The following is a 57,671-nucleotide window of genomic DNA, read 5'->3' as shown; positions in this document are numbered from 1 at the left end:
GGTCAACAATTGCGGGCGGCTGATTTCAGCCAAGCTAAGGTTAGCGATAAAAACAAGGATAGCTGCACCAAGTGTCACGAAGGCCCATCTTTTTTTGAAGACGCGGGTATCCAGACGCTTACTGACCTTCTTTTTATAGACATAGATCAGAATGAAAGCATCGATCCAATAGAGGATATCCATCGGTTCAAGCATCGCGATGACGCCCGATCCCAGGTTCTTTGTTGCATTAGCAGAACCGAAAATCGTTTTGATGGTCAAGAAATCGGTGAACTCCCGGTAATAGGTGATGTTCGCGAATAACAGGATCGAATTGAAAATATACAGGACAATCAGAGCGGTATAACCCTTTTTGGGATCCTTAACGAAAAGGGACAGTCCCAATATCAATAGGGTGGTCGCAATCGGATTGATTAATAGAATCAGCTGCTGGAACCAACCATCCACACCCAACGAGAATGCCGTATGGTAAGCGAGATAGGTTTTTAGCCAAAACAGGACGACTGCGAAAAGAAAGAATCCAAAACGTGAATTCAAATATTCAGAAATTTTTTGTTTCAAAAAAATAGACCTCCTAGGGACATTTTACAAACATATATGTAAAGAACATATGCAGTTCATGTATGCTTTTTTAAGATAGTGCGTTATCATTGTGAATTTCTTGTAAAGTGAGTCGATGTTATTATAGTACCAATAATATCCGAAGTCAATCGAAGCAAAGTAAAGAATTTCCTAATTTTTGATGAAGAACGGTTGCTTTTTTTTGCTTTTTTCGAGAAAATGGGTCTTTCAATAGGATTGTCTTCATTAATATGAATAAAAGGTGTGCGAATGCTATGATTTTCTTACAAGGTCTTTATGATTATGTGGCGGCTTCATTTGAACTGTCCATCAATCATTTTCCACTTATTCGATTGATTTTTACCAGTGTGGATAAAACAATTTTGTATTATCTGATTTGGTTCGCCTACAGGGCATGTTACCTCCTGATACAGAAGAGAAAAACAGGGAAATCCTTTTCTTTTTCCAGGGAAGGCATTTTACATCTCTTGTTCATATATATCGTATTGCTGCTCCAATTGACCGTGTTCCGCAACGAAGAAACCTTCTTCACGGTGGAATACCATAAGATAGATTGGACTGCGGTTCATTTGGTCCCGTTGGTGGATACGATCAAGCTTTTTTACGGAGATTCCGGTTTTTCAGCATACTACAATTCCTTGGGGAATGTATTCTGGTTCATGCCGTTGGGATTTTTCGGGAAATATTTGCTGAAGGAAAGATGCTCCTTTTACAAAACTGTATGGATGGGGTTCGCATTCTCTTGCGCCATCGAATTTTTGCAGCTGATTTTTCAGACGGGCGTGACGCATATCGATGATGTCCTTTTCAATACATGGGGGACAGCAATCGGCTATGGGCTATTGCTGCTGATGGAAAGATTCAGGAACAGACAAAAAATAACTTAATTAAAGGAAGAAAAAACGATGAGCAGAAAAACAATTACACAGCTTTCAATGAAGAAAATAAAGGGCGGAAACCCTTTGCTGCAAGCGGAAGACTTCCAATCAGACCTGTTCTTTGAGGAGGGGGAAGTCGTTGACCTGGTTACCCCTAAACAGGAATTTGTCGCAAAAGCCTATTTGGCAAAACAAAACAAGGGCGTCGGCTGGGTATTCTCACAGGACAGCAGCGATACTTTCAACTATGTTTTTTTCAAAAAGAAATTTGAAACGGCAAAGCACAATCGCCAATCTTTTCAAAATGATTCCGAAACGACCGCTTACCGCTTGTTCAATGCGGAAGGGGACGGAATCCCCGGCGTGACCGTCGATTTCTATGACGGCTTCGCGGTTATCTCTTGGTACAGCGAAGGGATCTTCCGTTACAAAGCGCCAATAGCGGATGCCTTACAGGCTGCCTTTCCGGAAATAAAAGGGATTTACGAAAAATTCCGTTACAAGCGCAACGATAACGTGATCAGCCGTTTCGTCTCTGGAAAAGAAGCGCCGGAACCATTGGTCGTCAAGGAAAACGGCATCAGCTATGCCACCTATCTGAATGATGGCCTGATGACCGGTATTTTCTTGGACCAACGCGAAGTCCGGGCAGCGTTGACGGAACATTATGCCGCAGGGAAAACCGTGCTGAATACGTTCAGCTACACCGGAGCCTTTTCCGTTGCGGCAGCGATGGGCGGAGCGGTGCAGACGACCAGTGTGGATGTCGCAAACCGCTCGATGGAACGGACGAAAGAACAGTTCGAAGTGAACAATCTGGATCCGGAACAGCATAAAATCTATGTGATGGATGTCTTTGACTATATCCGTTTCGCTATCCGGAAAGAGCTGCAATTCGATGTAACCATCATCGATCCGCCAAGTTTTGCGCGGACGAAGAAACGCACCTTCTCGGTGACGAAGGACTACACGCAATTGTTGGAAGAACTGATTCAAATAACGAAGACGGATGGACTGTTGATTGTCTCATCGAATGCCTCGAACTATAAGGAAAAGAACTTTAAACAAGACATTGCGCAAGCTTTCCAGAACAGCAATTCTGGCTATCGGATTTTGGGAACCTTCCATTTACCGGCCGATTTTGCCGTGCCGGCAGGCAGCAGGACCAGCGACTATCTGAAGGTGTTCGTCATCAAAAAAACCGCAAGATAGAAGAAGAGTGAGACAAAAAGCGTTCAGACCCGAATCACTGGAGCGAAGAAGCGGAGGATGGTTGCAGACCATCTGAGCATTATTCGTGAAGTGACGTCGGGTCTGCTTTTTGGAACACGTTTATACAGCGTGCGATGAATCCCGTTTACGATTAATTGTCAGGGAATAGGAAAGAGGCTTGGACTTTGTCTGTCCAGCCTCTTTTTCGTTAGGTATAATGTCAATCGTTTATTCAGTACAATCAGGCCTCTTGGTATTCATCGGTAGCGGCGTGGTGGCCGGCTGCATGCCCGGTCACGAAGGCGCCGGTGATGTTGTAGCCACCGGTGTAGCCGTTATAGTCAATCAACTCGCCGCAGAAGTACAAGCCGCGCGTCAGCTTGCTCTCCATCGTTTTAGGATTGATTTCCTTCGTGGAGACGCCTCCGCCGGTAACGAAAGCCTTATCCAAGGGATGGGTTCCGTTTACCTGGAATTCAAAGTTTTTACAGAAAGCCGCGAAAGCCTTGATTTCCTTCGGCGTCAGTTCCTTCAGCGATTTCTGGGGATCGATTTCCGCCTTTTCGCAGCCAAACAGCAGGTAGCGTTCCGGCATCAGGTCCTTCCAGCCGTTTTTGATGCTTTTTTCCGGCTGGGATTTGATCAATTTTTGCAGGTTTTGTTCCACAGCCCCCAGTGACTGCTCGGGGAAGACGTCCAGCGCCATCGTGATGGATTCCGTCTTGTCGCGTTTCTTCGTTTGGTGGATGAACATGGAGCAACGAAGGGCGGCCGGGCCGGATACGCCGAAATGTGTAAAAATCATATCCATTTGATGGGAAACGACCGTCTTGCCTTTTTTGTTCTTCACGCTCAAGGCGACGTTACGCAGAGAGAGGCCCTTTAATTCCTGTGATCGGATGAAATCCGCATCGGAAGTGATGGGCGCTTCGGTCGGGTACAATTCCGTGATGGTATGTCCAGCAGCTTTCGCAAATTTATAGCCATCTCCTTTGGAGCCGGTGCGGGGCAAAGCTTTCCCACCCGTCGCCAGGACGATGCGGTCGGCCAGGACGATTTCGCTGTCTTCCAGCTGGACGCCGGTAACGAAGCCATTTTCCATCAACAGTCTGTCGACCTTGATGTTTGTACGGACGATGACGTTGTTTCTCTTCAGTTCCTCGATGAAGGCATCCAGTATCGTCCGGGACTTGTCCGTAACGGGGAACATGCGGCCGTGATCTTCTTCTTTCAGGACGACGCCCCTCTGGATGAAGAAGGTCATGATATCGTATTGATTGAATTGCGTGAAGGTGCTGTGCAGGAATTTGCCGTTGCCGGGTATATGCCGGATGATTTCTTCTTCGGGACGGTTGTTGGTGACGTTGCAGCGTCCGCCGCCGGTCAGTAAAAGTTTTTTGCCGAGGCTGGGATTCTGTTCCAAAAGGATGACTTCCGCGCCGGTTTCTGCGGCAGTGCAGGCTGCCATCAGCCCGCTTGCGCCGCCGCCTATGATGATTATGCGTTTTTTCATGATTTATCTTACTCCGTTCTATTATTGCACTTACTTTATCACAGATAAGTGGGTCTGGAAATGGTCATGAGAAGCTTTTCTTTTTTTATTCATCAAGCGTTCACTTTGAAAATTGTATTTCTGCAAGGAAAACACGGATTTTTCACAAAAAAATCAAGAAAGAACGTTTTTTCTTCCTATTAAATTCAATAATCCAAGCTATACTCTATCCATGGCTGAAGATAATAATTTCTTTTTCAAGCGTGCTCCAAAAAGGGACACTGTTCTGTATTTTGAAGCACGTTCATTACTCCCCCTCCTTGGGTGGGAACAGGAAAAACAAGCGCGTGCCGCAACACGCCGCTTGTGGGCAAAAGCTTTTTGCTTTTGTAAAATCCTGTTCCCATTCTTTTTTTTGGCGAAATGAGGTATAATGTTTCTAGACAAGCGTTACCATTTAAGAAATGAGGTATTTAGGATGGAATTTATGAAAGCGTTATACGAAAGACAATCAACCCGTAAGTTTCAAAAAACGACACTCTCGCAAGGGCAAATAGAAATTATTTTAAAGGCCGGCCAAGCTGCGCCTGTCGGCCGTAAATTATTCGAAAATCTGCACATTACTGTCGTCAAAAATGCCGAAGCGTTAGCTGCGATAAAAGCAGCTGCAGTTGAAGCAACCGGCAAGCCGGAAGCAAATCCTTTATACGATGCACCGGTTCTGTTCCTGGTATCGGCAAAGGAAGCCGATCAACCGGTCAATATCGCCAACGCAGCCGTGATTGTGGAGAATATGCATCTGCAAGCGACGGAGCAGTTTTTGGGGAGCTGTTTCCTGATGGGAATCATGTTTAACGGCACCTTGGCTGCGCCAGGCCTTAAGGGGAAATTGGGGATTCCGGAAGGATTCAGCCCGGTAGCGGGATTGGTAGTAGGCTATCCCCACGGCTATTTGATCGAAAGAGAACCGACGCTGGATAAAATCAGCTATAACATCGTGGAATGACCGCATAATGCCTGGAGAATGCAACCGTCTAAGAAACTTACGCAAGTATGGTTCTGGACGGTTTTTTTGGTAAAGAAAAAATAAAATTTCAGAAGAAGAGATGTGAAAGAGATGGCGTACATATCCTTGCAGAATGTCAGCAAATTTTATCAAATGGGGGAAACCAAAATCACCGCAAATGATAAAATCAGCTTTGACATCAATGAAGGCGAGTTTGTCGTGATCCTGGGCCCCAGCGGAGCCGGCAAGTCGACGGTCCTGAACATACTGGGTGGCATGGATGATGCGGATGAAGGGCATATCGTCATAGATGGCGTAGATATCGGATTGTTTACCGCGAAAGCATTGACGACCTACCGAAGAAGGGATGTCGGTTTCGTTTTCCAATTCTATAATCTGGTGCCGAATTTGACGGCAAAAGAAAACGTGGAATTGGCTGCCCAAATATCGCCTCATGCCCGGGATGCCGCTGAGGTGCTCCAGGAAGTGGGGCTGTCGGAACGGATGGATAATTTCCCCGCTCAGCTTTCAGGCGGGGAACAGCAACGCGTTGCCATTGCAAGGGCATTGGCGAAACGGCCGAAGCTGCTCCTTTGCGATGAACCAACCGGCGCTCTTGACTATGAGACCGGTAAACAGGTGTTGAAATTGTTGCAGGACACCTGCGTCGATACGGGCACAACCGTCATCGTGATCACCCATAATCAAGCCATCGCCGCCATGGCAAACCGCATCATCGAAATAAATAATGCGAAAGTACGCGCCGTCCATGAGAATCCTCACCCCAAACCGGTGACGGAAATCGAATGGTAAGGGGGCGGACGGGATGAAGAAAAAGGCGCTTTGGAAAGACATTTGGGTAGAGATAGGGAAAAGCCCGGCCCGTTTTCTGGCGTTATTGGCCATCATAACGCTGGGCGTAGCCTTCTTTGCCGGCATCAAAGCGGCCGGACCGGATATGTTGGACACGGCCAACCGCTATTACGCTGAAAAAAATCTGTATGACTTAAAAGTATTATCCACCTATGGGCTGGAAGACAAGGACATCGCTATACTCGCAAACATGGAAGGAGCGAGCGTCTATCCTTTGAAAACGCTGGATATCGAAATGGCGGGGAGCGATTTTTTGGTGAAGCTCCTTCCTTACAGCGATAGGGAGGGCCAGGTGAACCAGTACGAGCTGGTTTCCGGAAGGCTTCCGCAGCAGAGCGGGGAAATAGCGCTCGATGCCGAACAGAACTTGATGGAGACCTATCAGATCGGCGACACAATTTCATTCAAGACGGCGCCCACGGAGGGACTGTCCGATGAAGAAGCCAAAAATACCATCGCCATCAAGGATCAGGCTTATACGGTTGTCGGCTTTGTGCATTCTCCAATCTATATCGAAAGGGCCACCCGCGGCTCCACGACTGTCGGGAAAGGCAGCCTGGATGGTTTCGCGGTCGTCGCTGAAGCCGACCTGTCCGGCGGTGTCTACACGGAAGTCTACCTGACGTTCAAACAGGCGCAGGCCGAAATCGGCTATACCGATGCCTATGATGAGACGATCGCCGATTTGTCGGCTAAAACCGAATTGGCCCTGAATGGACGCCCGATGGAACGCATCAACGAAATCCGCGCAGAAGGCCAAAAGAAAATAAAAGAGGCCGAGGACAAACTGCAGGAAGGGAAAGATAAGCTGTCCGCGGCGGAACAGGAATTGCTGGATGCCCGCAAAAAGCTGGACGACGGCACGAAAGAATACACAGACAATAAAAAGCTGTTTGAAGCAAAAATGGCCGATGCGGAAAGCGCACTGAACGCCAGTCAAGCGGAACTCGATTCGGGCAAGGCGGAATACGAAGATGGCTTGGCAACCTACAACGCGAATAAGCAAGCTTATGACGATGCCAAAGCGGATTGGGAAACCCAAAAGGCCGCCATCCAAGGACAAATGGGCGGAGATGCTTCGATCGAAGCGTTTTTGGCAAATGTCCCCGATACGCAAGCAGGCAATGAAATCGCCGCTTTGGCAGAAGAACTGCTGGCTGGACAGGCTGAGTTGGAGGCCGGACAAGCCTTGCTGGAAGAACAAGGCAAAGCGTTGGCAGAAAGAGCCGCAGCGCTCCTTGCCAAGGGCGATGAGCTGCAGCTGCAACAGAGCGCTCTGGAAGGGGACGGTGCAACCTTTCAAACCGAAATGGCCGCCTTTACTGCGGAATTGACCGCCTTTCAAATGGAAAAAGCAGCAAAAGAGGCGGAATTCAGTGAACGGCAGGCGGCCATCGCTGCCCAACAGCTGCTGCTGGAGGCGGAACCTGCCGATAGCCCCGATCGGGAAGCGGGCCTTGCTGAATTGACAGGCTTGCAGGCGGCCTTGGATGACGAAAAGGCGGCGCTCGCTCAGCAAGAGGCCGATTTGGATGCACGGCAGAGCGCATTGGAGCAGAAAGGTCAAAGCTTAGCCGAGCGGCAAACGGCTTTGGCGGCAGCCGGCAGCGCATTTGAAGCGGAACGCGCAACGGAAGAAGCGGCTCTGGCGCAGGACCAAACACAGTTGGAAGCGGATGGCCAAGCCTTGACCGTAAAAGGGGAAGCGCTGTTGGCCAAACAACAACTTCTGGAAGAAAAGGTTCAAGCGTTCATGGCTGACGCCGCTGCACAGATTGCCCAGGCGGATCAACAATTCGCCGAACAGGGTCAATTGCTTGAAGAAGGCAGACTGGAATTGGCGGCTGCCCTGGTGAAACTGCAGGATGGGCAGGCGCAAGTGGACAGCGGCCGTGCGGAACTTGAAACGCAACGTTCCAGCGGACAGCAAGCCTTGGATGAAGCGTGGCAAAAAATCCAACAAGGCGAAGCCGATTATCAAGCGGGATTGGCCACCTTTACTGCCGAAAAAGCGGATGTGGATAAGGAAATTGCGTCCGGAGCAGCGAAAGTGCAGCAGGCAAAGCAAGACTTGGCCGATTTGATCGACCCTGTCTACTTTGTGCTGGACCGTTCCAGCAATCCCGGCTACCAAGAATACCGCGACAATGCGGATCGGATGTCTGCGATAGCCGAAATCTTTCCGGTGTTTTTCTTCCTGATTGCAGCATTGGTCAGCTTCACGACGATGACGCGCATGGTGGATGAACAACGTCAGCAAATGGGGACGCTGAAGGGGCTGGGGTACAGCAATTTTGATATCGCGAAGAAATTCCTGGTCTATGCAACGCTTGCCTGCATTGCCGGAACCGCCATCGGTTTGGTTGCGGGCTACCATCTCTTCCCGACGGTCATCTTCAACGCCTACGGTTCGCTGTATAATCTGCCTCCCCTTAAAATCAATTACTACCTTTCCTATGCCCTGATTTCGATTACGATAGCGTTGCTCTGTACAATCGGACCGGCAGCATTGGCTACGGCAACTTCCTTGAGGGAAAATCCGGCTTCCATGATGAGACCGAAAGCCCCCAAAAACGGCAAACGGGTTTTCTTGGAACGGGTGACCTTCATTTGGAAGAGGCTCAGCTTCAATTCGAAAATAACCGTACGTAATTTGATGCGCTATAAGGCGCGTAATGCCATGACGGTGTTGGGCGTAGCGGGCTGCACGGCGCTGATTCTGACCGGCTACGGCGTCAAAAACTCCATATCCGGATTGGCGGAAAAGCAGTTCAACGAGGTGATGCGCTATGACGCCATTGTGGCGCTGCGTCCGGAGACGAGCGAAGAGAACCTCGCTTCGTATGACCGCTTAATTTCGGATACGCCGGAAATAACCAGCCACCTAAAGGCGCTACAAGCAAATTATAAGGTGGATAAACAGGGAATCAATCTTCAGGATGTCACTGTCTTTGTTCCGGCGGAAACGGAGAACATAAATGATTTCGTCCGATTGCAGGACCGTATCACAAAAGAACCGATACCGCTGACCGATGAAGGGGCCGTCATTTCCGAGAAGTTGGCGAACATTCTGGATGTGGGGCCGGGGGACACGATTGAAATCCGAAACGATGAAATGCAGACGTATCAAGTGCCGATCCAAGCGGTGACGGAGAACTATACAAACCATTATTTGTATCTGACACCCGCTCTTTACGAAAAAGTCTTCATCAAAGGAGTGGAACCGAATACCGATTTGCTGGTTTATGAGGAACCCGAAAGTTGGGAAAGGAGCTTCGGCGCCGCCGTGATGGGCGAGCCGGGAGTGGCTTTGGTTACGTTCATCAGTTCCGTTGATCGGGCATTCAGCGATACCTTGGGCAGCTTGGATATCGTCACCTTGGTTTTGATCATATCAGCCGCAGCCTTGGCGTTCGTCGTCCTTTACAACCTGACGAACATCAATGTGTCCGAAAGGATCCGGGAACTGTCCACCATCAAGGTGCTCGGCTTTTATGATGTGGAAGTGAGCCTATACATCTATCGGGAAACGTTCATCTTAACCTTGCTGGGCATCCTGGTCGGCTTCGGATTGGGATCGCTCTTGAGCTCGGCCGTCTTGAAAATGGCGGAAGTGGACTTCTTGTTGTTCCCGGCAACAATCTTGCCGCTCAGCTACCTATATGCCGCCATCCTCTCATTGACATTCTCCATCATCGTCATGCTGATCATGCACCGCAAGCTCAAAAAAGTCGACATGATCGAAGCCCTAAAATCAGTGGAATGAAAGAGTGTGATGATGCGCGGATGCGCTATTTCCAAAAAAAAGTAGAAAAATAAAAGAAGCTGTTATCCCGAATGATTTTGGGATAACAGCTTCTTTTGCATTCATCATCACGGTTAATCTTCCGCTGGGTTTTTGGAAGTAGGGAGGATGAAGTTCACGCTCAATGCAATGAGGGATCCAATCAGCGTATCCAATACCCGTTGAACGGCATAAGAAATGGTTTGATCATTTTCGATATTGAAGTAAACAACCAGGAAAGTAGCCGAGGCGCCGACAATGACATCCGACATCGTAAGGACGTTTAAGGTTGTAATCAAAAGGATAAAGAAGATGACCGTACCGAAGAAATCAGCGATGAAACCCAATCCCAGAGAGGATTTGATGGCGATAAGAGCAATGGCAAATCCTCCCGCAATAGCATTTCCGCCAACCCGACGGATTCCGAAGTGGGCGGATCTTTTCCAATCTTCACGAAGCGCAAAGATAGCAGCCAAACCGGCTAGCATCGGAGAACCACGATCCAATAATTTGAATAATAAGACACATAAGCCAACAGAGACACTTGATTTAACCGTGCGCATTCCAATGTGTAGCTTATCCCTGTCAATATAGATCATGAACGGGTTTGCACTTCCTTTCGAAAAAATAAACAATAACTCTATAATAAGCGTTTTGCGGAATTATTCAAGGGCATTTCAAGCATTTTTTCATGAAGAAGGGGATTTACGTTTAACGCTTAAGCGTACATCCTGCCCGTTATTTGAAGAAGCCACCAGTATAAGGAATCAGAACAGAAAAGAATCTATTTGAGGCAGGATGCATGCTGAGGGAAGTTTTTTTATAGTTCGTAACGCGTTACGTGATGAACAGGATTGAACATATATTTGCTTCGAAATAAATGCGAAAGGGGGTTGCTTAAATTGTCAGAATATTCTATACTAATGACATTAAATTTTAAGGAGAGAAATTGCGGTTCTCCTTCATAATGGAAGCAATCATGAGAATATAGTGAGAAAAGGGAGGAATATTTTATGAAAAAGAAATTTTTGCTAGGTTTGGCATCTATTTTTATACTTGGAGCATGCGGCAACGGTGGGTCTAATGCCTCTTCCGATACAACTGCCACAGGAGCAGCTAGCGGCGACACAATCAAATTAGGCGGTAACTTTGAATTGTCAGGTGGCGCCAGTGCGTATGGTACGTTGATGGACCAAGGGATCAAATTGGCTGTCGAACAAGTGAACGCTGCTGGTGGTGTGGCTGGCAAACAAGTGGACTACACCTCTTATGATAACAAGTCTGAGCCAGCTGAATCAGCATCTGTTGCAACCCGTTTAGCGACTCAAGACAAAGTGGTCGCAATCTTGGGACCTGCGACGACTGGTGCGGCCAATGCACAATCTCCAGCCGTAACAAGAGCAAAAGTGCCAGCAATTTTACCGGCAGCAACCGGTGACGGCGTAACAATGAGTGGCAATTCCGTATTGGAATATGTATTCCGCGTCTGCTTCCAGGATTCATTCCAAGGGACTGCACTTGCTGAATTTGCCCAAAAAGATTTAGGGGCAAAGAAAGCGGTCATCTTAGTGGATAACTCTACAGACTATGCAATCGGATTGGCAGATGCATTTAAAGAAACGTTTAACGGCGAAATCGTAGCGGAAGAAAACTTCACTGCCGGCGATACCGACTTCAAAGCGATCCTTACAAACATCTCGAAAATGGATTACGATGTCATCTTCTTGCCTGGTTACTATGAAGAAGGCGGCTTGATCATCAAGCAAGCACGCGAAATGGGAATCAAGCAACCAATCTTAGGACCTGATGGATTCGCTAACTCGGTATTAGTGGATTTGGCTGGGGCAGAAAACGTAAATAACGTCTACTATGCAAGCCACTTCACTCCAAACAGTGAAGATCCAAAAGTAAAAGAATTCTTAGCTGCCTTCCAAGCGAAGTACGGTAAACCTGCCGATTCATTTGCCGCATTGGCATACGACGCTGCGAACTTAGTGTTCAAATCAATCGAAACAGCTGGAAGTGCTGATCCACAAGCGATCACAGATGCTTTAGCAAAAACAAAAGACTTTGAAGGCGTGACGGGAACATTCTCATTTGATAAAAATCACAACCCTGTTAAATCAGCTTTCGTTATCGAATTACAAAATGGCGTCGAAGTTGGCAATACCGTAGTGGAACCGGCTAAATAAACCGGGCGCGGAGTGTTTCAATTTTTAAGCTTGAATAAAGTAAGGATTTTAAAGCAACAGAGAGGTGCTGGCAGAACTTGCTGAGCACCTTTCTTTATGAAAAAAAGAATAGGGACGCGGCAGTTAAAGGTTGTTCTTTATTGAAAAAAAGTTAAAATAGAGTGTACAACAGATACAGTAGAATAAAAGAAAATTTCTGGTTTAGAAGAAAAGAGAGGTGTAAAATGGACAATTTAGTTCAACAACTGATAAACGGTATTTCCCTGGGGAGTATCTATGCGTTGATCGCATTAGGATACACGATGGTATATGGTGTCATCAAATTGATTAACTTTGCTCATGGTGAGATTTACATGGTGGGCGCTTATGTGGGATATGGCTTGATTCAAAGAGTAGGCTTGGGCTTATTTCCGGCTATTCTGATTTCCATGTTATTCTGCGCCATTTTAGGGGTAGTGATTGAAAAAGTTGCATATAAACCATTGCGGGGGGCAACGAGGGTAGCGACCTTGATCACTGCTATCGGGGTATCTTATTTATTGCAAAATGTCATGATTTATATTATGGGGCCTGAAGTGAAGGCATTCCCCACAGCACTTAAAGTCCAAAACTGGACATTCGGGGGAGTGACCATCAACTCCCAACAAATCGTGATTTTCCTTACAACCGTCGTATTGATGGTTGGGTTACAACTGATCGTCAAATATACAAAAATGGGGAAAGCGATGCGCGCGGTCAGCACAGACCCGGAAGCAGCCCAATTGATGGGTATCAATGTTGATAACGTCATTTCCTTTACCTTTGTTCTAGGGTCCTCATTGGCAGGCGCAGCAGGCGTATTGGTCGGTATCTATTACAATTCCATTTCGCCATTGATGGGTGTCACACCGGGGCTGAAAGCGTTCGTTGCTGCCGTATTCGGCGGTATCGGCATTATACCGGGAGCCTTGGTCGGCGGGTACGCTATCGGGATCATTGAAACGCTAGTGAGTGCTTATGGTGGATCGATGTTCAAAGATGCCGTCGTTTACTTGATCCTGATCATCATCCTGATCGTCAAGCCATCCGGTATCTTCGGCAAAAATATTAAAGAGAAAGTGTAGGTGATAACGATGAAACAATTTAACAAAAATAATCTCGGTTGGCTCATTCTTATCGCCCTAATGGCTGGTATCTTATATATGGGGATTATGACCAACATCATTTCTCCGTTCTATCAAATCACTTTGGTGACGATTTTAATCAACATCATCTTGGCGGTCGGATTGAATCTGGTCATCGGGTTCTCCGGACAGTTCTCGTTGGGGCATGCCGGTTTTATGGCAATTGGGGCATACAGCGGAGCTGTTATCGGCGCCCAAGTTGAAGGTTTTCTTGGTTTCCTGTTAGGTTTGTTTGTGGGTATGGTCATTTCGGTTATCGTGGCTTTGGTTGTCGGTATCCCGACGTTGCGTTTGAAAGGCGACTACTTGGCTATCGCAACCTTGGGGATTGCTGAAATTATTCGTATTCTGATCTTGAACATGGGGGATTTGACGAACGGTGCCAGAGGGATCAGCGGCATTTCATTCCCGTTCGCATCCAATCTGAGCTTCATCATGGTCCTGTTTGCTTTAGTGATCATCACGACCATCATCACGGTCAATTACATCAAGAGCAGTCCAGGACGCGCAACCATCGCCATCCGGGAAGATGAAATTGCCGCTGAATCCATGGGTGTGAACACAACAACGTATAAAGTGATTGCCTTCATGATCGGTGCGGCTACAGCAAGCATTGCCGGTTCATTATACGGTACCTACTTCAGCGTAATCAATCCCGGCGATTTCACTTTCCAAAAATCGATCGATGTTTTGATCATCGTTGTATTCGGCGGCATCGGCAGCGTTACGGGTACCGTTGTGGCAGCTGTCGTTTTGGGTATCCTGAACACTTTCCTGCAATCATTCGGAGAATTGCGGATGATATTCTACGCAGTCGCCATCATCGCCATCATGGTATTCCGTCCAGGCGGACTGTTGGGCACCAAAGAATTTACAATATCAGGACTTTTGAATCGCAAAGCGAAGAAAGCTTCCGCTAAGAAGGAGGTTCAATAACAATGAGTTTATTAGAAGTAAAGGAACTAACCAAAAACTTCGGCGGATTGGCCGCAGTATCCAACGTTGATTTCGTCATCGAAGAGAATGAACTTATCGGCCTGATTGGACCGAACGGTGCCGGAAAAACGACTTTCTTCAACCTGTTGACCGGTGTTTATGTGCCTACCGAAGGGACCATCGAACTGGAAAAGGATGGAGAAAAAATCTTGCTGAACGGGAAGGCGCCTTACAAGATAACGGATTTAGGATTGGCGCGTACCTTCCAAAATATCCGTCTATTCAAAGAATTGACGGTAATGGATAACGTATTGATTGCGATGCACAGCAAAAAAGGCTCAAACACCTTCCATAGCCTGTTCCGGACACCGACTTATTACCGCGCGGAAGAAGAGATGCGCACAAAGGCATTGGAGTTGCTGGCCATTTTCGAATTGGAAAATAAATACGATGTATTGGCAAAAAACCTTCCCTATGGGGAACAACGCCGTTTGGAAATCGTACGTGCGCTTGCGACGAAACCAAAAATCCTTTTCTTGGATGAACCCGCAGCCGGTATGAATCCGCAAGAAACAGCGGAATTGACAGCCTTGATCCGTAAAATCCAAAAGGACTTCAAAATCACGGTTGTTTTGATCGAACATGACATGTCCTTGGTAATGAATGTCTGCGAAAGAATCTATGTTTTGGAGTACGGACGTCTGCTCGCTCATGGAACGCCAGAAGAAATCCAAAAAAATCCAGCCGTTATCAAGGCTTATCTGGGGGGAGATTAAGAAGATGCTGAAAGTAAAAAACTTATCGGTTCACTATGGCATGATCCAGGCCATCAAAGATATCAGTTTTGAGGTCAACGAAGGAGAAATCGTGACTTTGATCGGCGCTAACGGAGCAGGGAAATCAACCATCCTGCGTACCATTTCCGGATTGGTCAGACCTTCTGCCGGCGAGATTGAATATCTGGGACAACCGATTCATCATATGCCGACCAGAAAAATTGTGGAACAAGGGATAGCGCAAGTTCCCGAAGGACGTCATGTCTTCAAGGAATTGACGGTTCAAGAAAACTTGGACTTGGGAAGCTTCACCCGTAAAGATAAACAGAACATCGCGGCGGATTTGGAGCATGTTTTCGAACGCTTCCCGATTCTGAGCGAAAGAAAAAATCAGGATGCCGCGACACTATCCGGCGGGGAACAACAGATGCTGGCGATGGGCCGTGCTTTGATGACCAAGCCGAAATTGTTGTTGTTGGATGAACCTTCCATGGGGCTGGCTCCCATCTTCATCAAAGAAATCTTCAGAATCATCCAAGATATCCAGAAACAAGGAACGACGATTCTGCTGATTGAACAAAATGCGAAAGTCGCCCTGCAGATCGCAAATCGCGGCTACGTATTGGAAACAGGAAACATCGTATTGACGGGTACAGGGGAAGAATTATTAGCGAGTGACGAAGTTCAAAAAGCTTACTTAGGAGGCTAAAAAAATGGATGTAAACAGCTATATGTCAACGGATTTAGTAACAATTCAGTCTTCAACAAAAGTTATCGAAGCATTGGATCTGATGAAGGAACACAAGATTCACCGTTTGCCGGTTGTTCAAGGGGAAACCATCATCGGGTTGATTACGGAAGGCATCATCGAACGCAATACGCCATCAACGATGACGAGCCTGGATATGCATGAGGTAAACTACCTGTTGAATAAGACGACAGTTGGGGATATCATGGAAAAACGCGTCATCACAATCAATAAAGAAGCGTTGCTGGAAGAAGCAGCTGTCATGATGAGAGAAAATGGTGTCAGCGTCTTGCCGGTTGTAGAAGCGGGAAATCGTCTGGTCGGAATCATCACGGAAAAAGATATCTTCTCCGCATTCATCGATGTCTTGGGCTACTACACACCCGGCGTTCGCGTTGTCGTCAATATCCACGAAGACAAAAAAGGCGTGTTGGAAGATTTGACGGAAATTTTTTCGGAAGAGAACATCAACATCCAGCAAATCGCTACCTACCGTAAATTGGGCTTTGTCCAGGTCGTTGTCCAACTAGACAGCAAAGACACAGAAGGCATCCGGGCGAAACTGGAAGAACACGGCTACGAAATCGGATCCATCATCTACAAACCAGAAAGAGCATAGGATTCAGAACTCGACTACATAGGATACGATAAATCCCCTGCAATTCAGAACTCGGCTACATAGGATACGATGATTCGCGCCTAGAACGCGCTTCATAATTATAATCATTTTGCATCACGGGTAGGATATAAATCATGGGAAAATGATTTATATCCTACCCGTGATATTTTTTCAGACAAATAGATAGCGTTATCACGTAATAAGTGTATAATATAGTTATGAAGGATTGGGAGGAATCATAAATGAACAATGCACTTATTACAATCGTTTTATATACCATTAAAGAACAATATGTCAGTGAGAAAGCCTTTTATGCCAATCAATTGGGGATTTCCCCGCAAAGCTGGGACCGTTGGAAAAAAGGTGAACATGGTTTGAAACCGGATAATATGTATATCCTATCCAAACTGTTCACCGATTATGAGTGGATGCTTGTGCAAAAAGTATGCCGCAATGCGGAAATATTGCCGGAAGTTGCCGAAAATCCGGTCAGGGAATACCATTTCCTGAAGTATCAGATTGCGAAAAAATGGATCGCATCGGGGATCGCCACCATCAGATGGCACTCTTCCGAGGAGACCGTGCATGATTCCGAAACACGGAAACCAGCCATTACGACGCTGCGGTTAGAGATGGACTACGATTTTTGGAGTTACAAGGATATCCTTGATCTGCGACTGCCGAGCGTCATCCGCCATCAAATCGAATCTAAAAAAGTTAACCTGCTCGAATGGATAAATAAAAATTCACCCGATACGATAAAAGAAATAATCGAATAGATCATGAGAAGCCGAGATGAAAATATCTTGGCTTTTTCATTTGAGGTAAAAGCTAGTCCTAATTTTTTGTATGGTTTGACTGGCGGGTATGCTAAAATAAGTTTAGTTTACAAAAAAAGTGTTAAAAGAGGAATCCAATGAATAATAAAACAAAACATGCAGGAAACAAAAGGAAGCCCACCGCATTCAAGACGGCCGGCATCTCTCTGTTCGTCCTGACGGCTATCCTTATGGGTGGCTGCGGAAACAAGGAGTCGGAAAATGCGAGCAGCATCGACGGAAAGACATCTATAGACCAATCCGCCAATGCGGAAATGGGCGAGGACCAGAAAACGGCATCCGATGACTCAGGGATGGTCGCAACGCCCAAAGCCACTTCCGAAGACTGGAACCTGATATTGGTCAACCGGGACCATCAGCTGGATGGAGAACTTGGAATGGAACTCTATCTGACGGACAGCGGTTATCTGATCGACAGCCGCATCAAAGAAGCTTATCTTAGCTTGATTGAAGCCGGTCATGCGGCCGGGATGGACTTCACCTTGGTCTCCGGCTACCGTTCCATCGAAGCCCAACAGGCAAACTACGATACGACCTACAATAACAATATCGCGCAGGGTTGCACACCGGAAGAAGCAAAAACGAAAACAGAAGAATTCATCGCTTTGCCGAATGCCAGCGAACATACGACGGGCCTGTCCATCGACATCACTTCCACGCAATTGGCTAATGAAGCAGGCGGATCGGGACTTTTCCAAGATTTGGAAAATTATCCCGAAGGTGAGTGGCTGAAAGAAAATGCGCCCGCATACGGATTTGTCCTGCGCTATCCGAAGGAAAAAGAGGCCATCACAAAAATCGCATTTGAGCCTTGGCATTTCCGTTATGTAGGCGTGGAAAATGCTTTGTATATGACGGAAAATGATTTAACCCTTGAAGAATACGTGGCTATTCTTCAAAATAATGAAAAAATACTTGCGGATCAATAAGGTTCTGTAAGGTAACCTGATTGTAGAAAAGTGGGAGGGAAATATGGCGCGAAAAAAAAGTCGAAACCGCACTAAATCCACTGTCCTGACTGCAAAAATAGTAAAGATGCTCTTTGTACTGATGATAAGTTTTATCGCCAGTCTTTCACTGATCGGCGATTTCTCACCCATAATCCCGGGGGTTCAAAAAAATGACGTCTCCGAGGCGGCGACGTTTATTGAAAGCATAGCACCGGCAGCGCAACAAATGCAAAAGCAGTATGGGGTGCTTGCCAGCATCAGCATCGCGCAAGCCATTCTGGAGTCGGAATGGGGCAACAGCGAGCTATCCTCCGTCTACAATAATCTATATGGGATGAAAGGGGACAGCCTTGAGAATACCGTTCTGCTGTCAACCAAGGAGTTTTACAACGGCGAATGGGTGACCGTCCAAGCTGATTTCAAGGTCTATGACAGTTGGGCTTCATCCGTCCAGGACCACGCTTCATTGATCGCAAATGGGACGACATGGAATGCCGACCAATATGCCCCGGTTCTGCAAGCCAAGACCTATCGAGAAGCGGCGCAGGCACTGCAAGATTGCGGCTATGCAACCGACCCGGATTATGCAAATAAATTGATAGCCGTAATCGAACAAAATACGCTCTATAACTATGACAGCTAAAGATGAGCAAGGGCGATTTGGCTCGGATTGCTGGGGGACTTGCGGAAGTTCACAGAATCCACCTTTTGGCATGCGGCTGCTCATGCATGGAGGACGGGACTTTTGTTCCGGCCTCTTTTTTCAAACGGGGGATTCCGTTCGCGCCCTTTTTGGTGGCGACAAGATTAGAATATAGTGATAAAATTAAAAAGTAAAGTTAGCGAATACGTGTAAATGAATAATCAGAAGAGAGTTGTGTGATTGCATGTCGAATCAAATTTTACCCGGAAAGACGATAGGTATTATTGGCGGTGGACATGTCGCCCGAATGATTGCCTTGGAAGCAAAAAAAATGGGCTATCTCATTGGCATATTGGATGCCGATCCGGATTGCCCTGCAGCTCAAGTAGCGGACTGGCACATATTGAAGAAATACACAGATTTCGATGCGCTGACTGATTTTGCTTCAAAGTCTGATGTTCTCACCTTCGAGTCCGAAGCCGTTGACACAATGACATTGAATGAAATCCAGCACTATATCGCCATTCCGCAGGATCCGGATACGTTGGCCATCACGCAAGATAGGGTGATCGAAAAGGCCTTTTTGGAATCCTTGAATATAAACATTACGCCTTATGCAACGATAACGAACATCGAGGACATGGAAGAAGCTGTAAAAAGCATCGGCTTTCCTTGTATATTGAAAACGATCCGTGTGGAATCCGCTGCTCCGGAACAACAGCTCATCTACAGCGAGGAGGAATTTGGAAAAGCTGTACTGCTTCTGAAAAAAGGGACCTGCATTCTGGAGTCTTGGATTCCCTTTGAAAGAGAATTAGCCATCACCGTCGCGCAAGATACAAATAACGTCTTCTCAGCGTTCCCGGTCACGGAAACGCTTTACCGCAATAATAAATTGGTCAATACTATCACGCCGGCCCGTGTAGGGAGCAACGTCCAAAAGGAAATGGAACATATCGGGAAGGTGCTCGCCCACGCGATGAACTTGGTAGGCGTGTTGACGATCGAAACATTCATCACATCCGCCGGTTCCATCTATGTGAATCGTTTGGTGGTCAGACCGCATCATTCCTGCAATTATTCGTTGGATGCTTGCAATATCTCGCAATACGAGGCGTTGGTTCGCTGCATTTGCGGGTTGCCGATCCCGGAAATCCAATTGTACGGGACAAGCGTGACCTTTAATATTCTGCAAGAAAAATTAGACGATGCCTTGATGTTGCTGCTGACCAAACCGGATTGGCATTTCCATTTTTATGGCAAAAAGGACCGCCGTTCGAAACGGAAGATGGGACATGTGACGTTGTTGGGGAACGATGCCCATGTCCTTATCCAGGAACTGGCAAATAGTGGTCTTTTGGAAGCGGGAAAATAAACGGTATTTTCGTGATCTTCAACAAGGAGGGGAGTATGGAAAATGGCAGAGGACAAATTATTCAAGAAAGCATACAGTTATATAAAGGAAAAAATTGATGGTAATGCTTGGCCGCCAGGTACAAAAATCACTGAACAAATCGTTTCGGAAGCCTTGTTCATGAGCCGGACGCCGATCCGCAAGGCCTTACTTTTGCTGGAAGATGAAGGTTGGGTAGCATCGGTTACTTACAAGGGATATGTGGTGGCGGAAAAGAAGATATCGAATGAAGGTTTGATCGAACGCCTGGATTTGATACATGGCTTAGTGGGGAATTACTTGGTTTATCTGAAAGAAAACGATGTATGCATCGATATAGCTAAACTAGAGGGGATTCTGGAGAAGCAGGAAGGATATCTGAAATACCGGGATGCGGCGGGCTATTTTGAGCAAGAATATAAGCTGTACGAGACATTTGTGGATAAAAGCGAAAACCAGTATTTCAAAACGGTGCTCCTGTCCACCGCCCAAGCCGTTCACGGCACCTACTCCGATGATTCCGCCTTCCAGGACGAGGAACGCTACCAAAGTGAAAGCACCTTGCTGGGTGTTTACCAACAAGCCGTCACGTTGTTGAAAACAAAAAGCTATGATGAACTGGGACAGCATCTCAGCGTATTTTTTGAAATGATAAAGGAATCAAGCGATTTACTCGCAAAATAGAATGAAAAAAGGTATCGCCATCGTTGGATGTGCGGTACCTTTTTTCACTGAAGCGTTTTATTTTTTTATCAATCAGGCGTTGCAGGCGGGGAATGGGCAAAGCGGGCCTTTCCGGTTGGACGTTTATTCAACAGCAAGGGCATGATTATGCCCTTGCTGGTCTTTCGCCACTTCCAGAGACAGCGCATCGGAGTGAGGGGATTGATGCAGCCAAATCATCAGAATGATGCATAAATAGCCCAGGTAGAAAAATAAACATCTTTTTGTCATCCAAATCCACTCCTCAAATTGGAACGCGATTGTTTCCCGTTATTGGATGCTCTTTTCGGCTGAATATAAATATTTTTTTTGAAAAAAACGCAAAAAAATGTAAGTTGTGCAAATGAACGACAAAAAGTAAACAACACTTAAAAACTCTTTAAAAAATCGGGCGATTCGTTGATACCCGGCCTTGAAAATGATAGACTAAGTCATGATGTGGATAGAAGTAAGAATAAGGACTTTTAACATAAATAAATAGTAATCATGAAACACTGGCAACAAGAGAGAGGATGGCAAATGTGCAACAAAAACACGAACTTATAAAAGGGATGAACCCAAGACAAGCGGAAGCTGTTTTGGCGACGGAAGGCCCACTGTTGATTATGGCGGGTGCCGGCAGCGGCAAGACACGCGTTCTGACGCACCGCATGGCCTATTTATTGGAAGAAAAATCAGTGAACCCCTGGAATATCTTAGCCATCACCTTTACGAATAAAGCAGCGAAAGAGATGAAAGAGCGGGTCATCCGCTTGGTCGGACCGGTCGGGAACGATATGTGGGTTTCGACCTTCCACTCGATGTGCGTGCGCATCTTAAGAAGAGAGTGCGAACAGATCGGCTACTCACGTTCTTTCACCATCTGCGACCAGAGCGAAACCGAAACCTTGATGAAACGGATCATCCGCGAAAAGAATCTTGATCCGAAAAAATTCGACCACCGCATGATTTTGGGGCGGATCAGCCAGGCTAAAAATGAACTGCAGACCCCGAAAGAGTTCAGCGAATTTGCCGGCGGCTACATCGACAACATCGTGTACGAATGCTATCGGGAATACCAGAAAAATTTGGAGAACAGCCAATCGATGGATTTTGACGACCTGATTATGCTGACTGTCAAATTGTTCAAGGATCATCCCGAAACGTTGTCCTATTACCAAAATAAATTCCACTATATCCATGTGGATGAATACCAAGATACCAATTACGCCCAATACCAATTGGTGCAGCTATTGGCGAGCAAATTCGAAAACATCTGCGTCGTAGGGGATGCCGATCAAAGCATCTACGGCTGGCGCGGCGCCGATATGGAAAATATCCTGAATTTCGAAAAGGATTACCCGAACGCCAAAGTGGTCCTCTTGGAGCAGAACTACCGTTCCACGAAAAAGATTCTGCGCGCGGCCAATGATGTGATTCAAAACAACGTCAACCGTAAAGAGAAGGAATTGTGGACGGACAATCCGGAGGGCGACAACATCGTCTATTACCGCGGCCAATCGGAACACGATGAAGCCCGCTTCGTCATTTCAAAAATGCAGCAGGAAGTGCGCGAAAACAAACGCCAATACGGCGATTTCGCGGTCCTGTACCGCACCAATGCCCAGTCCCGGGTTGTTGAAGAAAATCTTTTGAAATCGAACATCCCGTATAAGATGGTCGGCGGACGGAAGTTCTACGACCGCAAAGAAATCAAGGACATTTTGGCTTACTTGCGCCTGATCGTGAATCCGGCAGATGACCTGAGCTTCGGCCGGATCGTCAATGTGCCGAAACGCGGCATCGGCGATTCGAGCATCGTAAAGTTAAGGGAGTTCGCCGATCTGCATAACTTGACCTTGCTGCAGGCTGCCCATGAGGTCGCCCTGTCGCCCATATCCGGAAAAGCGGGCAAGGAACTGAAAAAATTCGCGACGATGCTGGAAAATTTGCAGAAAATGCAGGAATTCCTGCCGATCACCGAATTGGTGGAGGAATTGTTGAAGCAATCGACCTATCTGGAGGCTTTGGAAGCCGAGAAGACGCTGGAATCAGAAGCCCGCGTCGAGAATATCAAAGAGTTCTTGTCCGTAACGCAGGAATTCGAAAAGACGGATGCGGAAAACAAGGATCTGACGACCTTCCTGACCGATCTCGCCTTGGTGTCCGATCTGGATCAGGTGGAGGAAGAGCCGCAGAGCGAAGTGACCTTGATGACGATGCATGCCGCCAAAGGCTTGGAATTTCCGATCGTCTTCATCGTCGGGATGGAGGACGGCATTTTCCCTTCCTCCCGCGCCTTCATGGATGAGAACCAGATGGAAGAAGAACGCCGGTTGGCCTACGTCGGCATCACGCGTGCCGAGCAGAAGCTGTTTTTGACGAACGCCTACTCGCGCATGCTGTACGGGCGCACAATGAGCAATATGCCTTCCCGCTTCATCGAAGAATTGGATCAGGAAATCCTCGACAGAGAGAACGCGTCCGGCGGCCAAACACGTTCCGTCAGCGCACCGAAAAGCACCTCGACATCGACGAGCGCACCAGCTTCGCGTTGGAAACAACAGGGCAACGCACGCCAAGAACGTGCCTTCAGCAAGCCTTACACACCAAACGAGAAGACCCAATCGGTCGAACAGACCGGCAAAAGCGGAGCGGATAAGTTGGGCTGGGGCGTCGGCGACAAAGCCAGCCACAAGAAATGGGGCGTCGGCACGGTTGTCCAAACCAGCGGCGACGGCGATGGCCTGACATTGGATATCGCCTTCCAGAGCATCGGTATCAAACGGCTGCTGGCCTCCTTTGCCCCGATTGAAAAAGTCGATTAAGAGAAGGGGGGAAGTGCCCATGACAACAGTAGATAAAGAAGAAACGCAAAACCGCATCAACGCATTAAAAGAGAAACTGAATCAATTCAGCTATGAATATTATGTGTTGGATAAACCCTCTGTTTCAGACAGAGAATATGATTTGCTTTACCATGAATTGGAAAAGCTGGAAAAGAAATTCCCGAACTTGATCACAGCCGATTCGCCGACGCAGCGCATCGGCGATAACGTTTTGCCCGGATTCCAAAAAGTGCAGCATGATGTGCCGATGCTGAGCTTGGGCGATGCCTTCAGCCAAGAAGATTTATTGGATTTTGATCAGCGCATCAAGAAACTTACGGAAAAACCGGTGCAATACATCTGCGAATTGAAGATCGATGGCTTAGCCGTCTCCTTGCACTATGAGAATGGTCTCTTCACACGCGGCGCAACGCGCGGGGACGGCACGGTGGGCGAGGATATCACGCAAAACCTGCGGACCATCAAAGCCATCCCACTGCGCCTGAAACAGCCGTTGTCCTTCGAAGTCCGCGGCGAATGCTACATGCCGAAGGATTCCTTCGTGAAGCTGAATGAAGACCGCGATGAGAAGGGACTGGATGTTTTCGCGAATCCGCGCAATGCGGCAGCCGGCAGCATGCGCCAATTGGATTCAAGCGTGACGGCCAGCCGCAATCTGAGCGTTTTTTTATATGGAGCGGCGAACTTCGCTGAACTGGAGGTGCGCTCACAATCGGAATTGCTGACCAAATTGTCGGAAATTGGCTTGCGCACAAATCCGGAGCGCAGACTGTTCGACTCCATCGAAGACGTTTGGGCATTCATTGAAGAAGTCGGCGAAAAACGCTCCGGCCTGCCTTATGAAATTGATGGCGTGGTGATCAAAGTGAACGAATTTGAAACGCAGGAAGAGATCGGTTATACCGTCAAGGCTCCGCGTTGGGCGATTGCCTATAAATTCCCGGCCGAAGAAGCCCATACGGTTGTTCTGGATATCGAGTGGACCGTCGGCAGGACAGGAGTTATTACTCCGACAGCGGTGATGGAGCCCGTTTTCTTGGCCGGTTCCACTGTCCAACGGGCAACGCTGCATAACGTCGACATGCTTCGCGAAAAAGATGTGCGTTTGGGCGATACGGTCATCATCTATAAAGCCGGTGATATCATCCCTGCCGTCCAAAGGGTTGTCCTGGATGAAAGGAAAGCGGACAGCGAGCCTTATCCCATTCCGGAACATTGCCCTGCCTGCAATAGCCAATTGGTTCATTTGGAGGAGGAAGTGGCGCTACGCTGCATCAACCCGAAATGTCCGGCTCAGATCAAGGAAGGGCTATCCCATTTCGTGTCGCGCAATGCCATGAATATTTCCGGACTGGGTGTACGCGTCGTCAGCCAAATGTTCGAGAAGGGGCTGGTCAAGGACGTAGCCGACCTGTATAAGCTGACGGAAGAAGATCTCTACCAATTGGATAAAATCAAGGAAAAATCAGCCCACAATATCGTGACGGCCATCGACAAGAGCCGCGGGAATTCGCTCGAACGGCTGCTGTTCGGTTTGGGCATCCGCCACGTCGGCTCGAAGGCTGCGGCCATGTTGGCTGCGGAATTCGAAACCATCGAGAACCTGGTGAAAGCAACGAAAGAAGAAATCATGATGGTCGAAGGCATGGGCGAGGTCATCGCCGACAGCGTCGTCACCTATTTTGAGTTGCCCGAAGTGAAGGAACTGATCGAAGAGTTCCGCAACAGCGGCGTCAATTTGACTTATCTAGGCAAGAAAAAGGCGGAAGTAGCAGCCATCGATTCCATCTGGAAAGACAAGACGGTCGTTCTGACCGGGAAGCTGACGCATTATACTAGGCCGGAAGCGACGGAGATGATCGAGGCATTGGGCGGCAAAGTTACCGGCAGCGTCTCGAAAAAGACGGATTGGATCGTCGCCGGGGAAGAGGCCGGCAGTAAACTAACGAAAGCACTATCCTTAGGCATCCCGGTTTGGACCGAAGAGGATATGGTGAAAAATTTGGAAAGAAGTGACAGAAGTGAATAAAGCGAAGAAACTATTTTTCATGACTGTCTCCAGTGCGGCAGGACTCCTGCTTGCAAGCTGCGGTCAACTGTCGGATACGACAACGACAGAAAAAACAACGAATACGGCACCTGATACGGTCACCGTTCAAACGACACGCAACCAATTGTCAACCGACTATTATCCGGCACTCATCGTGGATGGAAAGTATCAATTCAGCCAAAACCGCGGTGTCAGTCTCTCGCTTAACTCCACTGCCAACACCAAGGATTTCGAAGCGGATTTGTTGGGCGTCGCAAAAGATGTTTTTCCGACGGATCAATATTTTTTCCAGGAAGGGCAAATCATCGATTACGATACGACCACTCTTTGGCTGGGACGGAAAAGTGATGCGAAGCCCGACGGCTTGAATCCGACCGATAACGGCGAAACGGACCCAACGAAGCGGGAGCCCATTTATCTGGAGCAAATTTTGGAACAAGACTATATGGTCAAGAACGATAACGGCTTTGAGCTAGGCGGGATGACCATCGGACTTGCGATGAATTCCATCGATTATTATAAAGATGCAAATGGGAACACTGTGGAACAACCCATTTCCCGCGAAAAGATAGAAGCACAAGGGAAAGCCTATGCGGATGTCATCATCGAACGGTTACGCAAGACGGCAGGATTGGAAAAAATTCCGATCGTCATCGGCATTTTTGAACAATCTGCACAGGACAGTCTTGCAGGGGGCGTTTATCTGTTCGAGGGCGTCTCCACAGAAGGAAATGCCGTCAATCAGTGGATCACCCTCAACGAGAAGAAAGTAATCTTCCCTTTGCAGGATGGGACACAAACCGAAGAATCATCCAACTTCGATAACTTCCGCAATGAAGTGCAGGGCTTTTTCCCTAACCTGAACGGGGTCGTCGGGGAAGGCAAATATATCGATGGACAACTCGTTTCCATGAAAATAAACATCATGACCCAATTTTACGGGGAAACGGAAATCATCGCCTTCACCCAGCACGTAACCGACTCGGCAGGACGATTCCTGCCGCAAAACTTGCCGGTCGAGATCAAAATCGAATCCATCAAAGGCATCGAATCCTTCTTGACGAGGGACACGGGTAGCCAAGGGTTCAGCTATCATATATTTGACTGAGTTTTATCCTGATATCCACCCCCCACCCCGCCGGCATAGCGGCAGGGTGGGGATAAATTATTAAGGTAAAATGATTATCTTTATGATAAAATGGAAAAGTATGTAAAAAAACGCAGAGTAAACAAAACGACAGAAAGAAGGGTATCACATGGCAATCAGTGAAGAACAAGTTCGTCACGTGGCAAAACTGGCAAAATTGGAATTTGCTCCCAATGAAATCACACACTTTACGGAACAACTAGGGGCCATCATCGACATGGTAGAACATCTGGAGTCAGTCGATACGACAGGCGTACCCGTTACTTCCCACGGCTACGAAGTGAAGAATGTTATGCGTGAAGACGTTGCCGAGCCAGGAACGGACCGTGACCTATTATTCAAAAATGTAAAAACAGCTGAAGATGGAATGATCCAAGTTCCAGCAATTTTAGATAACGAGGTGGAAGGCGCATGAGTATTTTCAATGAAACGCTAACGAGCCTGCACGAAGGTTTAGCAAACAAAACATTCTCTTCTGTTGAATTGACGCAAGCAGCTTTCAAACGCATCGCTGAAACCGACGGAAAAGTGGAAGCTTTCCTTGCCTTGAACGAAGAGGAAGCTTTGAAACAAGCCCAGGCAGCCGACGAAAAAGGCTACGCCGACGGCAATGTCCTGAACGGCATTCCGATGGGGATCAAAGATAACATCGTAACGGATGGTCTGACGACAACTGCGGCAAGCCGCATTTTGGAAGACTTTGTGCCGATCTATGACGCTACAGTCGTTAAAAAACTGAAAGCGGCCGGCGCTGTAAACGTGGGTAAACTGAACATGGATGAATTTGCCATGGGCGGAAGCACGGAAAATTCTTATTACAAAAAGACGAAGAATGCTTGGGACCTTACAAAAGTTCCCGGCGGTTCGTCCGGCGGTTCCGCAGCTGCTGTTGCCAGCGGTGAAGTCATTGCTTCATTGGGTTCCGATACCGGCGGAAGTATCCGTCAACCGGCAGCCTTCAACGGTATCGTAGGGATGAAGCCGACATATGGTCGCGTATCCCGTTATGGTTTGATCGCATTTGCATCAAGTTTGGACCAAATCGGCCCGATGACGCGCAACGTCACCGACAATGCTCTGTTATTGGAAGCCATCAGCGGCCACGACGCAAAAGACTCCACGAGTATGAACTTGGAAGTGCCGAAATTCAGCGCAAACCTGAACGGAAAAGTGGCAGGCATGAAGATTGCCTTGCCGAAGGAATACTTCCAAGAAGGCGTATCTGCTGAAATCCAAGATGCAGTAAGAAAAGCGGCTGCCCAATTCGAAGAAATGGGTGCAATCGTGGAAGAAGTAAGCATGCCGACATTGGCTTACGGAATCCCTGCCTACTATATCATCGCTTCTTCAGAAGCCTCTTCCAACCTGCAACGTTTCGACGGCGTCCGTTACGGCTACCGTGCCGAAAACGTGAATTCATTGGAAGAACTGTACATCAGAAGCCGTTCCGAAGGCTTTGGTATGGAAGTAAAACGCCGCATCATGTTGGGATCATTCTCATTGAGCGCCGGTTTCTACGATGCCTACTTCAAGAAAGCGGGACAAGTCCGCACCTTGATCAAACGCGACTTCGCGAATATCTTTGCAGGCTACGATTTGATTTTGGGACCGACAACAACGACGACCGCATTCGGAATCGGCGAAAAGAACGACGATCCGCTTGCTATGTATATGGATGACCTATTGACCGTAACCATCAACTTGGCGGGTGTCCCGGCCATTTCCGTTCCAGGCGGCTTCTCAGCGGACGGCATGCCGATCGGAATCCAATTGATTGGTAACTACTTCGAAGAAGGCAAAATCTATCAAGCTGCTTACGCATTGGAACAAGCAAACGACTATCATACCAAACACCCAAACCTGTAGGAGGAAAACATTATGAATTATGAAACAGTCATCGGGCTGGAAGTCCACGTAGAATTAAAAACTGAATCAAAAATGTTCTCCCCATCTCCAGCACATTTTGGGGCGGAACCAAATACAAACACAAACGTCATCGACTGGGGTTACCCAGGCGTATTGCCGGTCATCAATAAAAGCGCAATCGAGTTCGGAATGAAAGCGGCTTTGGCTTTGAACTGCGAAATTTCGACGGAAACGCATTTCGACCGCAAAAACTATTTCTACCCGGATAATCCGAAAGCTTACCAAATTTCCCAACTGGACAACCCGATCGGCCACGATGGCTGGGTTGAAATCGAAGTGGAAGGCGTTAAGAAAAAAATCCGCATCGAACGCGTCCATTTGGAAGAGGATGCCGGCAAAAATATGCACGGCTCGGATGGCTATTCATACGTCGACTTGAACCGTCAAGGAACACCACTGATCGAAATCGTGTCCGAAGCAGATATGCGCTCTCCTGAAGAAGCTTATGCCTACCTGGATGCCGTTCGTCAAATCATCATGTACACAGACGTATCCGACGTGAAGATGGAAGAAGGATCGATGCGTTGCGATGCCAACATCTCCATCCGTCCGTTCGGCCAAGAGAAATTCGGCACCAAAACAGAATTGAAGAACTTGAACTCCTTCAACTTCGTACGCCGCGGCTTGGCTCACGAAGAAAAACGCCAAGCGCAAGTATTGAACGCAGGCGGCGTCATCCAACAAGAAACACGCCGTTTCGATGAAACAAACGGCGAAACAATCCTGATGCGCGTCAAAGAAGGCGAAAGCGACTACCGCTATTTCCCGGAACCAGACCTGCCAGGCTTGACCATTTCCCAAGAGTGGATCGACCGCGTCAAAGCGACTATCCCGGAAATGCCTGCAAAACGCCGTGAAAGATATATCGCTGAATATGAGTTGCCAGAATACGATGCAATGGTCCTTACCTTATCAAAAGAGATGTCCGACTTCTTCGAAGGCACAATCGCTGCCGGAGCAGATGCCAAATTGGCTTCCAACTGGTTGATGGGTGAAGTATCAGCCTACTTGAACAGCGAAAAAGTTGAATTGGCCGCTACCAAACTGACACCAGCCAACCTAGCCGGCATGATCACCCTGATCGAAGACGGCACAATCAGCACGAAGATCGCCAAAAAAGTATTCCGCTTATTGGCGACAAAAGGCGGCGACGCCAAATCCGTCGTCGAAGCAGAAGGCCTGATCCAAATGAGCGATCCAGCCCAACTGTTGCCGATCATCAACGCCGTATTGGACAACAGCCAACAATCAGTCGATGACTTCAAAGCCGGAAAAGACCGCGCCAAAGGCTTCCTAGTAGGCCAAATCATGAAACAAACAAAAGGCCAAGCCAACCCAGGCATGGTCAACCAACTATTGGCGCAGGAGTTAGAAAAAAGATAGAGCGTGATGAAAAGCGTTTAGAGACGGATCACTGGAGCACCTAAGACCCTGAATCTGCGGTTTTCAGATACAGGGCTTAGGTGTGAAGTGACGACGTCTCTGCTTTTCAGAACGCGTTTGAGATAGGATGTGATGATTCGCGTTTAGAGTTCGAGCACTAAGAGGACAAACACAAAGCGGACGTTTTTTGTCCGCGTGTGGTTGTCAGCTTAGGCGGAGAACTCTGCGAATCAGAGCTCAACTAGATAGGATACGATGAATCCCACGGGAGAAGTCTTTCGTAATTTTTGTACCAAGACATATGATGCAAATGTCACTTGGGATTCAGAACTCAACTAGATAGAGCGAGAGAAAACTCCTTTAAAAAGAGCGTATGATAAGCATCCCCTCACATAAAGAGTAAAAAATCAGCAAAAATCCGGATATCTTTCGAAAATAGCATGGCTGTTTTGGAAGGAAAAGGATTTTGCTGTTTTTTTCTATTTATCATTAGTATCCTGATAATATTGGTGATATAATCACTTATTGGATGATTGAAAAAGGAAAAGTATGATTTGTGAGCTGTTCTAATAGAATGACGAGCCCAGAAAGATGAGGAATAAAATGAGAGCAAGAGTAATATATAATCCTACTTCGGGAAGAGAGATCCTGAAAAAAAGTATGATTGACATCCTTCAAATATTGGAAGAAGCTGGCTATGAAGCAAGTGCCTATGCCACTACGCCTGAACCGCTTTCTGCGACAAAAGAAGCAGAGCGTGCCGCATTGGCAGGATTTGATTTGATTGTGGCTGCCGGCGGGGACGGAACCGTAAATGAAGTCGTGAACGGGATTGCCGGGTTGGAAAAAAGGCCGACCATCGGAATCATTCCGGCAGGCACCACCAACGATTATGCCAGGGCATTGAAAATTCCGCGTTCAAATCTATTAGATGCAGCACGCGTCATTGCGGAGGGCAATGCCATCCCGATGGACATTGGGCAAGCAAATGATACTTACTTCATCAATATCGCAGCGGGCGGTTATTTGACCGATTTGACGTACGATGTCCCTACTAAATTAAAAACGATCTTCGGCTACCTGGCTTACTTGGGGAAAGGTGCGGAAAAAATACCGCAGCTGAAACCGATGCATATGCGCATCGAATATGAAAACGGTATTTTTGATGGCATGGCATCCATGTTCTTTGTGGCCTTGACGAATTCAGTCGGCGGCTTTGAGACGATTGACCCGAACATTGTTCTGGGCGACGGAAAATTCACCTTGTTCATTGTGAAGACAGCCAATATCTTTGAGATTCTGCAAGTATTGGTTCAGGTGCTGAACGGCGGACGCCATCTCGAAAATGCGAATGTCCTCTACACGCATACCAGTTTTGTGAAAGCCGAGGCCTTGGACGGTTCGCGTCTGATGATCAATTTGGATGGGGAATACGGCGGCGATGCGCCGACACTGTTCACCAACCTGCAACAACATATCCAAATCATCGGGAATACCTCGGATTACGCAGAGCCGATCGATCAAGAAGTAGATGAAGACATCTTTGCCGGTGCCGGAACGGGATTCATGAAGGAATTTGAAACCTTGAGTCCGGACGAAGTGACCGACAAACATTTGCCGTATGATGGCAAAGACGAATAAGAGATCAAACAAAATGTCCACAGCCTTTTCCCGCTGTTCCGGGAAGAGGCTGCGGACATTTTTTATTATGATGTAAAAGGAACTCGCCGCAAAGGTGACCGAGCGGTAGATTTTGATACCGCGAATCAGTTTCATGAGCTGTTGACTGCAGAAAAAAATAAGTGAGAGACTAGCCCAACTTGTAGGGCCAGCCTCTCGCTTATTTTATTTTTATGCTTATTTCCAGACCAGTTGCCAGGTGACGCCGAATTGATCGGTTACCCACGAAACGGAACGCAATTCACCGACAGGTTCGGGCCCCATCATCACCGTTCCCTCCGCCGATAGGCTGTCGAAGTAATTATCGAATGCCGGTTCATCCTCGCACGCCACGTAGAGGGAAGTAGCCCATGAAAAATCAGGCAGAAATTCTTTTTCCATGTCCATCGCCATAAAGTGTTGCCCATCCAAGACGAATTGTCCGTTTACCACTCGGCCGCCTTCGCCGTGTTCGTCCTCATCGATTTTCGTAAGGGATGTTATGCTGGAATTCGGAAAAATAGAAACATAAAAATTCATCGCCTCTTCCGCAGTTTCAGGAAAAGTCAAAAAGGTTACGATGCGTTGTTCGCTCATTAGTGTCATCCTCACTTTCTTTTCATATCAAAAAGCAGCGGTTCCATACACCCCTATTATACTGAAAGTGGGGAATAGTTCCTATCCAAAACCTCCCGTTTTTTCTTAGAGACACGATTATTACATCTATTATGAAAATAGGGTTAGTTTTTACAATCGAAGGTTTGGCTATATCGATGTAAAAAAATTTTTGGTATAATGAAGGAGTGAAAAATTATGAACTGAGGAGTAACTATGAAAAAACAATTTACGGCAGCACCGGTAACAAAAAATGAGAAAATAACAGTAACTTTTGAAGACTTAACGTCAGAAGGTATGGGTGTCGCAAAGGTTGAGGGTTATCCATTATTTGTAGCGGATGGACTGCCCGGCGAACAGGCCGTCATTAAAGTGACAAAAGTGGGTAAATCTTTTGGCTTCGCGAGAATCGAAGAAAGACTGACCAGCTCGCCTGACCGCATCCCTTCCAAAGATGTCAAAGGGACACGCGTCGGAACGATGCCTTTGCAAAATCTTCGCTACTCAGCGCAATTGGCCTTCAAACAAAACAACGTGAAGCAAGTGATGAAACGCATCGCTAAAATGCCGGAAGTAGAAGTAAAACCGACCATCGGCATGGAAAATCCATGGGGATACCGCAACAAAGCACAGATTCCGGTACGTCAAAAAGACGGCAAATTGGTTACCGGATTCTTCCGCACCAACACACATGAATTGATCCCGATGGAAAACTTCCAGATCCAAGATCCAAAAATCGATGAAGCCATCGTAAAAGTCCGTAACATTCTGCAAGAATTCAACGTGAAAGCATACGATGAAAAGAAACATACCGGAAATATCCGTCACATCATGATCCGCCGCGGTTTTTACACCGGCGAAATGATGGTTGTCTTGGTGACGCGTACGGCGAAACTGTTCCCGCAAAGCAAAATCATTCCAGCTATTTTGGAAGCTTTACCGGAAGTGGTCAGCATCGTCCAAAATGTGAACCCGAAACAAAACAATGTCATCCTGGGCGACGAAACAATCGTCCTGCACGGTGAAGATGTGTACCACGACAAATTGATGGGCCATACATTCGCCATCTCTTCCCGTTCATTCTATCAAGTGAATCCGGTCCAAACGGAAAAACTATATAAACTGGCGATCGAAGCTGCAGAATTGACAGGCGAAGAAACCGTCATCGATGCATATTGCGGAATCGGAACCATCTCCTTGTCATTGGCTGAAAAAGCGAAACACGTCTATGCGATGGAAGTCGTTCCGGTTGCCGTGAAGATGGCTGAAATGAACGCCGAAGCAAACAATATCGATAACATTACCTTTGAAGTCGGCGCTGCCGAAGAAGTAATGCCAAAATGGGCTGCCGAAGGCGTCAAAGCGGATGTCTTGGTTGTCGATCCGCCACGCAAAGGCTTGGAACCAGCCTTCATCGAAGCGGCTTTGGAAATTGCCCCTGAACGTATCGTTTACGTCAGCTGCAACCCGGCTACAATGGCACGCGACCTTCAGTTATTCCACGAAGGCGGCTACAGCGTAGGCAGTATCCAACCAGTGGATCTGTTCCCGCAAACGCTGCATGTGGAATCAGTCGTGGCATTGACACGCAACAAATAATTAGAATAAAGTAAAAAGCCGCAAGGACAGTCATGAATGATGACAGTCGTTGCGGCTTTTTGTGCGCACTGACATACTATAGCTGTATGGTATAATAAATTATAAAGAGAGCGGTTACAAGCTTCTGTTGCAAAGAACGGTTTTGACGGCGTAAAAGAGGGGAATCTCCTGCCTGTTCGGGAATAGCTGAATGCAAAATAACGGAGGTATTTTATGAAAAACATTGTGATAACAGGTAGTACACGTGGCCTTGGTTTTTCTATGGCAACCGAGTTTCTGCGATCCGGATGTAATGTTACGCTGTCCGGCAGGGGTGAAACGCCTGCGGAAGCAACTCAGAGTGAACTGTCGCCCTTTGAGGGGAAATACATCTATGTCTCATGCAACGTCCAGGAAAAAGCAGATCTGCAAAAACTTTGGGACGCTTCTTTGGCGCAATGGGGCGAGATAGACATATGGATCAATAACGCGGGGCAAAATACGCCGCACCTGTTTTCGTGGGAAACGGGCGAAACAGACACCGAAAATATTATTAAGACCAATCTTATTGGTATGATATACGGTTCACAGATTGCGGCAACGGGAATGCTAAAGCAGGGGCATGGCGCGATTTACAGCATGGAGGGTCTTGGCTCAAACAACATGATACAGGTAAAAACAATATTGTACGGCACCACCAAGCACGCCTTAACGTACTTTATGAAAGGGCTCGCCAAGGAACTGGAGGGTACCAATGTAATAGCGGGGCGGTTGTCGCCGGGCATGATGCTGACTGATTTTATCACAAAAACGCCTGACGGTGAGCAGTCTCAGGTCGTCGCAGATGAGAAGTTCAGAAAGACATTCAATATATTGGCCGATAAACCGGCTACGGTTGCAAAATATTTTGTACCGAGAATACTGAGCAACACCAAAAATGACGCCCAGATTGCTTGGCTGACAAACCGAAAAGTGGCATGGCGTTTTATGACGGCAGGCTTCCGCAAAGACAGACTGATATAGAACAGAACGATAAGAGGAATCTGCTCCATAATTTAGATGTGCTTAAAAGTGCTATTAAAAGAAGGGGGGTGTCACAAAACTATGAAAAAGTAGTTTTGTGACACCCCCTGTTTTGTGTACATGAAACGCAACAAATTATTTAAATCCAAAAAGAATAGGAAACAGGAACGCTACAATCCCAGTCCAGATGAAATAAACATACAAATAACCGGTCTGCCATTTTTCTAGCTTAATAAAATCGCATTTCTTCTTGAAATACAGCACATAAAGCCACGCAAGGCCTCCTAAGTTACCCAATAAAAGCAGATTTTCTCCCAAAGCTGCAAGCTTATTAGGGGTTACACCAAAGGCCGACAAGCGGAAAATAATGGCAGATAAAGCAACCCCATCGATAATGAATGCTACAATTATTAAAGCCAGATTCAAATAATCAAACAGGTTTGCCGGTTGTCGGTTATTGCGTGACGAAATAACGAATAAAACCAATCCCAATACCAAAGCGAGCATAATATCAAATGTTATTAAAAATTCTCGTTCCATAAAGGGGCTCTTACCGGTACTGATCATCACTGCTAAGAACGCAACCATAATTGCCAAGAATAACGGACTGAATATTTTGGCTAAGATAGGCGCAAAATTTTCAACTATGCTTTTCTTTGCTTCAACCAAATAACCGGTTATCAGGACTGCTCCGCAGGCTCCATAATAAAAATAATAATTCTCCAGGAATTTTCCGGCATCGACTTGGATGGCTTTGAATATCATCAGCGTGAATAAACCTAAGGCCAATATTCCCGCAGACACCAAGACACCGTAGACCACCATTTCACCTGTAAAGCGTATAAAATTCATCCTGCCTTGACTGCTTTGCCACTGCCTGCCTACATATGCCACTCCAACGATTAACCACAAAAATAACGGTAAATGTAGAATGCTTAAAATTTCTGTATTATAGGGAGGAAATGACGGATAGATATTTATAATCAATGCCGCAATGATAAAAACTACGATAATAGTTGCCCATGTTTTCCTGGCAGCTTTTCTCTTGATAAGGAAAAACGCTGCGATAAAAGGCAGAATAAACAGGCTCATGTTTTTAAAATAGAAATATTCGGCACCTGGATCATTAAGTCCAAATCCAAACAACTCTGGAATTTTGATCAATGTCCCTGCCAGCAGCGTAAAAATGACTACCAGAGCAATATCGCGTCTACTTTCTTTTTTTGCCGTACTATCCACCGGATCTACTAATAGATGTTTCCACAGGTTTTCGCTATTCACTTTGGCAAATTCCTTTGAAACCGCATCTACATTGCCTAAACGTTTAACACTAATTAAAAATGATTCATCCGGGGTAAGTCCCCTTGTCATTAACTCCTCGATTTCATCCCGCAAATGATCCTCTAACTCGATAATATCTTCACCAGTGAAATTACCACGGGCGCTCAAATGATCGCGCCACAACTGAATCTGTGTTTCCAATTCAAACATATTGTCCCCTCCTTATAAATAACCTATTCGTTCCATGTCCGAGTGAGAGCTGCATGGACCACTTCCCATTGCTGTCTTAGCAATTCCAACTCTTCTAAACCCGAATCTTTAATCCTGTAGTATTTACGCTGCCTACCCGCTTCTGATTTATCCCAATAAGATTCAATTAACTGCTTCTCTTCCAAACGATGCAATACCGGATACAACATGCCTTCCGTCCAGATTAGTTGATTCCTGGACATTTCCTTCACGCGTTTGATAATGGCATATCCATAACTGTCATTATCCTTGAGAATAGTTAAAATGAGCGGGGTCGCAGAGGCGGCAACCAAATCTTTCGATACATTCATAAAATCCCCACCATACCTAATTTTTCTTATGATGACATTATACCTAGAACTCTTAGGTATATCAATAAATAAGAGGTGTCGCTAACTACTTTAAAAAGTAGTCTTGCGCCGCCCCTAAGCTTGCCTATGATAATTATGACGAGGAAGAATATTCATAAATCGAAGATAACATCAGCTATGTTGGCTTTTGTTGTGAACATTCTGCGAAAATTCGCCAAACCGGAATGATATTCGGTATAATACGTGAAGTACATGCCTGAGAAGATGAACAAAATCAGATGATTAAGAGGGATAGAATGAGAAATATAAAAATGACAATCGAATATGATGGCGGCAGATACCTAGGCTGGCAAAGGCTCGGGGATTCGGACAAAACCATTCAAGGCAAAATAGAAAATATCCTGTCGGTAATGACGGGAACCAAGATTGAAATCATAGGCTCGGGGCGGACGGATGCCGGAGCCCATGCCAAGGGACAAGTAGCCAATTTCAAGACGACATCCAACATGGATTTGGCGGAGATGCAGGACTACCTGATCCGTTATCTCCCGCGCGATATTGTCGTCAAAGAGCTGGAGGAGGTTCCGGAAAGGTTCCATGCCCGGTACCATGCCGCCGCAAAGAAATACAGCTATCATGTCTGGAATGCTGCCGTACCGTCCGCATTTGGGTACCATTACAGCTACCTTTACCCTGGACATCTTGATGTCGACAGGATGAACGAGGCTTGCAGCAAGCTTGTCGGAACCCATGACTTCATCGGTTTCTCTTCACTGAAGAAGTCGAAAAAATCGACGGTCAGGACGATCAATGAAATCACGATCCAGAGGGAAGGCAATCTGCTGCACTTTGCGTTTGTAGGGGAAGGCTTCCTCTACAACATGGTCAGAATCATGATGGGCACGATCCTGGAAATCGGGGCAGGGACGATGGAACCGGACTATATCGACGCCATCTTCGAGAGCGGGATCAGAAGCGATGCCGGGATGACGGTGCCTTCTCAAGGACTGTTCCTGGATGAAGTTTATTACAAAAGTTCAGAAATGAGATAAATAGCCTGTCTTTCACACAGCCTATTTATCTTAATACCCACATGAATTGACAATCCGTCTCCAAAAAATTATAATCGAATGATATCAATAAAATAGACAATCCTCTCTTTGCCACCGGGTAAAGAGTATAAGGTGTTCAGAAACATTCCGTAGGTCTCGGAAGGAATGTTTTCGGGGCACCTTTTTTGTTCCGGAAGGGGAATGCAACATGGAAAAATCAATACTGAGGGACTTTTCGAAATACGTCAGCCTGAATATTTTGGGGATGATCGGCGTATCGTTTTATATTTTAGCCGACACGTTCTTTATAGCGAAAGCACTGGGGGCCAACGGCATTGCGGCGCTGAATTTTGCCATTCCTGTCTTCAGCCTCGTTCACGGCATCGGCCTGATGATCGGTATCGGCGGGGCCACCCGCTTCAGCATACTGAAATCACAAAATAAGAAGGAAGAGGCGGAATGGATATTTTCGGGAGCCCTCAAGCTAGGCTCCCTGATAGGCCTGATGCTCATCGTGCTTGGTTTATTTGGATCAAGAGCTCTGTCTTCGGTTTTAGGAGCGGATGCGGTCATTTTACCTTTGACAAGGACATTCATGACTACAATCTTAACCTTTGCGCCGTTTTTTATCCTGAACAATACTGTGCTCACTTTTGTCAGGAACGACAACAATCCCAAACTGGCCATGACGGCGATGGTAACCGGCAGTTTTGCAAATGTCATCATGGACTACATTTTCCTCTTTCCGTTTAAAATGGGCATGTTCGGTGCCGCGTTTGCGACAAGCCTTGCGCCGATAATCAGTTTGGGCATCCTCTCGCTTCACTTCGCAGGAAAGAAAAGCAGGCCAGCATTCCTGAAACACAAAATGACTAGGCCTGCAGTTATGGATATCCTCAATCTGGGCTCTTCAACTTTTATCATGGAAGTGTCCTCCGCGGTCGTGATGACGACATTCAATCTGTTGATTTTAGGGCTCGAAGGAAACAAAGGCATTGCCGCCTACGGCATTGTCGCTAATATTGCCTTTGTGGCGATTGCGATCTTCAATGGATTGGGGCAAGGCGTGCAGCCACTTGTCAGTAAATACTACGGTTTGAAGAAGTGTTCGATGGTCAAAAGGGTAAAAAAATATGCCTTGCTGACGGCTATTCTCATCGCCATCCTGATCTATGCGGGGACATTTACGTATTCGGCTACACTGATAAGCTTGTTCAACAACGAAAATGATTCTGCGATCGCGCAATTGGCGGATAATGGGATGAAGATCTATTTCTTGGGCTTCTTCTTTGTCGGGATCAACATCGTGACGGCGATGTTCCTGAGCGCCACGGAGAAGGCACGAGCAGCCTTCATGATTTCCATTCTGAGAGGATTGGCAATCATTGTGCCGATGGCGATCGTATTGAGTAATATTTGGGGAATGACGGGCATCTGGTCGGCGTTTGTGCTGACGGAGCTGATCGTTGCCGGCTTTTCGATTTATTTAGCCGCTGTAACCGAAAAGGGGACCATTGCTTATGGAAAACGTGACTGAACCAATCAAAGCGGAATCATTCAAATCTTTCCGATCGACCATCTGCAAATCCGAAAATGCGTTGAGGAGTATGACCGAGAAAGGCGCTAACACCACCTTGGTGACGAAGCGGCTCAAGGCCTTTCGCATCGGCTTGGCCGTGCTGGAACACTTTTGGAATCAAAAATCCCATCCTTACAACCAGGAAGAGTTGGCGGAAGCCCGCATTCTGCTTGACGGCTTGCTTCCATCGATTGAAGGTATCTATGCCAAGTCGAAGCCGGGCAGTCCGCAGAAAACCCTTCTGGAAAGAAGGATCAAGTCGTTGGAACTGGCTGTTCAGGCGATGGATGGTTGTATTGATAAAAATCCCAGCTGATAAAATATCAATAGAAAAAAACACCTCGAACAGATCGGATATCCTTTACTTTTATCACAAACGGAGTTGAGACCGCAATTCTCCAAGCTAAAGCTACGGCCGGGGATAAGGATGTGACTATTCATAGGCAGCGCTCTGACAACCCAACTCTGTTTAAGAACCGGTTTGGCCGATGAATTGCACGTTGATATCATCCCCTTATTTTTAAAGACGGGTTTTCAGTCATTTGAATCGATTGATGATAGGGATATCAAATTGGAAAGGCTCCAGTTGGTCGGACTTCCGGCTGGCAGAACGCATATAAGGTACAACATCGTGAAAGAAAACGATTCAGTGCTTGGGCAATTGGAAGTCGGAGAGAAATAAGCCAAGGAGCCAGGGTAGTTATAAAATGATGGCGTTGGAGCTATGTTGGCGTTGTAATGATGATGCAAGTATTTGATGTAGTCGTGAATAGGAAGAACAAGAACGGTTATTGGACGCATAGGTGCGTTCGATAACCGTTCTTTGAGGTGACCCTGCAGTCACTTTTCCGAACCTCAAAAATATGGAAAAAAGGTTTGGTTTCGTCAATTTAGACAAAGCGCCCCCTAATATAATGAACAATGACCAATTCATTTGCCTACTTACCGTGCTAAAATGAAATTCGTCAGAAATGAAAGGGTTTTATTTCGGCGTGGAATTGGGTTGTTAATAAATTTATCTAAAAGGGGAATACTATCTATCATGAGCGGCAATAACGCAGTATTAGCAAGAAACACGGAGAATGCTCCAAAAAATATCGGGCCTTATTCACAAACGGCAGCATTCTCTCATTACAATAATCTTTCAGCTCAATTACCTATCGATCCAAAATCGGGGAAATTGGTAGCTGGTGGCGTAAAAGAGCAGGTTGAACAGTGCTTTAAAAATATCAAGGCAATTGTAGACAGCATCGACCATGTTATGAACGACATTGTTAGAATCACTGTATTCGTTAAGAATATCAAAGATATGGATGCTGTTGACGAAGTTTATAAGACATTCTTTACAAGCTATGTTCCTACACGGACGGTAGTGGCAGTTGCAGCTTTACCAATGGATGCTTTGGTGCAAGTTGAGGCAATTGTTTCACATGGTGAAGGTACCATTCCAAATGCACCACAAGCAGGCGACCTCATAAAGCTAGCAAATAATACTGCAAATGCGCCAACAAGTTCTCTATCTGCACAAACGGTAGCTTTTTCTCATTACAATAATCTTTCAGCTCAATTACCTATCGATCCCAAATCTGGTAGATTGGTAGCCGGCGGTGTAAAAGAGCAGACTGGGCAATGCTTAAAGAATATCAAAGCAATTTTAGAAAGTATCGACGTTCCTTTTGACGATATCGTTAAAATTAATATCTTCCTAAAAGATCTCTCCGATATTGAAGCCGTAAACGAAGTTTATACAACATTTTTCCCAGACTCGTCAATCGCCAGGGCTGTAGCCTACGTCCCTGCCCGGACAACCGTCGCAGCTTCAGCTTTACTTATGGATGCTTTGGTACAAATTGAAGCAGTGGTATCACACGGAGATGGAACACCCCCACAAGTTGTTGAAGACAGACATGGGCTCATTATAGAAGCGAACAATACGGAAAATGCACCAAAAAGTTCTCTGTCTACACAAACGGTAGCATTTTCTCATTACAATCATCTTTCAGCTCAACTACCTTTAGACCCTAAAACGGGTAAAATGGTGGCTGGCGGTGTAAAAGAGCAGGCTGAACAGTGCTTAAAAAATATCAAGGCAATTGTAGAAAGTGTCGACCACGTTATGGAAGATGTGGTTAAAGTAAATATCTTCCTTAAAAATATCGCAGATAGTGATGCTGTAGACGAAGTTTACACAACATTCTTCCCGAGTGGTATTCCTGCACGGAGAACAGTTGGTGTATCAGCTTTACCTAAAGATGCTTTAGTCCAAATCGATGTAATTGCAGCAAATGCTGAAGGAACACCTCCAAAAGCATAACAGGCATTTGGTTGTAAATACAAAAACGATCAAAGGTATTTGTTCATGCCGAAGGTGATGAACAATCGCATATCCTAATCGAAGGGGCTGTCTCAACTGAAAATTGAGACAGCTTCCTTTTTTGGTTTGGGTATTAAAGACCTTTGCCATATGTTTTGTTATAGGACTGATTTTATCTAATGTCCTCTGTATCTATCCTTCCGATATCGGAATATTATTGATTTTGCCTTTCCGCAAGCTTAAAATGGAGTCGAGATGAGTCCAGGATGGCATTCGTCAGCACAAACATACCTAGCAACAAGTAGGATATAAGCGAGCCCAGAATTCTGGCCTTTGATTTGACACACACAACCATGGATTATGGTCCCACCATAATATTGGTGGCGGAACCCGTGATCGAGTCGGAAAAGTTGTGGCTATCGGTTTTAGAATGACGAAGAGACTCCTCGGTTTAATGATTGAAGGGAAGGGAAAAACATGCACAGCAATTTAACAAATCTGGGGTTTACGGAGCGATTTGCGCAGGAGGCGGCCCTTTATCCGGAACTGCATCCTGGAAGAGTCATTGCGCAATACAAGGAATTGTACCGGGTTGCGACCGGGGAAGCGGAGCTGCTGGCCGAAATATCCGGTAAAATGCGCCATGCGGCAGTCGAAATGTCGGACTACCCGGCGGTCGGCGATTTCGTGATGATCGACCGGAAGGAGGGAAGTCAAGACCATGCCATCATCCACCACACACTGACCAGGAAAAGCGTCTTTATCCGCAAAGCTGCAGGCAAGGCGCATGACGTCCAGGTTGTCGCCGCGAACATCGATGTCGTCTTCATCTGCATGTCGCTCAACAATGACTTCAATCTGCGGAGGCTGGAACGCTACCTTTCGATAGCGTGGGACAGCGGCGCCACTCCGGTGATTGTGCTGACGAAAGCGGATCTGTGCGCGGATGTCCCGGAAAAGTTGCGTGAAATCGAGACAATCGCCTTCGGAGTCGATGTAATCGTCACATCAAGCATGAGCATGGACGGATACACAGCCGTCCTGAAATACATCACCCCGGGTCGGACGGTCGTGTTCATCGGCTCGTCCGGGGTCGGCAAATCGACCCTGATCAACCGGATCCTCAGGGAGGACCTGATTGAAACGCGGGAAATCAGAAAAGACGACAAAGGCCGACACGCGACCACAAACCGGGAGCTGTTCCTCGTTCCGACAGGCGGCTGCATCATCGATACGCCGGGCATGCGCGAACTCGGATTGGAGAGCGCAAATCTGGCGAAGACATTTGTCGACATCGACGAACTGGCGGCGCAATGCAAATTTAAGGATTGCCGGCACGAAAACGAGCCGGGTTGCATGGTCAGAAAGGCGATAGCGGAGGGCACCTTGACAGAAGAGCGGCTGCAGAGCTACCTGAAACTCAAGAAGGAAGCCAAGTACGAGGGATTGAATGCCAAGCAGATCGAAAAAGAGAAAATCAACACCATGTTTTCCGACTTCGGGGGCATCAAGAACGCCAGAAATTATGCCAAATCGAAGAACAAGGGTAAATAATAAATTGGAGGAATTGCATTGAAACTAGGGATCATCATCGAAACGAAGGAATATGAAAAAGCTTGGAACGCCATGCGGTTCGCCGTTACTGCAAAGAAGGCCGGCCATGAGGTGAAAGTCTTCCTGATGGGCGAGGCTGTCGAGATCGAAAACATGACCCATGAAAAGTACGATGTAGCCGCGCAGGTGCAAGCTTTCGATGAGCTAAAAGGTGAAATATTGGCCTGCGGTACCTGCCTGAGGTCACGGAATATGGAGGGAACTGAGGTTTGTCCGATCAGCACCATGATCGATTGCGTTGAGATGGTCGAATGGGCGGATAAGGTCGTTACTTTCTGACATAAACTGGAATGGTTCCGTGAGCGTAGCGCTCGAATGAAGAGACATATTTAAATATTATGAGAAGGGCGCAAGGACAGTGCTGTTTTCTGCCTGTCTTTGCGCCCTTTTCTTTAATAGTTACCTTTTTGTGCCTAATTTACAGCACGAGAATCCGTGCTACACTGATAGTAAGAACACCACAAATAATTTATTAAAAGGGGAAGAAATGCATGAATATAGCCATGAGAGCAGATAACTTTATTCCAGTAAATTCCTTTATCGAAAATGTTGGTTTTGAGGGCGTTGAAGTACTCAGAGTCACAAAAAATCCGAAAGTCGAAGCCTTCGATGAGCCGACCTACGCCAGATTGGTCGGTACCACCTTCAAGAACGGCACCATCGAGGTGAAGGTATTGAGCCGTCTTTTGCCAGACGCACCTGAATTTGCCAGAGGCTTCCTCGGCATCGCATTCCGTATCGATGAGAACAACGAACATTTCGAATCGCTGTATATTCGCCCGACGAACGGCAGGAATGAAAGCCAACTGAGAAGGAATCGATCTACACAATATTTTTCATACCCTGACTACAAATTCGACCGTTTCAGAGCCGAAAGCCCAGGTGAGTACGAATCCTACGCCGACATGGGGCTGGATGAATGGATCGATCTGAAGGTCAAAGTGGATGGCGAACATGCGGAACTTTATGTGAATAATTCAAAGTATCCCGTATTGGTGGTCAACGACCTGAAGCACGGAGCGGATAAGGAAGGCGCCATCGCGCTTTGGGTCGAAGAGGGCACGGAAGGATTTTTCAAGGATTTGAAGGTTGTTCCCCGCTAGGTTGCCTACCTGAAAAACTTGTGCAGAAGAATAAGCTTTGAGGAAGAAGTACGCGACGGCACGATCTTGGATGTCGTACGCAAAATCAAAGCGCTGCAACTGGATGGAAATAATAGAGCCGTGAAATGTGCAGGGGATGCATGTTTCACGGTTTTTTAATGGAGTGCAGGTAGGCAGATTCCCGGCGAGGATCGGTTCACCGGGGAAATACATAGAGATGAGGCCGGATTTCCGGTGAGGTTCGCTTCACCGAGAATCCATATAGAAATGCGGTCGGAACTCCCGGCGAAGATCGCTTCAGGTGAATTTATAGAGATAGGAGCACTGAATTGCCGACGGAGCCACCTGGATGTGAATTCCACATGATGAACGCTTTTTCTGCTATGCGCAGCATGCACATTCATGAATTATTTTGCATTTTGAAAATAAAGCGCTTTACTTGGAGTGCACTCCAAAGTGTATACTTCTATTTGTGGGCGACAAAATCGACACTTATCGAAGTAATCGTGATGCTCGTTTGATCCTTTAGCAATGAGCAATTATCAAAAAACAAAAAAACAGTTTCAGAGAGGAAGAAAACAATATGACAACATGGTTGATTACAGGATGTTCCAGCGGAATCGGCAGAGGGATCGCAAAAGCCGTCTTAAAAAATGGGGATAATGCGGTTGTTACTGCGCGGGATATTTCAACGGTGGCGGATGTCATCAAAGATTATCCTGATACCGCCATTTCAGTAGCTTTGGACATCACCAAAAAAGAGAGTATTGCGAATGCTGTGAAAGCGGCCGAGGATAAGTTTGGCGGGGTAGATATTCTGGTGAACAATGCGGGTTACGGGTATCGCTCCTCCGTCGAGGAAGGGGAGGAAGACAGTGTGGACTTGTTGTTCGACACGAACTTTTTCGGCCCGATTGCATTGATCAAGCAGGTCTTGCCGAACATGAGAACGAAGAAAAACGGCGCCATCATCAATGTGTCTTCGATTGCAGCCGCCCGGTCCGGCGTTGGGTCCGGCTACTATGCTGCATCAAAAGCCGCACTGGAATTGATGACGGATGGCTTAAGCAAAGAAGTTGCGCCGTTGGGTATCAAAGTGATGATCGTCGAACCAGGAGCATTCCGAACCAAATTTTACGATACTTCCCTGAAAGGGACCCAGAAGCAGATCGAAGATTATGCCGGAACAGCTTGGAAAACCAGAAAAGAGAACATCGTCGACAAGCAAGATCAGCCTGGCGATCCGGATAAGGCAGGGGAAGTCATCTTCGAGACCATCCAAAAAGAGAACGTTCCGAAACGCTTGTTGCTGGGAACGGATGCAGTCAACATCGTATCAGCCGAGATGAAAGAAAGATTGCAGGAAATCGAGGATTGGAGCGCCATCAGTTCTCAAACGGACTTCTGATCGATTTCGAATCAAGTATATAGCATAAAAATATCCTTTTGACGCTAAATTTTAGTTGGGAAAAATAGTAATATTTTAAGTTTGCTCTAGCCTGTTGCTGCAGTCCTAGAGCTTTTTTCATATCGTCAAGGTCGCCGTCACCCGGAATTTTATGGACTGGGCCAATACTTTTCTGTGCACACGCGATGATGGCTTTTGTATTGACGCTATTGCCGGAAATCCGACCATATAGCCGATGACTGCATCAGCTTTTTTCCAAGAGCGATAAGTGTGTATTTTTTGTTTTTCGAGTTGGTTTTGTTACAATTATTATCAGATAAAGAAGATACGGTGTCGGATATAAATGCAGTCAAGCGAGCCTATCCGTTTCGGCTATCCAAATGCAGAACAAGGGGTCTTCTTTGTAGATTATTTTTGGTGGTGCCTCGTTAAATAGGGGTAGTTCATCTTTTTGTGCTTATGCTCTTGACTCAAGTCCACTGTTATTACGGCATTCAATCAATGCAACAATGTCGCGCTCATAAATCATATTTATATCTGAGAGGAGTGATATTTCATGTCGGAAAAAATCACTAGTTCAAACCAGCCTCACAATCAGGATAGTGCACCAGTAAAAACTTTTTCAGAGGAACTGTTGGAGATGGCCGAATTGGATACGGATTCCGTTTTAAAGCGGCTTGAAACACAACTGACAGGTTTGAGTGAAGCTGAAGCTAAATTGCGTCTGGAGCAGTATGGTGTAAACGAGATGGCCAGAGAAAAGCGCCAATCGGTTCTCATGCATTTAATGAATAATTTGAAGAATCCCTTGGTCATATTACTAGCTTCACTTGCTTTGCTCTCCTACCTTACTGGAGATTTGCGGGCAACAGTGGTCATTTCAGTAATGGTAGTACTGGGAGTTGTCCTACGTTTCTTCCAGGAACTGCGCGCTGATAATGCAGCGGCGGCACTTAAAGCCATGGTCGTCAACAAGGCAACAGTTGTTCGTGATGGGAAAGAACAAGAGATATCGCTCAAGCTGCTGGTGCCAGGAGATGTCATAACCATTGCCGCGGGGGATATGATACCGGCGGATGTGCGCATACTATCTGCGAAAGATCTGTTTCTCGATCAGGCGGCACTTACAGGGGAAGCAATGCCTGTTGAGAAAAAATCTGATACAGCTTCAAAAGATATGGATAATCCGCTTGAAATTGCAAACCTCTGCTTTTTAGGATCGAATGTAATAAGCGGAACAGGTGTGGCGGTAGTTGTCCATACAGGAGAAAAGACATATTTTGGCGCGCTTTCAGTCAGCCTTGTGGAGCAGCGCGAACTAACAAGTTTTGATAAAGGGATTAACGGAATCACGTGGATGATGATCCGCTTTATAGGAATCATGGTGCCTGTCGTATTCATTGTAAATGGGCTCAGTAAACACAACTGGCTGGAGGCTTTCCTTTTTGCCATGGCTGTGGCAGTCGGTTTGACTCCGGAAATGCTGCCTATGATCGTATCGGTCAACCTTTCCAAGGGAGCTCTGATTATGTCCCGCAAGAAGGTCATCGTAAAACGCCTGAATTCCATTCAAAATTTTGGAGCTATGGACGTGTTGTGCACAGACAAGACGGGTACCCTCACAGAGGGAAAGATCGTGCTGGAAAAGCATCTCGATGTACGCGGAGAAGAAAGCGAAAAAGTGCTACATTACGGATACCTCAACAGCTACCACCATACCGGATTGAAGAACATCACTGATGAAGCAATCCTGAAACATGGCGATCTGGAAGGAAGCCTGCAGGCAAACGTGAAATACCGTAAAATTGATGAAATCCCTTTTGATTTCACCCGGAAACGCATGTCGGTCATTGTAGAGGATGAAACCGGCCTGAATACAATGATCTGCAAGGGTGCGGTAGAAGAAATCATGGCGTGCTGCAGCAGTGTGGAAATTGAGGGGAAAGTTTTGCCCATGCTGCCTGAATATAAGGATAGCACTAAGAAAATCGTCGATGATCTCAGTGCCCAGGGCTTCCGTGTCATAGCCCTGTCATACAAGGAAATGCCGGGAGCATCGGATGAGCCGGTTTACGGGGTTAAAGACGAGTCGGAACTTATCCTTCTGGGGTATTTATCTTTTCTTGATCCGCCTAAAGAGTCGGCTACGGAAGCATTGAAGCAATTAGCAGACCTGAGTGTAGACGTGAAAATTCTGACAGGTGACAGCGAGGCTGTGACCACCTATATCTGCAAGGAAGTTGGACTTGCGGTTGACAATGTTCTTCTTGGTTCGCAAATCGAGGCTATGAGCGAGGAGGAGCTGGCAAAAGCGGTTAATACGACAAATATCTTTGCCAAGTTAGCTCCAAATCAAAAAGAACATATTATCCGCGCTCTTCAAAGCAATGGCCATGTAGTCGGGTTTATGGGTGACGGCATTAACGATGCGCCTGCTTTGAAAAATGCTGACGTAGGTGTCTCCGTAGACAGTGCCGTGGATATTGCCAAAGAATCTTCGGATATCATTCTGCTGGACAACAATCTATTGGTTTTGGCTCAGGGGGTAATGGAAGGACGCCGTGTATTCGGAAATATTATCAAATATATAAAGATGGCAGCCAGTTCAAACTTTGGGAATATGTTCAGCGTTCTGGGAGCAAGTGCCTTTCTCCCATTCCTGCCAATGCTGCCGATACAGGTTTTGACCAATAATTTATTGTATGACTTTTCACAAACAACCATCCCTACCGACGAGGTCGATGCAGACTGGGTGAAGAAGCCGCGTCAATGGAAAATCAGCGGGATTACGAAGTTCATATTGGTTATAGGCCCGATAAGTTCGATATTCGATTATCTGACATTTTTCATTATGCTCAATGTGTTCAACGCTTGGAATAACCCCGCTTTGTTCCATACGGGGTGGTTTGTGGAATCCATTTTCACACAGACACTGATCATCCATGTGATCCGGACGAACAAAATTCCTTTTATTCAGAGCCGCGCAAGCTGGCCGCTGATTATTTCTTCCGTTGCCATTGTTGCTGTAGCCGCCTGGCTTACCATTTCACCTTTTGCGGGAACGCTTGGTTTTGTCGCACTGCCTTCGCTTTATTGGCTTCTACTTGCCGCCATGATGGTAGGCTATGTCGTTCTTACACAACTGGTCAAAACCTGGTTTGTCCGTAAATTTGGCGATTGATCGGTTGAAATCAGAACTTTAAGATGCGCTGAGGGAGCTCGCGACTTGAGTCGTGAATCATTCGCTGGATGCGTCGATAATACCTAGAATTCAATCGTGGGATGAATCGGCGCAGATTTTTCTTATGTATCAGCATGGAAACGCAACAAATAAGCGTCATACCCAATTTAAGACCATACGGACCATCCTTCACATGATGGTCCGCATGGTCTTTTCTACGCTCTGGTTAGGATAGCTGCACGGGATTCCCTGATGGGGGATATGGTATAATGAGACTGGAAGAGAACGGTTACATATTCATGGGAAGTAGTCTTTCAGTCTAGCGACAGGGTGCTGATTCAGATCATGGATGGATTGATGCTATCGGAATGGTCTTTTGTTCGCTTTGATTTGGACCTTGTTTGGATTAGCTGGCTACGATACTTTTAACAATTCGGATGACGCAATCTCCTCGTTGGATCCTCAGGTAGTCTGGGAAAGCCAAATCACCGCATGGGAAAACAGCGACATTGAGGTGGGAGTCTTCTGTCGGATTGAAGATAAAAGGGGGGCCGTATATGGGGAAAGTGGAGGAATACAAAAAAATCCTTGGAAAATCAGCTGATTGGGATCGTTACCTGCTGGAGGAATCCCGGCTTCCCGGGCCAAGAGCGAATCTTGAACTCGCCGAGGCAGTGGCGGAAGAAGGCGATCTCGACAGATTCAGACGTTACCTTGCTTATGGTGATGGCGTGGCGCCCTATGGTTCGGCGTTGGAGTTCCTGCCGGTCTGCGGTGTAATCGGTTTGGGAAGAGTACTGTCAGAGGGACGTTTGGATATGCTCGAAGACTTGCGCAGCTACGCTTCAGATCCCCGGTGGAGGGTCAGGGAAGGCGTGGCCATGGCACTGCAAAGGTTTGGCGACAAGGACATGGATGGACTGCTGCAGGAAATGGAAAAGTGGAGCCAGGGAAACCCGCTTGAAAGAAGGGCAGCCGCTGCGGCCTTATGCGAACCAAGACTCTTGAAAAAAACGGAATATGCCCAGAGAGTCTTGGAACTGCTCGATAGGATTACGAAGGATATCCTCCTTGAGGAGCATCGTAGAACCGATGATTTTATCGCCCTTCGAAAAGCCTTGGGCTATTGCTGGAGTGTCGCTGTTGTCGCTGCGCCTGAAGCAGGGAAAAAAATGATGGAGAAATGGTTTGCCGATCAGGATAAAGATATCCAATGGATCATGAAAGAAAACCTCAGGAAAAACCGACTGCAGAAATTGGATAAGGAATGGACGGAACGATGGCAATCGGAATTGCAGAAAAGAGCGTGAATCCTTTTGAAAACGGTTCGGCGGAGTGTTCAGCCTTGACGGAATAGACAGCAGTAGCAGCTCGGTTTTATGTTTTTAAAGCGCGCTACTTAGCGGAATTTAGGTTTGTGTGCAACTGCGAAGTTTTAGGTGGATTATTATTGGGGAGCGGTGAATAAAATGAAGAAGACGAGTAAATTAGTATATTGGACCCCAAGGGTTTTGTCGATACTGTTCATCTGTTTTTTGGCGATGTTCTCACTGGATGTCATACAACCTGGATTAAGTTTTGGTCAAATTCTTATCGGATTGATTATGCATAACATCCCAGTATTCATTTTAATTGCAATATTGACCATCGCATGGAGAAAAGAGATTGTTGGCGCTATCGGTTTCATTGGTGCTGGTCTGCTCTACATTGGATTCATGACCTTTAATTTAGTTAACGGTTGGCCGTGGTCTAGGGTATTGATATCTATCTTGGTCATTGCGGGACCCGCATTTTTGGTTGGAATATTATTTTTTATGAACTGGCGCAATAGGAAAAATAATATTAGCTGATGTGTAAGCCACTTCGGATGGTTGGGCTTTGTTAGCAACCTACATTCCCGTAAAAGTGGATAGGTTACACTTAACTGGACAAATTGATTGAGGTCTATAGAATAGAACTTAGACAATAATCAAAAGGGGGAATAAAATAGGTGGCTAGTGTGAAACAAAAGCTGTATTGCAAGAAAGGATATAACCGAATATATGGAGAAGCTCATATCCCTGATGATGCAAAGGGACCGTTTCCTACAGTGATTTATGCCCATGGCTTGGGCAATAACATGCAGCCGTACCCGATGGAAAGACTTGTTGAACAGGGTGTGGCAGTCTACTGTTTTGATTTTTGCGGAGGTTCTTTTTCAAGCAGAAGTGATGGGGAATCCATCGAAATGTCTGCCATGACCGAGGTTGATGATCTGAATGCAGTGATCGATACCTTGAAAAAACAGGATTTTGTGGATGAGAAGAATCTGTTTCTGTGCGGCATGAGCCAGGGAGGTTATGTCTCTACAATGCTCGCCTCCCAAAGACCAACGGAGATACGCGGCTTGATCCTATTGTGTCCGGCTTATGTTATCCAGTATCAATTTAAAGATCAGTTCAAGCGGAAAGAGCATATCCCGGCAATATTTCTGTTCAGTAACATGACGATTGGCCGCAGATACGTCGAGGATATTTGGGAGATAGATATCTATAATCAGATGGAGAAATACCCGAATGATGTCTTGATTTTTCACGGGGATGCCGATGAACTTGTGCCGCTTTCCTTTTCAGAGCGTGCAACAGTCTGTTTTCCTGCTGCTGAATTGGTTGTACTGCATGGAGAAAGCCATATGCTCACATGGCGTTATGAGGATAACTTTTTCCGAATGACGATGGATTATATCAAAAAGCATCTCAAAAATTAGTAGTTGGAGGAAAAAGCTGGGTGAGCCTCCAGTTGGATGTTTGTTTGTGAGGACATGTTATACGCTGCCTCTCTTCTTGTTAACGAAACAGTCATTGCTTTACCCGAATAAACAAGGTATCTTTAATAAGCGAGGAATCAGAAAAATGAAATACTAAAATAGAGCAACACAAAGATGCAGGTTTTCCCGACAGGAGTGGAGAAACTGATGCCAATCATCCATCGGAAAACCTTGCCTGATATTGTTGTGATGGGAGAGGTATCATGAAAGAAAAATTCAGAAAAATGATGCAAGGAAGATACGGAATGGATGCGTTATCCCAATTCCTGATGGTCGTTGGTATGGTAATCATGATTTTGGCAAGCATAGTGAACAGCAGCATCCTGTCATTCATAGGGTATGCGGCCGTCATTTTTGTCTATGTACGTGTTTTTTCGAAAAATTACCACAAATGTTATGCGCAAAATCAAAAATATCTGCTGCTCAAGAATAGGGTGAGGGGCTATTTCTGGAAAAAGAAAAGCATCATGAACCAAAGGAAGACCCACCGCATCTATTCCTGCCCTTCCTGCAAGCAGAATGTCAGAGTACCTAAAGGCAGAGGGAAAGTGGAAATCAGATGCCCAAAATGTTCCACTAAATTTGTAAAAAAAGCGTAATAGCATAATATCGGAGGAAATATGATCTGGAGTAAAATGAAACAACAATTGGAGAGCTTCCTATATCCTGCGCTTGTGGGCAGGGTGGAATACATCTCCACCAGCTACCGCTATACACCGGAAAAAGCCGGTCAGTGCTACCTTACCGTGGATAAAAAGAAAGTATTCAATATGAAGGATGCAACGACTCGGATCCGCTGGTTTCAGTCGGAGCAGGAGATAAAGGGCGACCCGAACCTGAACCTTCCAGTCAGCCAGGAAGACATCGAGGCGGTCAGGAAAGATATGGGCGGGAAAGTACCAGAGGAGCGTTTGGCGGTGATTGCAAGGGACCGCAAATTGCTGGTCTACGCAAAGGAAATGATTGCGGCCCAAACAGCGTTAAGCAAAGCGGATTTCAATGCGGTCGCGAATACGTTTTTGACGCAGTCCATCGAAGACAGCCTTGCGAGCAAGGACATCCTGTTGAATGTTTTGGCTTTGGTCGACAGACGTGTCGGGAAAAAACGGATTTTGGATATGGACAAGAAGATGAAATTGAAACATCCGATCGTGCAATATTTTTATCAATTGCGCCGCAGCGCGCTTTAGAGATCGAGAGTGCGATGAATTCCGTCTAGAAGTCGAGCGCTAAGAGGACTAACACGAAGCGGACGCTTTTTGTCCGCGTGTGGTAGTCAACTTAGGCGGAGATTTCTGGGATTCAGAACACGTTTACGACTAATTGTTAGGAAATACGATAGCTAGGACTTATGTCCCAGTCTTATAAGGTCTATATGAAAAAAGAGCCGTCCATCAGTTTTCGCTGAAAACTGATGGACGGCTCTTTTTCAACATTAAACCGAGGATTGCAAATAAACAGTAGGATGATTTGGATGGGACGAGTAACTATATGGTATAATGAAACCATTAAAGTAAGCGTTTTCTCGTTTAGCGTTTATGGAAAAACGTTTATTCAGCGAAAAAAAGAAAAGAGGAACTCACATGAAAAAAGTATTATTTGTAATAGCACCGGATGACTTTCGGGACGAAGAATTATTTATGCCACAGGAGGAATTGACCAAGTGCGGCTATGAAACGTGGATAGCCAGCCATAAAACGGGCACATGCACAGGTGTGAGGGGAGGCGTTGCGCAGTCGGATATGGTGTTGGAGGATGTCGATACCAATGATTTCGAGGCGGTCATTTTTGTGGGAGGAAAAGGCAGTCGGGTATTCTTCGATGATCCCCATGCCTTCAAAATCGCACAAGCCATGCACGGTCTAAGCAAGACGGTGGCGGCCATCTGCATCGCTCCGGTCATTTTGGCCAATGCAGGCCTTCTGAAGAAAAAAAATGCGACGGTTTTCGAGAGCGAAATTAAGGCGATCGAAGACAAAGGAGCTCATTATACGGATGAAGGCGTAGTTGTGGATGGAAACATCGTCACGGCGGATGGCCCTGAAAATGCGAAGAAATTTGGGCAAACATTATGCGAATTGTTGAATAAACAGGATTAAAAACGCTGCTAAAAGAGGCAAATGCAGGGCTAACCAGCCAAGACCGCAGAAACGGTCAATTAGGGGGAGCGAAAAGAATGCTGACGAAAAGAATGAAGGTATGCATTACCGCCGGCGCCGTTTTGGGGATTGTATGCATCATCGGTGCCCAGCTGAGGTCAGGTTTTGGCAGGGATGCCAGCTATTTGTTCGCCTTCTGGTACAACCGCCTCCTTATGGGCGTGGTGATCGGGCTGGCTGGCGGGAACTTGGGACTGCCCAAAGCCCTGGGACGGGGTGCCCTTCTGGGGTTTTTTGTTTCTTTCGCTTTCTACAGTGCCACCGGCTTCGATGATGTGATAGGCTTCCTGGCAGGAATCGTTTACGGCATCATTATCGAATATGTTGCGGTAAAATATGGTCAGCAATAAAACAACAATAAGACAAAACTACAGAGGTGCGTAGATGAAGCTTGGAAAAATGATTGCTTTGTTGGGACTGTTCGCCATGACGGCCGTCTTGTTGAACGGCTTCACCAACGGTAATTTTGCCAAGGATGGAGCGGCGTTGTTGGCGAATCCTTGGGGGATTGTATCGCTCATCGATCTCTATGTTGGTTTCACGCTCTTTTCGATGTGGATTGCCTTTCGGGAAAAGAACAAGGTGCTCATGGTCGCGTGGATCGTTGCGATGATGACACTCGGATTTTTCGCCGGCAGTCTGTACGTATTAGTCGCGTTCTACCGGAGCAAGGGCGACTGGCTGGACTTTTTCCTGGGTTCCCGTAAAACGGATATCATCAGCAAATGATTGCTTGTAAGGAATGGGTAGATACAGGAACGGGGGAGGTGCGATGGCAATTAAAGGAAAAGAAGTTATCGAAGAAATGAGTTTGATTCTTTCTGGCAAGAGCTTCGATGCCGTTTTTCCGTCATTGGTTTTTGTGCTCATCAATGGGTTCTACGGGTTGAACACGGCTATTTTTTCGTCTGTAGGAGTTGCACTTCTATTCTGCATTATCCGATTGCTTTCCAAACAGCCTTTCTATTATGCAACCGGGGGATTGTTAGGGGGGCTGATTGCTTCGGGATTTGCCTATTTTGCCGGCAATGCATCCAATTATTTCATCCCAAAAATCATAAGCAGTGCTTTTGTTTTTTTGCTATCTTTTACGAGCCTGCTGATGGGCAAGCCGCTGGCAGCCTGGGCAAGCCATTTGACGCGGGGGTGGGATTTGAAATGGTATTGGCGCAAGGATGTTAAACCTGCCTATCGCGAAGTGACTTGGATATGGACGATCTTTTTTCTGATTCGCCTAGTGCTTCAGATAAGTCTTTTTTTGAGTGGAAATATCATTGGTTTGATCTGGCTCAATACGCTTTTAGGATTTCCTGTCAGCATCATCGGTCTGGTCCCCAGCTATATCTACGGTAGTTGGCGGCTTCACAAACTCAAGGGACCAAGCGTCGAAGAGTACCTTGAAGGAATAGAGGCGCCATGGAAAGGGCAGACGCGCGGGTTTTAAAGCTGTTTTTTCTAAAATCAGATCCAATCTGTCGGGAACGTCATCATGCAACCATCTTTTCCTTGTTTTCAGAAAGTAGGGATTGCTGATGCAACATACAACAAGTAGTAGGAAAGTAGCTACAGTCAAGCGCATAACTTTTTGGAGCATGCTTCTTTTTGTCCTTTTATTGTTAGCCGGTTGCGGTACATCCACTTCCGGCGACGCGGGAAAATCCAGCATCGAAGAATTGACAAAGGTTGAAGTGACCGAATATGAAGGCAAAGATCTGTCTTCGATTGCCGATTTCAGGGAAAACTCCATCAAAGGACCACAATACATAGATATAGATTCGTACAGGCTAAAAATTGACGGATTGGTCGAGAAACCGGCTGAATTGACCTATGAGGAAGTGCTGGACAACAAGCAGTACAAGAAGCTGGTGACGCTGAATTGCGTCGAAGGGTGGAGTGTCGACATTCTCTGGCAAGGCGTTCTACTGAAGGATATCTTTGCCGAGGTGGGCGTAAAGGAAGGCGCCAAAACGGTCATTTTCTACGCGGTGGATGGCTACAGCACCTCCTTGCCATTGCAGACCATTTTGGACAGGAATATGATGATCGCATATAAAATGAATGACGTCGTCCTGCCTCCGGAAAGGGGCTTCCCCTTCCAATTGGTCGCGGAAGACAAACTGGGCTACAAATGGATCAAATGGATCACGCGCATCGAATTATCCGATGATGTGAACTACAGAGGCTATTGGGAACAAAGGGGATTCAGCAATGATGCGGCAATCGATTGAAAAGGGCCAAGCAGCATTCAGGTATGAGCAGGGCTTTAAATCCAGGCTTTCCTGAACGGACCGAGCGGTAACCGTTTGGTAAGAGAGGGTGGTTTTTTCATGAGCGCCAGAGTCTGGAAAGGAATAAACCCGATACACATCGGCCTATTCGTGCTGTTCCTGATTGCACTGACAGCATCCGCCATCAACCCCGTAAATCATCTATTCTGGTTTGGACAAGCAGTTCCGGCCATTTTGATTGTCTCAGTCTTGGCAGGGACATACCGGAAATTCAGTTTCACCTCCTTTGTCTATGTGATCGTCTTTTTGCATATGCTCATCTTGTTGGTGGGTGCGCACTATACTTACTCAGAAAATCCTTTTTTCAATTTTTTGAAGGATACATGGGGCTTGAGGCGGAATTATTATGATAGGGCGGGCCATTTTGCGCAAGGCTTTTCACCCTCCTTCCTGACGAAGGAACTCTTGTCGAGAGGCGGGTACGTCAAAAAAGGACGCATGTTGTCTTTCATCGTGATTGTGATGTGCCTTGGCTACAGCGCGTTCTATGAGCTGCTGGAATTTATGGTGGCGCTCCTGTTCGGCATTCCGCCAGAAATCGTGATGGGCTTTCAGGGGGATGTCTGGGACAGCCTCTGGGATATGTTGATGGCACTCATCGGCGCTCTGGTCGCGATTTGTATTTTCGGATCTGTGCATGACAAATGGATGGATGAAAAAATGGAGCAAGAGGGAATCTGAACACAGCGTCTTATGCCGAAGAGGAGGAAATAGCAGATGAAAAGGCTCCTGTAAGAGGAGCATACTTGGACAACACGGAAATTTCAAAAGTCATCCGCACGCTGATCGCTTAATCGAGTGCGGCTGAAGGTGCGGCAAAATTGTTTTGACCGAAACGGCAGGATGAGTCCGGCCAGATTTTTGACAGGTACCCGTCTTAGAAAGTATGAGCCAACATAGAAGGATAGCTGAATATATTTGAACGGCCGGAAAGGCTGGGCGTCCACCAGAACGATTCTGATGGATGCCCAGTCTTTCCGGTTTCAGGGATGCATTTACTGGCTGCCAAAGCGGATCGCTTCGACGTCATAGCTCCGTGTAGCTTTTGTCGTTCACGCCATCCAGAAGAAGGAACTTTTCGGCGCGGACACGGATGACCATGAGTTGGTTATCTGACGCAATTTTTCCCAAATCTCCGTTCTGTTCGACCAACAGCTGCCCGATTTCCTTGATCTTTTTAGCATCTTGAACAAATTCTGCCGTGCCGTAGACGGTCAAGGCTTGGATGGGAGCATTCGACCGAGCGGCGCGATTGTCGATCAGCAGGCTCACATGTGGATTGGCCGCGATGTTCAGCTGTTTGACGCT

The 57,671-nt window shown here is 46.6% G+C and carries 53 protein-coding genes (2 of these 53 cut by a window edge); 45 read left to right on the top strand and 8 right to left on the bottom strand.

Translation table 11 applies throughout. The features are described 5' to 3' along the window. Positions 1-561, bottom strand: the beginning of a protein-coding gene (locus BM101_RS06805) for an LTA synthase family protein (RefSeq protein WP_087033882.1). Its footprint begins 1,596 nt before the window's first position; the window shows 561 of its 2,157 coding nt (coding positions 1-561); the start codon lies at positions 559-561; its stop codon lies beyond the left edge, outside the window. A 275-nt stretch (positions 562-836) separates the two neighbouring features. Between BM101_RS06805 and BM101_RS06800 the strand changes: the two genes are divergently transcribed. Both BM101_RS06800 and BM101_RS06795 read left to right on the top strand, forming a co-directional pair. Beyond that, complete coding sequence (locus tag BM101_RS06800) at positions 837-1,469, top strand: VanZ family protein (RefSeq protein ID WP_177194423.1); 633 nt, start codon at positions 837-839, stop codon at positions 1,467-1,469. A gap of 18 nt (positions 1,470-1,487) precedes the next feature. Next, positions 1,488-2,672 (top strand): class I SAM-dependent rRNA methyltransferase, encoded by a 1,185-nt coding sequence (locus BM101_RS06795; RefSeq protein ID WP_087033884.1) that lies wholly within the window; start codon positions 1,488-1,490, stop codon positions 2,670-2,672. Between the two features lie 241 nt (positions 2,673-2,913). Here the strand turns inward: BM101_RS06795 and BM101_RS06790 are convergent, their stop codons facing one another. Continuing rightward, a complete protein-coding gene (locus BM101_RS06790; RefSeq protein WP_087033885.1) occupies positions 2,914-4,185 on the bottom strand; it encodes a BaiN/RdsA family NAD(P)/FAD-dependent oxidoreductase in 1,272 nt (423 codons plus the stop codon). Positions 4,186-4,642: 457 nt separating this feature from the next. On the opposite strand from BM101_RS06790, the gene BM101_RS06785 reads away from it, so the two are divergent. The 3 genes from BM101_RS06785 (at position 4,643) to BM101_RS06775 (ending at position 9,809) form a co-directional block, all read left to right on the top strand. Next, complete coding sequence (locus tag BM101_RS06785) at positions 4,643-5,170, top strand: nitroreductase family protein (RefSeq protein ID WP_177194421.1); 528 nt, start codon at positions 4,643-4,645, stop codon at positions 5,168-5,170. Between the two features lie 111 nt (positions 5,171-5,281). After that, a complete protein-coding gene (locus BM101_RS06780; protein ID WP_087033887.1) occupies positions 5,282-5,983 on the top strand; it encodes an ABC transporter ATP-binding protein in 702 nt (233 codons plus the stop codon). Between the two features lie 13 nt (positions 5,984-5,996). After that, positions 5,997-9,809 (top strand): ABC transporter permease, encoded by a 3,813-nt coding sequence (locus BM101_RS06775; protein ID WP_087033888.1) that lies wholly within the window; start codon positions 5,997-5,999, stop codon positions 9,807-9,809. A 113-nt stretch (positions 9,810-9,922) separates the two neighbouring features. Here BM101_RS06775 and BM101_RS06770 read toward each other — a convergent pair whose 3' ends face one another. Continuing rightward, positions 9,923-10,426: an FUSC family protein gene (locus BM101_RS06770; protein ID WP_087033889.1), complete on the bottom strand. Its 504-nt coding sequence runs from the start codon at positions 10,424-10,426 to the stop codon at positions 9,923-9,925. A 414-nt stretch (positions 10,427-10,840) separates the two neighbouring features. On the opposite strand from BM101_RS06770, the gene BM101_RS06765 reads away from it, so the two are divergent. The 11 genes from BM101_RS06765 to BM101_RS06715 all read left to right on the top strand — a co-directional run bounded on the left by BM101_RS06765 (position 10,841) and on the right by BM101_RS06715 (position 20,770). Then, positions 10,841-12,019: an ABC transporter substrate-binding protein gene (locus tag BM101_RS06765; protein ID WP_087033890.1), complete on the top strand. Its 1,179-nt coding sequence runs from the start codon at positions 10,841-10,843 to the stop codon at positions 12,017-12,019. 224 nt (positions 12,020-12,243) lie between these two features. Then, positions 12,244-13,122 (top strand): branched-chain amino acid ABC transporter permease, encoded by an 879-nt coding sequence (locus tag BM101_RS06760; RefSeq protein ID WP_087033891.1) that lies wholly within the window; start codon positions 12,244-12,246, stop codon positions 13,120-13,122. A 9-nt stretch (positions 13,123-13,131) separates the two neighbouring features. Continuing rightward, a complete protein-coding gene (locus BM101_RS06755; protein WP_087034001.1) occupies positions 13,132-14,118 on the top strand; it encodes a branched-chain amino acid ABC transporter permease in 987 nt (328 codons plus the stop codon). Positions 14,119-14,120: 2 nt separating this feature from the next. Next, positions 14,121-14,894, top strand: a complete 774-nt coding sequence (locus tag BM101_RS06750) for an ABC transporter ATP-binding protein (protein ID WP_087033892.1) — start codon at positions 14,121-14,123, stop codon at positions 14,892-14,894. A 4-nt stretch (positions 14,895-14,898) separates the two neighbouring features. Then, positions 14,899-15,603 carry an ABC transporter ATP-binding protein gene (locus tag BM101_RS06745; RefSeq protein ID WP_087033893.1) on the top strand — a complete coding sequence of 235 codons (705 nt, stop codon included), beginning with the start codon at positions 14,899-14,901 and terminating at the stop codon, positions 15,601-15,603. Between the two features lie 4 nt (positions 15,604-15,607). Beyond that, positions 15,608-16,261 (top strand): CBS and ACT domain-containing protein, encoded by a 654-nt coding sequence (locus BM101_RS06740; protein WP_087033894.1) that lies wholly within the window; start codon positions 15,608-15,610, stop codon positions 16,259-16,261. A 242-nt stretch (positions 16,262-16,503) separates the two neighbouring features. Beyond that, a complete protein-coding gene (locus BM101_RS06735) occupies positions 16,504-17,040 on the top strand; it encodes a hypothetical protein (protein WP_087033895.1) in 537 nt (178 codons plus the stop codon). Positions 17,041-17,177: 137 nt separating this feature from the next. Further along, complete coding sequence (locus tag BM101_RS06730) at positions 17,178-18,029, top strand: M15 family metallopeptidase (RefSeq protein ID WP_087033896.1); 852 nt, start codon at positions 17,178-17,180, stop codon at positions 18,027-18,029. Positions 18,030-18,072: 43 nt separating this feature from the next. After that, the gene (locus tag BM101_RS06725) at positions 18,073-18,693 is read left to right on the top strand and encodes a glycoside hydrolase family 73 protein (RefSeq protein ID WP_245825818.1); all 621 of its coding nucleotides are present in this window, start codon (positions 18,073-18,075) and stop codon (positions 18,691-18,693) included. Positions 18,694-18,937: 244 nt separating this feature from the next. Continuing rightward, entirely contained in the window at positions 18,938-20,068 is a 1,131-nt protein-coding gene (gene purK, locus BM101_RS06720) for a 5-(carboxyamino)imidazole ribonucleotide synthase (protein ID WP_087033897.1), read from the top strand. A 42-nt stretch (positions 20,069-20,110) separates the two neighbouring features. Continuing rightward, the gene (locus BM101_RS06715) at positions 20,111-20,770 is read left to right on the top strand and encodes a GntR family transcriptional regulator (protein ID WP_087033898.1); all 660 of its coding nucleotides are present in this window, start codon (positions 20,111-20,113) and stop codon (positions 20,768-20,770) included. 123 nt (positions 20,771-20,893) lie between these two features. Here the strand turns inward: BM101_RS06715 and BM101_RS14080 are convergent, their stop codons facing one another. Next, entirely contained in the window at positions 20,894-21,040 is a 147-nt protein-coding gene (locus BM101_RS14080) for a hypothetical protein (protein WP_177194420.1), read from the bottom strand. Between the two features lie 281 nt (positions 21,041-21,321). On the opposite strand from BM101_RS14080, the gene pcrA reads away from it, so the two are divergent. From pcrA to BM101_RS06680, 7 genes are all read left to right on the top strand, one after another. Further along, the gene (gene pcrA, locus BM101_RS06710; RefSeq protein ID WP_177194419.1) at positions 21,322-23,616 is read left to right on the top strand and encodes a DNA helicase PcrA; all 2,295 of its coding nucleotides are present in this window, start codon (positions 21,322-21,324) and stop codon (positions 23,614-23,616) included. Positions 23,617-23,635: 19 nt separating this feature from the next. Then, positions 23,636-25,666, top strand: a complete 2,031-nt coding sequence (ligA, locus tag BM101_RS06705; RefSeq protein ID WP_087033899.1) for an NAD-dependent DNA ligase LigA — start codon at positions 23,636-23,638, stop codon at positions 25,664-25,666. Then, the gene (locus BM101_RS06700; protein WP_245825819.1) at positions 25,659-26,795 is read left to right on the top strand and encodes a CamS family sex pheromone protein; all 1,137 of its coding nucleotides are present in this window, start codon (positions 25,659-25,661) and stop codon (positions 26,793-26,795) included. Before ligA ends, BM101_RS06700 begins: the two co-directional genes overlap by 8 nt. 148 nt (positions 26,796-26,943) lie before the next feature. Then, complete coding sequence (gene gatC / locus BM101_RS06695) at positions 26,944-27,249, top strand: Asp-tRNA(Asn)/Glu-tRNA(Gln) amidotransferase subunit GatC (protein ID WP_087033900.1); 306 nt, start codon at positions 26,944-26,946, stop codon at positions 27,247-27,249. Further along, entirely contained in the window at positions 27,246-28,700 is a 1,455-nt protein-coding gene (gatA, locus tag BM101_RS06690) for an Asp-tRNA(Asn)/Glu-tRNA(Gln) amidotransferase subunit GatA (protein ID WP_087033901.1), read from the top strand. The genes gatC and gatA overlap by 4 nt, the downstream gene beginning before the upstream one ends. 12 nt (positions 28,701-28,712) lie before the next feature. Beyond that, positions 28,713-30,143 carry an Asp-tRNA(Asn)/Glu-tRNA(Gln) amidotransferase subunit GatB gene (gene gatB, locus BM101_RS06685; RefSeq protein WP_087033902.1) on the top strand — a complete coding sequence of 477 codons (1,431 nt, stop codon included), beginning with the start codon at positions 28,713-28,715 and terminating at the stop codon, positions 30,141-30,143. Positions 30,144-30,746: 603 nt separating this feature from the next. Continuing rightward, positions 30,747-31,784 (top strand): diacylglycerol kinase, encoded by a 1,038-nt coding sequence (locus BM101_RS06680; protein WP_087033903.1) that lies wholly within the window; start codon positions 30,747-30,749, stop codon positions 31,782-31,784. A gap of 216 nt (positions 31,785-32,000) precedes the next feature. On the opposite strand, the gene BM101_RS06675 is transcribed toward BM101_RS06680, so the two are convergent. Continuing rightward, the gene (locus BM101_RS06675) at positions 32,001-32,399 is read right to left on the bottom strand and encodes a VOC family protein (protein WP_087033904.1); all 399 of its coding nucleotides are present in this window, start codon (positions 32,397-32,399) and stop codon (positions 32,001-32,003) included. A 234-nt stretch (positions 32,400-32,633) separates the two neighbouring features. On the opposite strand from BM101_RS06675, the gene rlmD reads away from it, so the two are divergent. Continuing rightward, positions 32,634-34,016 (top strand): 23S rRNA (uracil(1939)-C(5))-methyltransferase RlmD, encoded by a 1,383-nt coding sequence (rlmD, locus tag BM101_RS06670; RefSeq protein ID WP_087033905.1) that lies wholly within the window; start codon positions 32,634-32,636, stop codon positions 34,014-34,016. A 213-nt stretch (positions 34,017-34,229) separates the two neighbouring features. Continuing rightward, on the top strand, positions 34,230-35,018 hold the full coding sequence (locus tag BM101_RS06665) for an SDR family NAD(P)-dependent oxidoreductase (RefSeq protein WP_087033906.1): 789 nt from the start codon (positions 34,230-34,232) through the stop codon (positions 35,016-35,018). A gap of 135 nt (positions 35,019-35,153) precedes the next feature. Here the strand turns inward: BM101_RS06665 and BM101_RS06660 are convergent, their stop codons facing one another. Then, complete coding sequence (locus BM101_RS06660) at positions 35,154-36,509, bottom strand: permease prefix domain 1-containing protein (RefSeq protein ID WP_087033907.1); 1,356 nt, start codon at positions 36,507-36,509, stop codon at positions 35,154-35,156. 23 nt (positions 36,510-36,532) lie between these two features. Beyond that, the gene (locus BM101_RS06655) at positions 36,533-36,859 is read right to left on the bottom strand and encodes a PadR family transcriptional regulator (protein ID WP_087033908.1); all 327 of its coding nucleotides are present in this window, start codon (positions 36,857-36,859) and stop codon (positions 36,533-36,535) included. Positions 36,860-37,155: 296 nt separating this feature from the next. Between BM101_RS06655 and truA the strand changes: the two genes are divergently transcribed. The 20 genes from truA (at position 37,156) to BM101_RS06550 (ending at position 57,044) form a co-directional block, all read left to right on the top strand. Further along, positions 37,156-37,911, top strand: coding sequence for a tRNA pseudouridine(38-40) synthase TruA (truA, locus tag BM101_RS06650; RefSeq protein WP_087033909.1), 756 nt, complete (start codon positions 37,156-37,158; stop codon positions 37,909-37,911). A 208-nt stretch (positions 37,912-38,119) separates the two neighbouring features. After that, positions 38,120-39,448, top strand: a complete 1,329-nt coding sequence (locus BM101_RS06645) for an MATE family efflux transporter (protein WP_087033910.1) — start codon at positions 38,120-38,122, stop codon at positions 39,446-39,448. Beyond that, positions 39,432-39,806, top strand: coding sequence for a hypothetical protein (locus BM101_RS06640; protein WP_087034005.1), 375 nt, complete (start codon positions 39,432-39,434; stop codon positions 39,804-39,806). Before BM101_RS06645 ends, BM101_RS06640 begins: the two co-directional genes overlap by 17 nt. A gap of 726 nt (positions 39,807-40,532) precedes the next feature. Then, complete coding sequence (locus BM101_RS06630) at positions 40,533-41,804, top strand: RidA family protein (protein ID WP_087033912.1); 1,272 nt, start codon at positions 40,533-40,535, stop codon at positions 41,802-41,804. Positions 41,805-42,281: 477 nt separating this feature from the next. Next, positions 42,282-43,358, top strand: a complete 1,077-nt coding sequence (gene rsgA / locus BM101_RS06625) for a ribosome small subunit-dependent GTPase A (RefSeq protein WP_087033913.1) — start codon at positions 42,282-42,284, stop codon at positions 43,356-43,358. Between the two features lie 18 nt (positions 43,359-43,376). Continuing rightward, a complete protein-coding gene (locus tag BM101_RS06620) occupies positions 43,377-43,697 on the top strand; it encodes a DsrE/DsrF/TusD sulfur relay family protein (protein WP_087033914.1) in 321 nt (106 codons plus the stop codon). Positions 43,698-43,909: 212 nt separating this feature from the next. Beyond that, positions 43,910-44,521, top strand: a complete 612-nt coding sequence (locus BM101_RS06615) for a hypothetical protein (RefSeq protein WP_087033915.1) — start codon at positions 43,910-43,912, stop codon at positions 44,519-44,521. A gap of 583 nt (positions 44,522-45,104) precedes the next feature. Continuing rightward, entirely contained in the window at positions 45,105-45,929 is an 825-nt protein-coding gene (locus BM101_RS06610) for an oxidoreductase (RefSeq protein ID WP_087033916.1), read from the top strand. Positions 45,930-46,485: 556 nt separating this feature from the next. Then, positions 46,486-49,110, top strand: a complete 2,625-nt coding sequence (gene mgtA / locus BM101_RS06605) for a magnesium-translocating P-type ATPase (protein WP_087033917.1) — start codon at positions 46,486-46,488, stop codon at positions 49,108-49,110. A 557-nt stretch (positions 49,111-49,667) separates the two neighbouring features. After that, positions 49,668-50,420, top strand: a complete 753-nt coding sequence (locus BM101_RS06600; RefSeq protein ID WP_087033918.1) for a hypothetical protein — start codon at positions 49,668-49,670, stop codon at positions 50,418-50,420. Positions 50,421-50,579: 159 nt separating this feature from the next. Further along, positions 50,580-50,960 carry a DUF7670 domain-containing protein gene (locus tag BM101_RS06595; RefSeq protein ID WP_087033919.1) on the top strand — a complete coding sequence of 127 codons (381 nt, stop codon included), beginning with the start codon at positions 50,580-50,582 and terminating at the stop codon, positions 50,958-50,960. 140 nt (positions 50,961-51,100) lie between these two features. Continuing rightward, complete coding sequence (locus BM101_RS06590) at positions 51,101-51,856, top strand: alpha/beta hydrolase family protein (RefSeq protein ID WP_087033920.1); 756 nt, start codon at positions 51,101-51,103, stop codon at positions 51,854-51,856. A 263-nt stretch (positions 51,857-52,119) separates the two neighbouring features. Then, the gene (locus BM101_RS06585; protein WP_087033921.1) at positions 52,120-52,515 is read left to right on the top strand and encodes a hypothetical protein; all 396 of its coding nucleotides are present in this window, start codon (positions 52,120-52,122) and stop codon (positions 52,513-52,515) included. A gap of 21 nt (positions 52,516-52,536) precedes the next feature. After that, on the top strand, positions 52,537-53,106 hold the full coding sequence (locus BM101_RS06580; RefSeq protein ID WP_087033922.1) for an SF0329 family protein: 570 nt from the start codon (positions 52,537-52,539) through the stop codon (positions 53,104-53,106). Between the two features lie 393 nt (positions 53,107-53,499). Then, on the top strand, positions 53,500-54,015 hold the full coding sequence (locus BM101_RS06575; RefSeq protein WP_177194418.1) for a DJ-1/PfpI family protein: 516 nt from the start codon (positions 53,500-53,502) through the stop codon (positions 54,013-54,015). A gap of 77 nt (positions 54,016-54,092) precedes the next feature. After that, positions 54,093-54,425 (top strand): hypothetical protein, encoded by a 333-nt coding sequence (locus BM101_RS06570; RefSeq protein ID WP_087033924.1) that lies wholly within the window; start codon positions 54,093-54,095, stop codon positions 54,423-54,425. Positions 54,426-54,459: 34 nt separating this feature from the next. Further along, positions 54,460-54,804: a DUF1475 family protein gene (locus BM101_RS06565; protein ID WP_087033925.1), complete on the top strand. Its 345-nt coding sequence runs from the start codon at positions 54,460-54,462 to the stop codon at positions 54,802-54,804. A gap of 43 nt (positions 54,805-54,847) precedes the next feature. Further along, on the top strand, positions 54,848-55,519 hold the full coding sequence (locus BM101_RS06560; protein ID WP_087033926.1) for a DUF3159 domain-containing protein: 672 nt from the start codon (positions 54,848-54,850) through the stop codon (positions 55,517-55,519). 88 nt (positions 55,520-55,607) lie between these two features. Continuing rightward, positions 55,608-56,303, top strand: coding sequence for a molybdopterin-dependent oxidoreductase (locus BM101_RS06555; protein WP_218149893.1), 696 nt, complete (start codon positions 55,608-55,610; stop codon positions 56,301-56,303). 99 nt (positions 56,304-56,402) lie between these two features. Next, positions 56,403-57,044, top strand: a complete 642-nt coding sequence (locus BM101_RS06550; protein WP_087033928.1) for a DUF2238 domain-containing protein — start codon at positions 56,403-56,405, stop codon at positions 57,042-57,044. Positions 57,045-57,389: 345 nt separating this feature from the next. On the opposite strand, the gene BM101_RS06545 is transcribed toward BM101_RS06550, so the two are convergent. After that, positions 57,390-57,671, bottom strand: the 3' portion of a protein-coding gene (locus BM101_RS06545) for a pyridoxamine 5'-phosphate oxidase family protein (RefSeq protein WP_177194417.1). It continues 144 nt past the right edge of the window; the window shows 282 of its 426 coding nt (coding positions 145-426); its start codon lies off the right edge, out of view — the gene reads right to left on this strand; it ends in the stop codon at positions 57,390-57,392.

Source organism: Trichococcus palustris (assembly GCF_900114465.1).
Lineage (GTDB): Bacteria > Bacillota > Bacilli > Lactobacillales > Aerococcaceae > Trichococcus > Trichococcus palustris.
The sequence above is the reverse complement of the archived record's forward strand: the minus strand, read 5'-3'. Positions and strand labels throughout refer to the sequence as shown.

What these genes read in the sequence shown, in the direction of transcription:
- BM101_RS06745 (WP_087033893.1), top strand. Translation starts at nt 14,899, where the DNA reads ATGCTGAAAGTAAAAAACTTATCGGTTCACTATGGCATGATCCAGGCC.
- mgtA (WP_087033917.1), top strand. Translation starts at nt 46,486, where the DNA reads ATGTCGGAAAAAATCACTAGTTCAAACCAGCCTCACAATCAGGATAGT.
- BM101_RS06730 (WP_087033896.1), top strand. Translation starts at nt 17,178, where the DNA reads ATGAATAATAAAACAAAACATGCAGGAAACAAAAGGAAGCCCACCGCA.
- BM101_RS06715 (WP_087033898.1), top strand. Translation starts at nt 20,111, where the DNA reads ATGGCAGAGGACAAATTATTCAAGAAAGCATACAGTTATATAAAGGAA.
- BM101_RS06560 (WP_087033926.1), top strand. Translation starts at nt 54,848, where the DNA reads ATGGCAATTAAAGGAAAAGAAGTTATCGAAGAAATGAGTTTGATTCTT.
- gatC (WP_087033900.1), top strand. Translation starts at nt 26,944, where the DNA reads ATGGCAATCAGTGAAGAACAAGTTCGTCACGTGGCAAAACTGGCAAAA.
- BM101_RS06775 (WP_087033888.1), top strand. Translation starts at nt 5,997, where the DNA reads ATGAAGAAAAAGGCGCTTTGGAAAGACATTTGGGTAGAGATAGGGAAA.
- truA (WP_087033909.1), top strand. Translation starts at nt 37,156, where the DNA reads ATGAGAAATATAAAAATGACAATCGAATATGATGGCGGCAGATACCTA.
- gatB (WP_087033902.1), top strand. Translation starts at nt 28,713, where the DNA reads ATGAATTATGAAACAGTCATCGGGCTGGAAGTCCACGTAGAATTAAAA.
- BM101_RS06725 (WP_245825818.1), top strand. Translation starts at nt 18,073, where the DNA reads ATGGCGCGAAAAAAAAGTCGAAACCGCACTAAATCCACTGTCCTGACT.
- BM101_RS06655 (WP_087033908.1), bottom strand. Translation starts at nt 36,859, where the DNA reads ATGAATGTATCGAAAGATTTGGTTGCCGCCTCTGCGACCCCGCTCATT.
- BM101_RS06675 (WP_087033904.1), bottom strand. Translation starts at nt 32,399, where the DNA reads ATGAGCGAACAACGCATCGTAACCTTTTTGACTTTTCCTGAAACTGCG.
- BM101_RS06555 (WP_218149893.1), top strand. Translation starts at nt 55,608, where the DNA reads ATGCAACATACAACAAGTAGTAGGAAAGTAGCTACAGTCAAGCGCATA.
- BM101_RS06645 (WP_087033910.1), top strand. Translation starts at nt 38,120, where the DNA reads ATGGAAAAATCAATACTGAGGGACTTTTCGAAATACGTCAGCCTGAAT.
- BM101_RS06795 (WP_087033884.1), top strand. Translation starts at nt 1,488, where the DNA reads ATGAGCAGAAAAACAATTACACAGCTTTCAATGAAGAAAATAAAGGGC.
- BM101_RS06580 (WP_087033922.1), top strand. Translation starts at nt 52,537, where the DNA reads ATGATCTGGAGTAAAATGAAACAACAATTGGAGAGCTTCCTATATCCT.
- BM101_RS06790 (WP_087033885.1), bottom strand. Translation starts at nt 4,185, where the DNA reads ATGAAAAAACGCATAATCATCATAGGCGGCGGCGCAAGCGGGCTGATG.
- rsgA (WP_087033913.1), top strand. Translation starts at nt 42,282, where the DNA reads ATGCACAGCAATTTAACAAATCTGGGGTTTACGGAGCGATTTGCGCAG.
- BM101_RS06595 (WP_087033919.1), top strand. Translation starts at nt 50,580, where the DNA reads ATGAAGAAGACGAGTAAATTAGTATATTGGACCCCAAGGGTTTTGTCG.
- BM101_RS06665 (WP_087033906.1), top strand. Translation starts at nt 34,230, where the DNA reads ATGAAAAACATTGTGATAACAGGTAGTACACGTGGCCTTGGTTTTTCT.
- BM101_RS06565 (WP_087033925.1), top strand. Translation starts at nt 54,460, where the DNA reads ATGAAGCTTGGAAAAATGATTGCTTTGTTGGGACTGTTCGCCATGACG.
- BM101_RS06780 (WP_087033887.1), top strand. Translation starts at nt 5,282, where the DNA reads ATGGCGTACATATCCTTGCAGAATGTCAGCAAATTTTATCAAATGGGG.
- BM101_RS06610 (WP_087033916.1), top strand. Translation starts at nt 45,105, where the DNA reads ATGACAACATGGTTGATTACAGGATGTTCCAGCGGAATCGGCAGAGGG.
- purK (WP_087033897.1), top strand. Translation starts at nt 18,938, where the DNA reads ATGTCGAATCAAATTTTACCCGGAAAGACGATAGGTATTATTGGCGGT.
- rlmD (WP_087033905.1), top strand. Translation starts at nt 32,634, where the DNA reads ATGAAAAAACAATTTACGGCAGCACCGGTAACAAAAAATGAGAAAATA.
- ligA (WP_087033899.1), top strand. Translation starts at nt 23,636, where the DNA reads ATGACAACAGTAGATAAAGAAGAAACGCAAAACCGCATCAACGCATTA.
- BM101_RS06575 (WP_177194418.1), top strand. Translation starts at nt 53,500, where the DNA reads ATGAAAAAAGTATTATTTGTAATAGCACCGGATGACTTTCGGGACGAA.
- gatA (WP_087033901.1), top strand. Translation starts at nt 27,246, where the DNA reads ATGAGTATTTTCAATGAAACGCTAACGAGCCTGCACGAAGGTTTAGCA.
- BM101_RS06770 (WP_087033889.1), bottom strand. Translation starts at nt 10,426, where the DNA reads ATGATCTATATTGACAGGGATAAGCTACACATTGGAATGCGCACGGTT.
- pcrA (WP_177194419.1), top strand. Translation starts at nt 21,322, where the DNA reads ATGGCAAATGTGCAACAAAAACACGAACTTATAAAAGGGATGAACCCA.
- BM101_RS06640 (WP_087034005.1), top strand. Translation starts at nt 39,432, where the DNA reads ATGGAAAACGTGACTGAACCAATCAAAGCGGAATCATTCAAATCTTTC.
- BM101_RS06570 (WP_087033924.1), top strand. Translation starts at nt 54,093, where the DNA reads ATGCTGACGAAAAGAATGAAGGTATGCATTACCGCCGGCGCCGTTTTG.
- BM101_RS06740 (WP_087033894.1), top strand. Translation starts at nt 15,608, where the DNA reads ATGGATGTAAACAGCTATATGTCAACGGATTTAGTAACAATTCAGTCT.
- BM101_RS06585 (WP_087033921.1), top strand. Translation starts at nt 52,120, where the DNA reads ATGAAAGAAAAATTCAGAAAAATGATGCAAGGAAGATACGGAATGGAT.
- BM101_RS06660 (WP_087033907.1), bottom strand. Translation starts at nt 36,509, where the DNA reads ATGTTTGAATTGGAAACACAGATTCAGTTGTGGCGCGATCATTTGAGC.
- BM101_RS06785 (WP_177194421.1), top strand. Translation starts at nt 4,643, where the DNA reads ATGGAATTTATGAAAGCGTTATACGAAAGACAATCAACCCGTAAGTTT.
- BM101_RS06765 (WP_087033890.1), top strand. Translation starts at nt 10,841, where the DNA reads ATGAAAAAGAAATTTTTGCTAGGTTTGGCATCTATTTTTATACTTGGA.
- BM101_RS06750 (WP_087033892.1), top strand. Translation starts at nt 14,121, where the DNA reads ATGAGTTTATTAGAAGTAAAGGAACTAACCAAAAACTTCGGCGGATTG.
- BM101_RS06755 (WP_087034001.1), top strand. Translation starts at nt 13,132, where the DNA reads ATGAAACAATTTAACAAAAATAATCTCGGTTGGCTCATTCTTATCGCC.
- BM101_RS06735 (WP_087033895.1), top strand. Translation starts at nt 16,504, where the DNA reads ATGAACAATGCACTTATTACAATCGTTTTATATACCATTAAAGAACAA.
- BM101_RS06550 (WP_087033928.1), top strand. Translation starts at nt 56,403, where the DNA reads ATGAGCGCCAGAGTCTGGAAAGGAATAAACCCGATACACATCGGCCTA.
- BM101_RS14080 (WP_177194420.1), bottom strand. Translation starts at nt 21,040, where the DNA reads ATGACAAAAAGATGTTTATTTTTCTACCTGGGCTATTTATGCATCATT.
- BM101_RS06760 (WP_087033891.1), top strand. Translation starts at nt 12,244, where the DNA reads ATGGACAATTTAGTTCAACAACTGATAAACGGTATTTCCCTGGGGAGT.
- BM101_RS06800 (WP_177194423.1), top strand. Translation starts at nt 837, where the DNA reads ATGATTTTCTTACAAGGTCTTTATGATTATGTGGCGGCTTCATTTGAA.
- BM101_RS06600 (WP_087033918.1), top strand. Translation starts at nt 49,668, where the DNA reads ATGGGGAAAGTGGAGGAATACAAAAAAATCCTTGGAAAATCAGCTGAT.
- BM101_RS06630 (WP_087033912.1), top strand. Translation starts at nt 40,533, where the DNA reads ATGAGCGGCAATAACGCAGTATTAGCAAGAAACACGGAGAATGCTCCA.
- BM101_RS06615 (WP_087033915.1), top strand. Translation starts at nt 43,910, where the DNA reads ATGAATATAGCCATGAGAGCAGATAACTTTATTCCAGTAAATTCCTTT.
- BM101_RS06680 (WP_087033903.1), top strand. Translation starts at nt 30,747, where the DNA reads ATGAGAGCAAGAGTAATATATAATCCTACTTCGGGAAGAGAGATCCTG.